Source organism: Phytohabitans aurantiacus, from assembly GCF_027923225.1.
GTDB lineage: Bacteria > Actinomycetota > Actinomycetes > Mycobacteriales > Micromonosporaceae > Phytohabitans > Phytohabitans aurantiacus.
In genome coordinates this window covers 1-56639 of the sequence record NZ_BSDI01000052.1, presented here as the reverse complement: position 1 = coordinate 56639, position 56639 = coordinate 1, and the positions used below count along the sequence as shown (strand labels likewise).

At 70.9% G+C, this 56639-nt stretch carries 58 protein-coding genes and 1 riboswitch (1 of these 59 running past the window's edge); of the genes, 49 read left to right on the top strand and 9 right to left on the bottom strand.

Annotated features, from left to right (window positions below):
* Window positions 1–710, bottom strand: partial view of an alpha/beta fold hydrolase gene (locus tag QMG73_RS36155; protein WP_281903421.1) — the 5' portion only. It extends 16 nt beyond the left edge of the window; 710 of the gene's 726 nt are visible here — the first part of the coding sequence; the start codon lies at window positions 708–710; its stop codon lies beyond the left edge, outside the window.
* Window positions 711–767: 57 nt separating this feature from the next.
* Here QMG73_RS36155 and QMG73_RS36150 point away from each other — a divergent pair, with 57 nt between their 5' ends.
* Window positions 768–1730: a helix-turn-helix transcriptional regulator gene (locus QMG73_RS36150; protein WP_281903419.1), complete on the top strand. Its 963-nt coding sequence runs from the start codon at window positions 768–770 to the stop codon at window positions 1728–1730.
* Here QMG73_RS36150 and menC read toward each other — a convergent pair.
* Window positions 1727–2833: an o-succinylbenzoate synthase gene (gene menC, locus QMG73_RS36145; protein ID WP_281903418.1), complete on the bottom strand. Its 1107-nt coding sequence runs from the start codon at window positions 2831–2833 to the stop codon at window positions 1727–1729. The genes QMG73_RS36150 and menC overlap by 4 nt on opposite strands.
* A gap of 261 nt (window positions 2834–3094) precedes the next feature.
* Here menC and aroB point away from each other — a divergent pair, with 261 nt between their 5' ends.
* From aroB to QMG73_RS36110, 7 genes are all read left to right on the top strand, one after another.
* The gene (gene aroB, locus QMG73_RS36140; RefSeq protein WP_281903417.1) at window positions 3095–4171 is read left to right on the top strand and encodes a 3-dehydroquinate synthase; all 1077 of its coding nucleotides are present in this window, start codon (window positions 3095–3097) and stop codon (window positions 4169–4171) included.
* Complete coding sequence (gene aroQ, locus QMG73_RS36135) at window positions 4168–4611, top strand: type II 3-dehydroquinate dehydratase (protein ID WP_281903486.1); 444 nt, start codon at window positions 4168–4170, stop codon at window positions 4609–4611. The genes aroB and aroQ overlap by 4 nt, the downstream gene beginning before the upstream one ends.
* A 52-nt stretch (window positions 4612–4663) precedes the next feature.
* A complete protein-coding gene (efp, locus tag QMG73_RS36130; protein ID WP_281903415.1) occupies window positions 4664–5221 on the top strand; it encodes an elongation factor P in 558 nt (185 codons plus the stop codon).
* 16 nt (window positions 5222–5237) lie between these two features.
* Window positions 5238–5648: a transcription antitermination factor NusB gene (nusB, locus tag QMG73_RS36125; protein ID WP_281903414.1), complete on the top strand. Its 411-nt coding sequence runs from the start codon at window positions 5238–5240 to the stop codon at window positions 5646–5648.
* A gap of 1090 nt (window positions 5649–6738) precedes the next feature.
* Window positions 6739–7371, top strand: coding sequence for a hypothetical protein (locus QMG73_RS36120; protein WP_281903413.1), 633 nt, complete (start codon window positions 6739–6741; stop codon window positions 7369–7371).
* Between the two features lie 142 nt (window positions 7372–7513).
* The gene (locus QMG73_RS36115) at window positions 7514–7834 is read left to right on the top strand and encodes a hypothetical protein (RefSeq protein ID WP_281903412.1); all 321 of its coding nucleotides are present in this window, start codon (window positions 7514–7516) and stop codon (window positions 7832–7834) included.
* Window positions 7835–7836: 2 nt separating this feature from the next.
* Complete coding sequence (locus QMG73_RS36110) at window positions 7837–8631, top strand: hypothetical protein (RefSeq protein ID WP_281903411.1); 795 nt, start codon at window positions 7837–7839, stop codon at window positions 8629–8631.
* Window positions 8632–8769: 138 nt separating this feature from the next.
* Here the strand turns inward: QMG73_RS36110 and bldD are convergent, their stop codons facing one another.
* On the bottom strand, window positions 8770–9258 hold the full coding sequence (gene bldD / locus QMG73_RS36105) for a transcriptional regulator BldD (protein ID WP_265254359.1): 489 nt from the start codon (window positions 9256–9258) through the stop codon (window positions 8770–8772).
* Between the two features lie 276 nt (window positions 9259–9534).
* Here bldD and pyrR point away from each other — a divergent pair, with 276 nt between their 5' ends.
* The 14 genes from pyrR to QMG73_RS36035 all read left to right on the top strand — a co-directional run bounded on the left by pyrR (window position 9535) and on the right by QMG73_RS36035 (window position 27089).
* Window positions 9535–10098, top strand: a complete 564-nt coding sequence (pyrR, locus tag QMG73_RS36100) for a bifunctional pyr operon transcriptional regulator/uracil phosphoribosyltransferase PyrR (protein ID WP_281903409.1) — start codon at window positions 9535–9537, stop codon at window positions 10096–10098.
* Window positions 10095–10997, top strand: a complete 903-nt coding sequence (locus tag QMG73_RS36095) for an aspartate carbamoyltransferase catalytic subunit (RefSeq protein WP_281903408.1) — start codon at window positions 10095–10097, stop codon at window positions 10995–10997. Before pyrR ends, QMG73_RS36095 begins: the two co-directional genes overlap by 4 nt.
* Window positions 10994–12268 (top strand): dihydroorotase, encoded by a 1275-nt coding sequence (locus QMG73_RS36090; RefSeq protein ID WP_281903406.1) that lies wholly within the window; start codon window positions 10994–10996, stop codon window positions 12266–12268. The genes QMG73_RS36095 and QMG73_RS36090 overlap by 4 nt, the downstream gene beginning before the upstream one ends.
* Window positions 12269–13384 (top strand): glutamine-hydrolyzing carbamoyl-phosphate synthase small subunit, encoded by a 1116-nt coding sequence (gene carA / locus QMG73_RS36085; protein WP_281903404.1) that lies wholly within the window; start codon window positions 12269–12271, stop codon window positions 13382–13384.
* On the top strand, window positions 13368–16679 hold the full coding sequence (carB, locus tag QMG73_RS36080; protein WP_281903402.1) for a carbamoyl-phosphate synthase large subunit: 3312 nt from the start codon (window positions 13368–13370) through the stop codon (window positions 16677–16679). Before carA ends, carB begins: the two co-directional genes overlap by 17 nt.
* Window positions 16680–16764: 85 nt before the next feature.
* The gene (locus QMG73_RS36075; protein WP_281903399.1) at window positions 16765–17781 is read left to right on the top strand and encodes a quinone-dependent dihydroorotate dehydrogenase; all 1017 of its coding nucleotides are present in this window, start codon (window positions 16765–16767) and stop codon (window positions 17779–17781) included.
* 141 nt (window positions 17782–17922) lie between these two features.
* Window positions 17923–19203, top strand: coding sequence for an adenosylmethionine--8-amino-7-oxononanoate transaminase (locus QMG73_RS36070; protein ID WP_281903397.1), 1281 nt, complete (start codon window positions 17923–17925; stop codon window positions 19201–19203).
* 2 nt (window positions 19204–19205) lie between these two features.
* Window positions 19206–20048 carry an orotidine-5'-phosphate decarboxylase gene (pyrF, locus tag QMG73_RS36065; RefSeq protein WP_281903485.1) on the top strand — a complete coding sequence of 281 codons (843 nt, stop codon included), beginning with the start codon at window positions 19206–19208 and terminating at the stop codon, window positions 20046–20048.
* 168 nt (window positions 20049–20216) lie between these two features.
* Window positions 20217–20534: an integration host factor, actinobacterial type gene (mihF, locus tag QMG73_RS36060; RefSeq protein ID WP_281903394.1), complete on the top strand. Its 318-nt coding sequence runs from the start codon at window positions 20217–20219 to the stop codon at window positions 20532–20534.
* Window positions 20535–20566: 32 nt separating this feature from the next.
* A complete protein-coding gene (gmk, locus tag QMG73_RS36055) occupies window positions 20567–21160 on the top strand; it encodes a guanylate kinase (RefSeq protein WP_281903392.1) in 594 nt (197 codons plus the stop codon).
* A gap of 10 nt (window positions 21161–21170) precedes the next feature.
* The gene (gene rpoZ, locus QMG73_RS36050; protein ID WP_281903390.1) at window positions 21171–21434 is read left to right on the top strand and encodes a DNA-directed RNA polymerase subunit omega; all 264 of its coding nucleotides are present in this window, start codon (window positions 21171–21173) and stop codon (window positions 21432–21434) included.
* A gap of 4 nt (window positions 21435–21438) precedes the next feature.
* The gene (coaBC, locus tag QMG73_RS36045) at window positions 21439–22650 is read left to right on the top strand and encodes a bifunctional phosphopantothenoylcysteine decarboxylase/phosphopantothenate--cysteine ligase CoaBC (RefSeq protein WP_281903388.1); all 1212 of its coding nucleotides are present in this window, start codon (window positions 21439–21441) and stop codon (window positions 22648–22650) included.
* Between the two features lie 37 nt (window positions 22651–22687).
* Entirely contained in the window at window positions 22688–23881 is a 1194-nt protein-coding gene (metK, locus tag QMG73_RS36040; RefSeq protein ID WP_281903385.1) for a methionine adenosyltransferase, read from the top strand.
* A 919-nt stretch (window positions 23882–24800) separates the two neighbouring features.
* Window positions 24801–27089, top strand: coding sequence for a primosomal protein N' family DNA-binding protein (locus QMG73_RS36035; RefSeq protein ID WP_407676903.1), 2289 nt, complete (start codon window positions 24801–24803; stop codon window positions 27087–27089).
* Here QMG73_RS36035 and QMG73_RS36030 read toward each other — a convergent pair.
* Window positions 27086–27385, bottom strand: coding sequence for a hypothetical protein (locus tag QMG73_RS36030; RefSeq protein WP_281903384.1), 300 nt, complete (start codon window positions 27383–27385; stop codon window positions 27086–27088). The genes QMG73_RS36035 and QMG73_RS36030 overlap by 4 nt on opposite strands.
* Window positions 27386–27505: 120 nt before the next feature.
* On the opposite strand from QMG73_RS36030, the gene def reads away from it, so the two are divergent.
* From def to QMG73_RS36015, 3 genes are read left to right on the top strand one after another with little or no spacing between them, the layout of a single operon-like run.
* Window positions 27506–28060, top strand: coding sequence for a peptide deformylase (gene def, locus QMG73_RS36025; RefSeq protein WP_281903381.1), 555 nt, complete (start codon window positions 27506–27508; stop codon window positions 28058–28060).
* Between the two features lie 6 nt (window positions 28061–28066).
* Window positions 28067–28990, top strand: coding sequence for a methionyl-tRNA formyltransferase (gene fmt, locus QMG73_RS36020; RefSeq protein ID WP_281903378.1), 924 nt, complete (start codon window positions 28067–28069; stop codon window positions 28988–28990).
* Window positions 28987–30456: an RsmB/NOP family class I SAM-dependent RNA methyltransferase gene (locus tag QMG73_RS36015; RefSeq protein WP_281903375.1), complete on the top strand. Its 1470-nt coding sequence runs from the start codon at window positions 28987–28989 to the stop codon at window positions 30454–30456. The genes fmt and QMG73_RS36015 overlap by 4 nt, the downstream gene beginning before the upstream one ends.
* 124 nt (window positions 30457–30580) lie before the next feature.
* Here QMG73_RS36015 and QMG73_RS36010 read toward each other — a convergent pair whose 3' ends face one another.
* Entirely contained in the window at window positions 30581–31171 is a 591-nt protein-coding gene (locus QMG73_RS36010; RefSeq protein WP_281903374.1) for a TetR/AcrR family transcriptional regulator, read from the bottom strand.
* 63 nt (window positions 31172–31234) lie between these two features.
* Here QMG73_RS36010 and QMG73_RS36005 point away from each other — a divergent pair, with 63 nt between their 5' ends.
* Window positions 31235–32140, top strand: a complete 906-nt coding sequence (locus tag QMG73_RS36005) for a carbohydrate kinase family protein (protein ID WP_281903372.1) — start codon at window positions 31235–31237, stop codon at window positions 32138–32140.
* A gap of 927 nt (window positions 32141–33067) precedes the next feature.
* On the opposite strand, the gene QMG73_RS36000 is transcribed toward QMG73_RS36005, so the two are convergent.
* Complete coding sequence (locus QMG73_RS36000; RefSeq protein ID WP_281903371.1) at window positions 33068–33952, bottom strand: septum formation family protein; 885 nt, start codon at window positions 33950–33952, stop codon at window positions 33068–33070.
* 78 nt (window positions 33953–34030) lie between these two features.
* On the opposite strand from QMG73_RS36000, the gene rpe reads away from it, so the two are divergent.
* The 6 genes from rpe (at window position 34031) to ribH (ending at window position 39287) form a co-directional block, all read left to right on the top strand.
* Complete coding sequence (rpe, locus tag QMG73_RS35995) at window positions 34031–34699, top strand: ribulose-phosphate 3-epimerase (protein WP_281903370.1); 669 nt, start codon at window positions 34031–34033, stop codon at window positions 34697–34699.
* Between the two features lie 9 nt (window positions 34700–34708).
* Complete coding sequence (locus tag QMG73_RS35990) at window positions 34709–35674, top strand: GGDEF domain-containing response regulator (RefSeq protein WP_407676902.1); 966 nt, start codon at window positions 34709–34711, stop codon at window positions 35672–35674.
* Between the two features lie 62 nt (window positions 35675–35736).
* Window positions 35737–35887, top strand: a riboswitch (FMN riboswitch).
* Between the two features lie 68 nt (window positions 35888–35955).
* Window positions 35956–37014, top strand: coding sequence for a bifunctional diaminohydroxyphosphoribosylaminopyrimidine deaminase/5-amino-6-(5-phosphoribosylamino)uracil reductase RibD (gene ribD / locus QMG73_RS35985; RefSeq protein WP_281903365.1), 1059 nt, complete (start codon window positions 35956–35958; stop codon window positions 37012–37014).
* A 4-nt stretch (window positions 37015–37018) separates the two neighbouring features.
* Window positions 37019–37612 (top strand): riboflavin synthase, encoded by a 594-nt coding sequence (locus tag QMG73_RS35980; protein WP_281903363.1) that lies wholly within the window; start codon window positions 37019–37021, stop codon window positions 37610–37612.
* Entirely contained in the window at window positions 37609–38817 is a 1209-nt protein-coding gene (locus QMG73_RS35975) for a bifunctional 3,4-dihydroxy-2-butanone-4-phosphate synthase/GTP cyclohydrolase II (RefSeq protein ID WP_281903362.1), read from the top strand. Before QMG73_RS35980 ends, QMG73_RS35975 begins: the two co-directional genes overlap by 4 nt.
* Window positions 38817–39287, top strand: coding sequence for a 6,7-dimethyl-8-ribityllumazine synthase (ribH, locus tag QMG73_RS35970; RefSeq protein WP_281903360.1), 471 nt, complete (start codon window positions 38817–38819; stop codon window positions 39285–39287). The genes QMG73_RS35975 and ribH overlap by 1 nt, the downstream gene beginning before the upstream one ends.
* Window positions 39288–39355: 68 nt before the next feature.
* On the opposite strand, the gene QMG73_RS35965 is transcribed toward ribH, so the two are convergent.
* The 3 genes from QMG73_RS35965 to QMG73_RS35955 are packed head-to-tail and all read right to left on the bottom strand — an operon-like array spanning window position 39356 to window position 41768.
* Entirely contained in the window at window positions 39356–40096 is a 741-nt protein-coding gene (locus QMG73_RS35965; RefSeq protein WP_281903358.1) for an amino acid ABC transporter ATP-binding protein, read from the bottom strand.
* Window positions 40093–40917, bottom strand: coding sequence for an amino acid ABC transporter permease (locus QMG73_RS35960; RefSeq protein WP_281903356.1), 825 nt, complete (start codon window positions 40915–40917; stop codon window positions 40093–40095). Before QMG73_RS35960 ends, QMG73_RS35965 begins: the two co-directional genes overlap by 4 nt.
* Window positions 40914–41768 carry an ABC transporter substrate-binding protein gene (locus QMG73_RS35955; RefSeq protein ID WP_281903354.1) on the bottom strand — a complete coding sequence of 285 codons (855 nt, stop codon included), beginning with the start codon at window positions 41766–41768 and terminating at the stop codon, window positions 40914–40916. Before QMG73_RS35955 ends, QMG73_RS35960 begins: the two co-directional genes overlap by 4 nt.
* A gap of 50 nt (window positions 41769–41818) precedes the next feature.
* Between QMG73_RS35955 and QMG73_RS35950 the strand changes: the two genes are divergently transcribed.
* From QMG73_RS35950 to QMG73_RS35870, 17 genes are all read left to right on the top strand, one after another.
* Window positions 41819–42361, top strand: coding sequence for a SigE family RNA polymerase sigma factor (locus QMG73_RS35950; RefSeq protein ID WP_281903352.1), 543 nt, complete (start codon window positions 41819–41821; stop codon window positions 42359–42361).
* A complete protein-coding gene (locus tag QMG73_RS35945; protein ID WP_281903350.1) occupies window positions 42358–43287 on the top strand; it encodes a GerMN domain-containing protein in 930 nt (309 codons plus the stop codon). Before QMG73_RS35950 ends, QMG73_RS35945 begins: the two co-directional genes overlap by 4 nt.
* A 27-nt stretch (window positions 43288–43314) precedes the next feature.
* Window positions 43315–43578 (top strand): phosphoribosyl-ATP diphosphatase, encoded by a 264-nt coding sequence (locus QMG73_RS35940; RefSeq protein WP_265252591.1) that lies wholly within the window; start codon window positions 43315–43317, stop codon window positions 43576–43578.
* 44 nt (window positions 43579–43622) lie between these two features.
* A complete protein-coding gene (gene hisG, locus QMG73_RS35935) occupies window positions 43623–44468 on the top strand; it encodes an ATP phosphoribosyltransferase (RefSeq protein WP_281903348.1) in 846 nt (281 codons plus the stop codon).
* A 180-nt stretch (window positions 44469–44648) separates the two neighbouring features.
* The gene (locus QMG73_RS35930) at window positions 44649–45587 is read left to right on the top strand and encodes a DMT family transporter (RefSeq protein WP_281903346.1); all 939 of its coding nucleotides are present in this window, start codon (window positions 44649–44651) and stop codon (window positions 45585–45587) included.
* A gap of 42 nt (window positions 45588–45629) precedes the next feature.
* Window positions 45630–46037: a DUF1707 SHOCT-like domain-containing protein gene (locus QMG73_RS35925; RefSeq protein WP_281903344.1), complete on the top strand. Its 408-nt coding sequence runs from the start codon at window positions 45630–45632 to the stop codon at window positions 46035–46037.
* A 28-nt stretch (window positions 46038–46065) separates the two neighbouring features.
* Window positions 46066–46533, top strand: coding sequence for a PH domain-containing protein (locus tag QMG73_RS35920; RefSeq protein WP_281903342.1), 468 nt, complete (start codon window positions 46066–46068; stop codon window positions 46531–46533).
* Between the two features lie 1011 nt (window positions 46534–47544).
* On the top strand, window positions 47545–48177 hold the full coding sequence (gene infC / locus QMG73_RS35915) for a translation initiation factor IF-3 (RefSeq protein ID WP_281903483.1): 633 nt from the start codon (window positions 47545–47547) through the stop codon (window positions 48175–48177).
* Window positions 48178–48255: 78 nt separating this feature from the next.
* Window positions 48256–48450, top strand: coding sequence for a 50S ribosomal protein L35 (gene rpmI / locus QMG73_RS35910; RefSeq protein WP_265252586.1), 195 nt, complete (start codon window positions 48256–48258; stop codon window positions 48448–48450).
* Between the two features lie 32 nt (window positions 48451–48482).
* The gene (rplT, locus tag QMG73_RS35905) at window positions 48483–48869 is read left to right on the top strand and encodes a 50S ribosomal protein L20 (RefSeq protein ID WP_265252585.1); all 387 of its coding nucleotides are present in this window, start codon (window positions 48483–48485) and stop codon (window positions 48867–48869) included.
* The gene (locus QMG73_RS35900; RefSeq protein WP_281903340.1) at window positions 48866–49690 is read left to right on the top strand and encodes a TrmH family RNA methyltransferase; all 825 of its coding nucleotides are present in this window, start codon (window positions 48866–48868) and stop codon (window positions 49688–49690) included. The genes rplT and QMG73_RS35900 overlap by 4 nt, the downstream gene beginning before the upstream one ends.
* A gap of 122 nt (window positions 49691–49812) precedes the next feature.
* Window positions 49813–50595, top strand: coding sequence for a DUF899 domain-containing protein (locus QMG73_RS35895; RefSeq protein WP_281903339.1), 783 nt, complete (start codon window positions 49813–49815; stop codon window positions 50593–50595).
* Between the two features lie 54 nt (window positions 50596–50649).
* Complete coding sequence (gene pheS, locus QMG73_RS35890) at window positions 50650–51711, top strand: phenylalanine--tRNA ligase subunit alpha (RefSeq protein ID WP_281903338.1); 1062 nt, start codon at window positions 50650–50652, stop codon at window positions 51709–51711.
* 3 nt (window positions 51712–51714) lie between these two features.
* Window positions 51715–54216, top strand: coding sequence for a phenylalanine--tRNA ligase subunit beta (gene pheT, locus QMG73_RS35885; protein ID WP_281903337.1), 2502 nt, complete (start codon window positions 51715–51717; stop codon window positions 54214–54216).
* The gene (locus QMG73_RS35880) at window positions 54213–55424 is read left to right on the top strand and encodes a nucleotide sugar dehydrogenase (RefSeq protein ID WP_281903335.1); all 1212 of its coding nucleotides are present in this window, start codon (window positions 54213–54215) and stop codon (window positions 55422–55424) included. Before pheT ends, QMG73_RS35880 begins: the two co-directional genes overlap by 4 nt.
* Window positions 55424–56194, top strand: a complete 771-nt coding sequence (locus QMG73_RS35875; protein WP_281903482.1) for a glycosyltransferase family 2 protein — start codon at window positions 55424–55426, stop codon at window positions 56192–56194. Before QMG73_RS35880 ends, QMG73_RS35875 begins: the two co-directional genes overlap by 1 nt.
* The coding region (locus tag QMG73_RS35870) for an NAD-dependent epimerase/dehydratase family protein (RefSeq protein WP_281903333.1) at window positions 56187–56639 on the top strand (453 nt) is incomplete at its 3' end. The genes QMG73_RS35875 and QMG73_RS35870, both read left to right, overlap by 8 nt.

Here is a 56639-nt window from a genome sequence, read left to right as displayed (position 1 = left end):
GTGAGCACCGCGGCCAACGCGGCTGGTTCGCTGAGCATGGGCCAGTGGCCGGTGGCGATGCCGCGTACCTCGCCGTCCTGGAACTCGGCGAAGAACGGGTGGCCCTGCGCGATCATCACGCGCACCTGGTCGAGCGGGATCACGCATGCGATAAGCGCGTTGCGTACCTTCGCGTGCCGCCTGCGTTGCACCGGCTGCGTCGCGGCGCGGAGCGGGTGCGGGGTCGCCCGGGAGCGCAGCGTCGCCAGCGCCGACTCGTCGAGGCCGGCCAGGTTTACCGGGTCGGCGGCCGGGTCCCACGGCGGCGGCGGAAGCAGGTGGCCGTCGCCGATCACCTTCAACAACCGCGCGCGCTCGTCCGGCTCGTTGGTGTCAAACTGCGACATACCATCAGGAAGCGGCCCACTGTCCACATAGACCACTTGGGCGATCCGTTCCGGGATGCGGTCGGCGGCTTGGCTGACGGGCATGCCACCACCTGAGTGACCGACCAGTACCACATCGTGCAGATCCCGCTCCTCGATCAGCCGTACCACGTCGTCTGTGTGGGTATCCAGATCCACTTCCGGCGTGGCGAGGTGCGCGCGCTCGGCAACTCCGGTCAGGGTGATGGGGTGGACGTCGTGGCCGGCTTCGCGCAGTGCGGTTGCCACGTCTTGCCACGCCCACGCCCCGAGCCAGAACCCCGGTACCAGTACGAATGTCGTCATGGCATCGAGGTTATGATCAAATCAGGACAGCTTCCGCCCGATTAAGGAGTGTGGCCTGTGTCACATCCTGCGTCACGGGTGCTGGGCATGCTCGAACTCCTGCAGACCCACCACCGGCTCACCGGCGCCGACCTCGGCGCGCGCCTCGGTGTCGACGAGCGCACCGTCCGGCGGTACGCCGGCACGCTGGCCGACCTGGGCATTCCCGTCACCGCGTACCGCGGCCGGTACGGCGGTTACCGGCTGGCACCCGGGTACAAGCTGCCGCCGCTGATGCTCACCGACGAGGAGGCCGTCGCCGTCGTACTGGGCCTGGTCGCCGCGGAGCACTTGGGCCTGGCCACCGAGGCCCCGGCAACAGGAGTCGCCCTCGCCAAGATCCAAAGGGTACTCCCGTCGGTGCTCGCCGACCGCCTGGCCGCCGTGCAGGACACGCTCGGGTTCACGATGAAGCCGCGCACCGAGGCGGCCCGGCCAGCCACCGCCACACTCCTGTCGCTGGGCGCCGCCACCCGCGAACGCCGCCGGGTCACGCTCACGTACCGGTCCTGGCGCGGCGGGGTGTCGCTGCGCGAGTTGGACCCGTACGGGCTGGTCTTCCACGCCGGCCGCTGGTACCTGACCGGGCTCGACCACCGCAGCGACGAGATCCGTACGTTCCGGCTGGACCGCATCGGCGCGGTCGACGTCGGCGACGAGACCTTCGAGGTGCCGGACGGCTTCGACCCGGTCGCGCACGTGACGCGATCGCTGGCCGGTGTCCCGTACGCGTGGGATGTCGAGGTGCTGCTGGAGACCGACATGGTGCAGGCGCGCAAGCGGGTGCCCGCGAGCGTCGCCGAGCTGAGCGAGTCGGCCGACGGGGTGCTGATGCGCTGCCGCGCCCAACGGCTCGACGGGATGGCGCACATGCTGGCCGGACTGGGCTGGCCGTTCACCGTCGTGCGCCCCGACGAACTGCGCCAGGCGGTCGCCGACTACGCCCACCAGCTGACCAAGATGGCCGACCGCAAACCCTAGGCAGGCGTCAGGTACTCCGAGGACGTGGTGAACTCCGCCAGGGCGTCCGGCAACGGATCCACCCCGATGCCGGGGGCTTCCGGCACGCGCAGGTGACCGTCGTCGAGGACGAACGGTGGCGTGACGTCGCGGGCGAAGTACCGGCTGGACGCGGACGTGTCGCCCGGCAGCGTGAAGCCGGGCAGCGCGGCCAGGGCCACGTTGGCGGCCCTGCCGATACCGGTCTCCAGCATCCCGCCGCACCACACCGGAATCCCGTTCGCCCGGCACAGGTCGTGGATGCGCCGCGCCTCCAGGTACCCGCCGACCCGGCCGGGCTTGATGTTGATGACCCGGGCGGCCCGCAGCGCGATCGCGTCGGCGGCCGCCTCCACCGAGCCGATCGACTCATCGAGGCAGACGGGGGTGCGGATCAGCCGGGCCAGCTCGCCGTGCTGCCGGATGTCGTCTTCGGCGAGCGGCTGCTCGATCAGGAGCAGGTCGAAGTCGTCCAGCTTCTGCAGGGTCCGGGCGTCCGCGAGCGTGTAGGCGGCGTTCGCGTCGACCTGCAGCAGGATGTCGCCGAAGCGCTCCCGCACCGCGCGGACCGCCGCCACGTCCCAGCCCGGCTCGATCTTCAGCTTGATCCGCAGGTACCCCTCGGCCAGGTACCCGTCGACCGCGTCGAGCAATTCGGGAATCGAGTCCATGATGCCCACCGACACCCCGGCCGGCACCCGGTCACGCGAGGCGCCCAGAAAGGCGCCGAACGACTCGCCCCGGGCCCTGAGCTCGGCGTCGAGCACCGCCGCCTCCAGCGCCGCCTTGGCCATGCGATGCCCGCGCACCGGAGCCAGCAGCGGGGCCACGCGAGAGGCTGTCACGTCGCGCGCGGCCATCAACGGGGGAGCCAGGAACCGCCGGATCACCTCCGCCGCGCCGTCGACGTACTCGGACGAATACACCGGCTCGGACATCGCGACGCACTCGCCCCAGCCCTCCGCCTCGGGCGTCACCACCCGCACCAGCAGCACGTCGCGCGCCGTCTCCGTGCCGAACGACGTGCGGAACGGCGCCACCAGCGGCATCGCGATGCGCCGCAACTCAAATCCCGTGATGTCCACACCAGCAGTTCTACTAGAGAGAAGCAGAATCCGAGCTACCGCGATGTCCGTCGTGCGCCAGACCGTCGCTCCCGCGGCCTCACCCTTCGCGGTTCACAACCCCCCGCCGTGATCAGGGCGTCCCTGAAGTCGTTAGAGCGACGTGAGGGACGCCCTGATCACGCTGGTGGGGGTATGGGGACGCGGTGAGCGAGGCCGCGGGAGCAGCGGTCTTGCGCGCGGCGGACGTCGCGGTAGCTCAATGCCCTAGGCTCAGGCTCGATGGACGAGACCACGCGCATACCGGTCGGCGGCGACCGCCCGTACGAGGTCCTGGTCGGCCGCGACCTGCTGGGCACGCTGCCCGGCCTGGTCGACGGCGCCGCCCGGGCCGCCGTGCTCTACGCGCCGCCGCTCAAGCCCCACGCCGACGCGGTCGGCGAGACCCTGGCCGCCGCGGGCGTCCGGCCGCTGCTGGTCGACGTGCCCGACGCCGAGGCCGGCAAGAGCATGGACGTCGCCGCGCACTGCTGGGACCAGCTCGGCGCGGCCGGCTTCACCCGCACCGACGTGGTCGTCGGTGTCGGCGGCGGCGCGGTCACCGACCTGGCCGGCTTCGTCGCGGCCTGCTGGCTGCGCGGGGTGCGCTGGGTGCCGGTCTCGACCAGCCTGCTCGGCATGGTCGACGCCGCCGTGGGCGGCAAAACCGGGGTCAACACCGCCGCCGGCAAGAATCTGGTCGGCGCGTTCCACCCGCCCGCCGGGGTGCTCTGCGACCTGGCCACGCTCGACAGCCTGCCACCGACCGACCTGGTCGCGGGGCTGGCCGAGGTGGTCAAATGCGGGTTCATCGCCGACCCCGCGATCCTCGACGTGGTCGAGCGCGACCCGGCCGCGGCGGCCGACCCCGCGACGCCCGCGCTGCGCGAGCTTGTCGAGCGCGCGATCAAGGTCAAGTCGCAGGTCGTCTCCGCCGACCTGCGAGAATCCGGCCTGCGGGAGATCCTCAACTACGGGCACACGCTGGCGCACGCGATCGAAAAGGTCGAGGGGTACGCGTGGCGGCACGGTCACGCCGTCTCGGTGGGCCTCGTGTACGCGGCCGCGCTGGGCGCCCTCGCCGGCCGCCTCGACACCGGCACCGCCGCCCGGCACCGCGCCGTGCTGACCGCGCTCGGGCTCCCGGTCTCGTACCGGGCGGACGCCTGGCCGGACCTGCTCGCCACGATGCGCGTGGACAAGAAGGCCCGGGGCGCGACGCTACGCTTCGTCGTGCTCGACGGCCTGGCCACACCATCCATCCTGGACGGTCCGCCGGACGAGCTGTTGCTTTCCGCGTACCAGGAGGTGGCATCCTGAAGGTTTATGTCCTCAATGGACCTAACCTGGGTCGGCTCGGCACCCGCCAGGTCGACGTGTACGGCGTAACGTCGTACGCGGATCTGGTCACCATGTGCGAGAAGGCCGGCAACGATCTGGGCCTCGACGTCGAGGTGCGGCAGACCGACGCCGAGCACGAGATGCTCGCCTGGCTCCACGCTGCGGCCGACGAGCGGGCACCCGTCGTCCTCAACCCCGGCGCGTGGTCGCACTACTCGTACGCGGTCCGCGACGCGTGCGCCATGCTCCGGGCCCCGCTCGTCGAGGTGCACATCTCGAACATCCACGCGCGCGAGGAGTTCCGGCACCACTCGGTCGTCTCCGCGGTCGCCACCGGCGTCATCGCCGGCCTTGGCGTCGACGGATACCGGCTGGCGCTCGCTCACCTCAGTCTGCGCCTGCGTTCGGGTGGCCAGTAGACTTACCAGGTCACCCCCACGGACAAATCCAAGACGAAGATCAAGGCAGGCAATGGCCACCACGAACGACCTCAAGAACGGAATGGTCCTCAACCTCGACGGCGAGCTGTGGGCCGTTGTGGAGTTCCAGCACGTCAAGCCGGGCAAGGGCGGGGCGTTCGTGCGCACCACGCTCAAGAACGTGCTGTCGGGCAAGGTGGTCGACAAGACGTTCAACGCGGGCACCAAGGTCGAAACGGCCACCGTCGACAAGCGGACGATGCAGTACCTGTACGCCGACGGCGACGACTACGTGTTCATGGACCTGGAGACGTTCGACCAGATCCACGTGCCCGGCGGCACCGTCGGTGAGGCGGCGAACTACCTGCTGCCCGAGGCCGAGGCGACCGTCGCGACCCACGAGGGCGTGCCGCTGTACATCGAGCTGCCGACCAGCGTGGTGCTCGAAATCACGTACACCGAGCCGGGCCTGCAGGGCGACCGCTCGACCGGCGGCAACAAGCCCGCCACGGTCGAGACCGGCGCGACGGTACAGGTGCCGCTGTTCATCACCACCGGCGAGAAAATCAAGGTCGACACGCGCGACGGCCGCTACCTCGGCCGTGCCTGAGGCCCCGAAGTCGCAGATGCCCGCTCGCCGCAAGGCGCGCAAGCGGGCACTCGACGTGCTGTTCGAGGCTGACCTGCGAGACATGCCGGTGCCAGACGTGCTGGCGTCGTACATCAAGCGGCTGGAGCAGCCGCGCCCCGAGCACCTGGGCTACGCGATCGGGCTGATCGAAGGCGTGGCCGAGCACCTCGACCGCATCGACGAGCTGATCGCGAGCTACGCCGAGGGCTGGACGCTCGACCGCATGCCAGTCGTCGACCGCAATCTGGCGCGGATCGCGGTGTACGAACTGCTGTACGTGGACGAGATCGACGACGCGGTAGCGATCACGGAGGCGGTGGAGCTCGCCCGCCAGATGTCGACGGACGACTCGCCACGCTTCCTGAACGGCGTCTTGGGCCGCATAGCCGAATACGCCACCCGCTAGCCCGCGTCCGCTCCGGTCGGCGTTGCCTTGCGGTGCGGCCTTGCGGTGCGGCGCGCTCCGCGCGCGCGGAGCGCGCCGCGCGCGCGGAGCGCGCCGCACCGCCTTGCGTCGATCAAGGGCGAATGCACGTGGTTGGATCTCTTTTCCGCGTGTATTCGCCCTTGATCCATGCAGATCTCCTTGATCGGCGCCGCCGAGTGGGGACGTTGCGGCGATCTGTCACGGTCCCGGCAACGCGCAGCCCGTCGCCCGGCGCTGCCAGCGCCACCACTTGGCGGATTGCCCCGATATCTACCTTGGCCATATAGATCTTTGTGCACTTGTTGCTGCCAGGGGCAGCAACAAGTGCACAAGATCTGCCGGCGGCGGGGGCGTGCCGGCAGTCGGGCTTGCGTAACTCACGTGTTTGTCGCCTCATCACGGCCGTTGAGCTACGGGCTCTCGCGCTGGGGTCAAGCCCGACCCCCGCGGCCGGCCCGGCGCCGCTACGCGCCGCCCGCGACCGAATTGTTCTGATCTGCGCGGCGAACGTCGCGAGCTGTGAACACTTGTGGCTGCTCCAGCAGCCACAAGTGTTCACAGCTCGTCGCGAACCGCGACCTTGGCGTCAAATCACAGCGCTTTCGGCGCCATCCTTGATCGCCGCCGGTGAGTGGCGTCCGCGGTTCGCGCTCTTCGCGCGTACCGCGAGCGACGCAGCGCCGGTCGCGCGATGACCAAGGGCGCGGAGCGCCGCCACCCACTGCTGCGGCCCGGCCGCGCGAACTCACTGCCGCGGCCTCGCCGCGCGAACCCACCGTCGCGGGCGCGGCCGTGTGAACCCGCAGCCGCCGCTGGAATGTCTGGTTTGTATCGCGCCGCGCCGGATCGCCGGATGTCGGGTGACGCCGATTGGCGCCGATCAAGGAGAACCCCATCGACCAAGGGCGAATGCACGCGGTTTTGCGATCGAATCGCGTGCGTTCGGCCTTGATCGGCGGAGAGGGCGGCGTGGTGTCTCTCGGCGTGGCGGCCGGGGCGGCGGAGATGTTCGCGCGACATGCCGGCAACCGCTTGAGGGGTGGCGTGCGGATGGCTACTGTCTGCCGCCGTGACACTCCTCGATGAATTGAACCGGCTGCGTGCGGACGCGTTGGCGTTGGCGCGGCAGGTGGCTGCGGTCCGCGCGAGCGGGAGAGGTATGGACCGGGCCGGCGTAGTCGAGATCGTGTTCGACGCCGATGGCCGGCCGGACGCCGTGCGGTTGCGGCCGGATTGGCGCGGCGCGGTTGGGGTCGGCGGTTTGGCGGCCGCGGTGCGGGAGGCGTGGTCCGCGGCGGTGCTCGACCGGCTCGGCGCGTGGGCCACCGCCACGGCAGATCCGGACCCGGTGGTCGAAGCGCCAGCCGATGACGTCGCGGCGCGACGGCGCGCGGCCCGCGAAGACACCAATGACGGGCCGCCGCCGGCGGGAACGAACGCCGGGACTGCGGAGAGTGCGCTGCCGGCGGCGCTCGTCGGGGCCGCTGCCGGGCGCGATCCGAGCGGGCGGGTGGTCGCCGAGATCAGCGGGGGAGAGTTGACCGCGCTGCGCTTCGATGAGGGTTGGGCGCGAGTCGCAGACGAGGTGGAGATCGGCGCCGCAGTGCTCGCCGCGCTGGTGGAGGCGTTCGGCGTCGGGTCCGTCGACGGCGCGACCAGATCGGTGGCGGACGCCACGGCCGACACCGGGCGCCACGCGTGACGGCGTCCGAGCGTGATGGCGGCGCGCGCGTGACGGCGCGCGGGTGACGGCGTCCGTGTGATGGCGTCCGCGGGTGGCGGCGTTGCTGGGGTGGGGTGGTCGGGAGTGTGGGTCGGTGGTGGTGCGAGGGGAGGGGGCGAGGATGGCGCCGGGTGGTGACGCGGTCGCGGTGGCGGTCGAGGCGTTGCGGCGGGACGCGCGGGAGTGGCGGCGGTGGGCTGATGGGCTTGACGCGGCCGCGCGGGTCGCGGGTGATCTTGATCTCACGGCCAACGAGATGTGTGGGCTGAGCGAGATCGTCGGGCTTCCGGTGCTGTACAGGGCGGTGCAGCGGCGGGCCGTCGAGTTGGCGGCGACGGGGGCGCGGGAGTTCGTCGCGGTCGCGGACGCGTTGACTAGTGCGGCCGACGGGTACGAGGCGGACGAGCGTGCGGCCGTGCATCGGCTGCTCGGGGTGTGGTGACCGTGACCGTGCCGGTTGTGGTGGTCGACTTCGACTCGGTCCTGGAGCGGGTGCGGCGGCTCGTCAAGGAGGTGCGGGAGTCGGCGGCGCGGGTGGTGGAAAGGGCGCTGTCGGTGGCGCGGCTGCTGCCAATGCCGGTCGGTGTACGGCTCGTCCAGCTTGCCGGGAAGCTCGACGACCTCGTACGGCGGCTGGTGGAGCTGATCGAAAGGCTGAGTGATCCACTGGGGCGGCCGGTTCGACTGTGGGAGACCGGCCGGCGGTGGGTCGCGGAGTTCGGTGGCCCGTTGAGCCGGCACGTCGGCGAGATCCATCCTGACCATCTCGCGGCCGGGTACGAGTGGGACGGGCGGGCCGCTGAGGCGTACGAGGCGGCTGCCGACCGGCAGCGTGGGGCGCTGGCGACGTTGCATGGTGCCGCCGGCGAGATCGACTTGGCGTTGGGGCGGCTCGCGCTCGCGATCTGCGGCATGTGGGCGGCGGTGGCGGCCATGCTCGCCTCGGCGGCGGTACAACTCACGGCCGCCGCCCTGGCCGCCGGCACGGGCGCGGGTGTGCCGGCGGCGGTCGTACTGGCGGTGGCCAGCATGGCGACGTTGTGCGGCGGCATCGCGACCGGGGCCGGCACGTTGTCGGCCGTGATCGAGTGGGTCACCGACAGCGTGTCCGCACTGCATCAGCGGTTGGTCGACGGGGAGGCGTTTCCGGGTGGCCGTTGGCCTGGGCCGAGCACCGAGCGTTTTCGGGACGGCAGCATGTCCGATGGCAGTCCGTCAGATTGGCGGCTTGCCGATTAGGCGGCGCATCTGGGCGGGTCGCCACGCAGTAGCCGGCGCGACAGTAGCTCACGCATGAGGGTACGGGCGGAAATGGGCGGGCGGATCAAATGAACGAGGCGCCCCCCGAAGGGAGCGCCTCGATCGGAAAGTCGGTGGTCAGGAGGCGAAGAAGGCACGCGGGTCGGCGACCAGGACACCAGCCTCGGTGAGACGCTCGATCAAGCCGGAAGGCGAGATGTCGTACACGATGGCGAGCGCCCGAAGGTCGTCCGCGCGGATCGACAGGACCCGGCCGTTGTAGTCGCCACGCTGCTGCTGGATAGCGCGTGCGTAGCGGGCGACGTAGGCGAGTTCCTCGGAGGCCTCGTCGTACAGCCGCTCCAGGTCCAGAACGATCTTGTTGGTGGGTTCGTGCCGGACGCCGCTGCCGTCGGGCAGCAGTTCGGCGACGGGTACCCGGTAGAAGTCCGCCAGCTCGGCGAGGCGAGACACGGTGACCGCACGGTCGCCACGCTCATACGAGCCGACGACGACGGCCTTCCAGCGCCCGTTCGACTTCTCCTCCACCCCCTGCAGGGAGAGACCCTGCTGCTGGCGGATGGAGCGCAGGCGGGCGCCCAACGACTTGGCGTACTCAGAGGGCATACGGACACTCCCAGTGCTCTTGCCCGGGGTTCTCCCCAGCGATCGCTACGGAGCGTGACGGTACGCAGGTTGCGACACGCGGTCAAGTAGTAGTTACCCCCGAGTCGATACCAACGCGCTGAAATGTCCGATTTTTCCTCGCATCCAGTTACTGATCGGTCGGTCAGTGAACCGCCAATGGGGCACAACGAGGCCAACTGGAGATCGCTGGTAACGTAGCGTCAGCCTGACACCCTTTAAGTCCCGTCCAGTGAGGCGGGGAAGGAGTGAGCGCCTGTGGCGTTGCCAGAGGCTGCGCAGTCGCAGCCAAAAACCATCCTGACCAGCACCGATCTTCAGCGGGTCGTCGACCGGATCGCCCACCAGATTCTGGAAAAGACTCAGGGTGCGGCAGACACCGCCCTGATGGGCATTCCGACCCGCGGTGGCCCGCTCGCTCGCCGCCTCGCCGACCGCATCCGCACTTTTGAGGGCGTCGATGTACCGGTCGGAGTGTTGGACATCACTCTCTACCGAGACGATCTGCGCCGCCAGGCGACCCGCGCGATCGGCCCCACCGAGGTGCCGCCGGGCGGAGTCGACGGCCGGCGGGTGATCCTGGTCGACGACGTGCTCTTCTCCGGCCGCACGGTGCGGGCCGCTCTCGACGCGCTCAGCGACATCGGCCGCCCGCGCAGCGTCCAGCTCGCGGTGCTGGTCGACCGCGGCCACCGCGAGCTGCCGATCCGCGCCGACTACGTCGGCAAGAACATCCCCACGGCGCTCGCCGAGAGCGTCCGGGTCGCGCTGGTCGAGACCGACGGCGTCGACGAGGTCAAGCTCTTCGGGGGTACCCAATGAAGCACCTGCTCTCCGCCGCGGATCTGGACGCGGCCACCGCCACCCTGGTCCTGGACACGGCGGCCGAGATGGCCAGCCTCGCCGGCCGTGAGGTCAAGAAACTCCCCACGCTGCGCGGGCGCACCGTGGTGAACCTCTTCTACGAAGACTCCACGCGCACCCGGATCTCGTTCGAGGCGGCCGCCAAGCGGCTGTCCGCCGATGTGATCAACTTCTCAGCCAAGGGTTCCAGCGTCTCGAAGGGCGAGAGCCTCAAGGACACCGCGCTCACCCTCCAGGCGATGGGCGCCGACGCCGTGGTGATCCGGCACCCCGCTTCGGGCGCGCCGCACCGGCTGGCGACCTGGGTCGAGGGCTCGGTTCTGAACGCTGGCGACGGCACTCACGAGCACCCGACGCAGGCGCTGCTCGACGCGTACACGATGCGCTCCCGACTGGGCCGGCTGGCCGGCCTCAAGGTCGCGGTCGTCGGCGATGTGCTGCACAGCCGGGTGGCCCGCTCGAACGTCGCATTGCTCGCCACCCTCGGTGCAAAGGTCACGCTTGTCGGGCCGCCCACACTGATCCCGGTCGACCTGCGCACCGAGGTTTGCTACGACCTTGACTCGGTGCTCTCCGACACCGATGTCGTGATGATGCTCCGAGTACAGCGCGAGCGCATGAACGACTCGTACTTCCCGTCGGAGCGCGAGTACGCGCGGCGGTACGGGCTGGACGGGCCGCGGATGCGCAAGCTGCCCGAGCACGCGATCGTGATGCATCCCGGCCCCATGAACCGGGGGATGGAGATCGCCCCGGAGGTGGCCGACTCGGCTCGCTCCACCATCGTCGAACAGGTCGCCAACGGTGTCTCCGTGCGGATGGCCGTCCTCTATCTGCTGCTCGGAGGCAAGTCATGAATGCACCCCACAAGTACCTGATCAAGGGTGTCTCGGTCCTCGGCCGGCCGAAAACCGACCTGCTGATCCAAGACGGGGTCGTCGCGGAAGGCGACGCCAAGGGCGCCGAGGTCGTCGACGCGGACGGCCTTGTCGCGCTGCCTGGCCTTGTCGACCTGCACACCCACCTTCGGGAGCCGGGACGCGAAGACGCCGAGACCGTCGAGTCCGGGTCGCGGGCGGCGGCGCTCGGCGGGTACACGGCCGTGTGCGCGATGGCGAACACGTCGCCGGTCGCCGACACGGCCGGCGTGGTGGAGCAGGTCTACCGGCTGGGCCGCGAGGCCGGGCTGGTCGACGTGCAGCCGATCGGGGCGGTCACGGTCGGGCTGGCCGGGGAGCGCCTCGCGGAGTTGGGAGCGATGGCCACCTCCGCCGCCGCGGTGCGGATCTTCTCCGACGACGGGCACTGCGTGTCCGACCCGAAGCTGATGCGGCGGGCACTGGAGTACGTGAAGGCGTTCGGCGGCGTGATCGCGCAGCACGCCGAGGAGCCCCGGCTGACCGAGGGCGCCCAGATGCACGAGGGCGAGGTCGCCACCCGGCTCGGCCTGACCGGCTGGCCGGCGGTAGCCGAGGAGGCCATCATCGCCCGCGACGTGCTGCTGGCCGAGCACGTCGGCAGCCGGTTGCACGTGTGCCATGTGTCGACGGCGGGCAGCGTCGAGGTGCTGCGGCACGCGAAGGCGCGCGGCGTCCGTGTCACGGCCGAGGTCACGCCGCATCACCTTCTGCTGACGGACGAGCGGGCCACCAGCTACGACCCGGTCTTCAAGGTGAACCCGCCGTTGCGCCCGGCGTCCGATGTGGAGGCTCTCCGGAAGGCTTTGAAAGACGGCGTCATCGACATCGTCGCCACCGACCACGCCCCGCACGCGGTGGAAGACAAGGAATGCGAGTGGGCGTACGCCAGGCCGGGCATGCTCGGCCTGGAGACGGCGCTGTCGATCACGCTGAGCGTGCTGGGTGAGGACTGGGACCTCATCGCCGAGCGGATGTCGCGCGCTCCGGCGCGCATCGCCGGCCTGGACGGGCACGGCCACGACCCGGTGCCGGGCGCGCCGGCGAACCTCACCCTGGTCGACCCGGCCGCCCGCCGCGTCGTCGACCCGGCGGAGTCGGCCTCCCGCAGCCGCAACACCCCTTACGCGGGCATGACTCTGCCTGGCAGGGTCGTCGCGACGTTCCTTCGCGGTACGCCCACGGTGCTCGACGGAAAGGCCGTTAAGTAAATGCGAAAACCAGCGATTCTCGTACTCGAAGACGGGCGCACGTTTCACGGCGAGGCGTACGGCGCGATCGGGGAGACGTTCGGTGAGGCGGTCTTCACCACCGGCATGACCGGATATCAGGAGACCCTGACCGACCCGTCATACCACCGTCAGGTCGTCGTGCAGACCGCCCCGCACATCGGCAACACCGGGGTCAACGGCGAAGACGACGAGTCCGGCCGGATCTGGGTCGCCGGCTACGTGGTGCGCGACCCCGCCCGCATCGGCTCGAACTGGCGCGCCACCGGCGGTCTGGAGGAGCGCCTCGCCGCCGAGGGTGTCGTGGGCATCAGCGGCGTCGACACCCGGGCGCTGACCCGGCACCTGCGCGAGCGTGGGGCGATGCGGGTCGGCGTGTCCAGTGTGGATACCGACCCGGAAGCGTTGCGGGAGCGGGTGTTGGCCTCACCTGAGATGGTGGGCGCCGACCTGTCGGCCGAGGTGACCACGCCGTCCCCGTACGTCGTCCAAGCCGACGGCGAACACCGGCTCACGGTCGCCGCGCTGGACCTCGGAATCAAGCGCAACGTGCCGCGGCGCCTGGCCACCCGCGGTGTCACGACGCACGTCATGCCGGCAACGTCCACGGTGGAGGATCTGCTCGGCGTCGGCGCTGACGCGGTGTTCTTCTCACCCGGACCGGGCGACCCGGCGACCGCCGACCACCCGGTGGCGGTGGCGCGCGAGGTGATGCGGCGCGGTGTGCCGCTGTTCGGCATCTGCTTCGGCAGCCAGATTCTGGGGCGGGCGCTGGGATTCGGCACCTACAAGCTCCAGTACGGGCACCGCGGCATCAACCAGCCGGTGTTCGACAAGACGACCGGCAAGGTCGAGGTGACCTCGCACAACCACGGCTTCGCCGTCGACGCTCCTCACGAGGGCGTGGTCGACACCGACTTCGGTCGCGTGGAGGTCTCCCACGTCTGCCTGAACGACAACGTGGTCGAAGGGCTGCGGGCGCTGGACGTGCCCGCGTTCACCGTGCAGTACCACCCCGAGGCGGCGGCCGGTACGCACGACGCTGACTACTTGTTCGACAGGTTCGTGGAGTTGGTGGATCGTGCCGAAGCGAAGTGACATCAAGCACGTACTGGTGATCGGCTCAGGCCCGATCGTGATCGGCCAGGCGTGCGAGTTCGACTATTCCGGCACTCAGGCGTGCCGCGTGCTGCGCGCCGAGGGCCTGCGGGTATCGCTGGTCAACTCGAACCCGGCCACCATCATGACCGACCCCGAGTTCGCCGACGCCACGTACGTCGAGCCGATCACGCCGGAGTTCGTCGAGCTGGTCATCGCTCGCGAAAGGCCCGATGCCCTCCTGCCGACGTTGGGCGGCCAGACCGCGCTCAACACGGCGGTGGCGCTGTACGAGTCGGGCGTGCTCGACAAGTACGGCGTGGAGCTGATCGGGGCGAACATCGACGCGATCCGGCGCGGTGAGGACCGGCAGCTGTTCAAGGAGATCGTGGCCCAGGCCGGGGGAGAGGTGCCGCGCAGCCGCGTGTGCCATTCGCTGGAAGAGGTGCGCGAGACGGCCGCCGAGCTCGGACTGCCCGTCGTGATCCGGCCGTCGTTCACCATGGGCGGCCTCGGGTCGGGCATGGCGCACACCGATGAGGACCTGGAGCGGATCGCCGGCGCCGGGCTCGCCGCGTCGCCTGTGCACGAGGTACTCATCGAGGAGAGCGTGCTCGGCTGGAAAGAGTACGAGCTGGAGCTGATGCGCGACCGCAACGACAACGTGGTCGTCATCTGCTCCATCGAAAACGTCGACCCGATGGGTGTGCACACCGGCGACAGCGTGACGGTGGCGCCCGCGATGACGCTGACCGACCGTGAGTACCAGCGGATGCGCGACCTGGGCATCGCCGTGCTGCGTCAGGTGGGCGTCGACACCGGTGGCTGCAACATCCAGTTCGCGATCGACCCGGCCACGGGGCGGATCGTCGTCATCGAGATGAACCCGCGGGTGTCGCGATCGTCCGCGCTCGCCTCGAAGGCCACCGGCTTCCCGATCGCCAAGATCGCCGCGAAGCTCGCCATCGGGTACACATTGGACGAGATCCCGAACGACATCACCCTTGAGACGCCAGCAGCCTTCGAGCCCACGCTCGACTACGTGGTGGTGAAGATCCCGCGGTTCGCGTTCGAGAAGTTCCCGGGCGCCGACCCGGAGCTGACGACGACGATGAAGTCGGTCGGCGAGGCGATGGCGCTGGGTCGCAACTTCACCGAGGCGCTCAACAAGGCGATGCGCTCGATGGAGACCAAGGCGGCCGGTTTCTGGACCGTGCCTGACCCCGATCAGTCGCTTGAGGACACTCTCGCGGCGCTGCGCGTGCCGCACGACGGCCGGCTCTACACGGTCGAGCGGGCGCTGCGGCTCGGCGCGACGGTGGAGCAGGTCGCCGAGGCGAGCGGCGGGATGGACCCGTGGTTCCTGGACCAGATCGTGTCCCTTGTGGAGCTTCGCCGCGAGATCGAGGCTGCGCCAGTACTCGATGAAGCTCTTGTGCGGCGCGCCAAGCGTGCCGGTCTGTCCGACCGGCAGGTCGCGGCGCTGCGGCCCGAGTTGGCCGGCGAGAGTGGCCTGCGGACCCTGCGCCACCGGCTCGGGGTGCGTCCGGTCTACAAGACCGTCGACACGTGCGCGGCCGAGTTCGAGGCGAAGACGCCTTATCACTACTCCTCTTACGACGAGGAGACCGAGGTCGCGCCGTCCGACCGGCCGAAGGTGCTGATCCTCGGCTCAGGACCGAACCGGATCGGGCAGGGCATCGAGTTCGACTACTCGTGCGTGCACGCCGTCCAGGCGCTGCGCGGCGAGTACGAGACCGTGATGATCAACTGCAACCCCGAGACCGTCTCCACCGACTACGACACCGCCGACCGGCTGTACTTTGAGCCGCTCACGTTCGAAGACGTGCTGGAGGTGTGGCACGCCGAGCACTCGTCGGGCGTCGCCGCGGGCGGCCCGGGCGTGGTCGGCGTTGTCGTCCAGCTCGGCGGGCAGACCCCGCTGGGGCTCGCGCAGCGCCTGAAGGACGCCGGCGTGCCGATCGTCGGCACCAGCCCGGAGAGCATCCACCTGGCTGAGGACCGCGGCGCGTTCGGCGCCGTCCTGGCCAAGGCCGGCCTCCGGGCGCCCGCGCATGGCACGGCCACGTCGTTCGACGAGGCGCGCGCGATCGCCAACGAGATCGGGTACCCGGTCCTCGTCCGGCCGTCGTACGTGCTCGGCGGGCGGGGCATGGAGATCGTGTACGACGAGCCGACGCTGCGCGACTACATCGGGCGGGCCACCGACATCTCGCCGGACCATCCGGTGCTGGTCGACCGGTTCCTCGACGACGCGATCGAGATCGATGTCGACGCGCTCTGCGACGCTGATGGTGAGGTGTACATCGGCGGTGTCATGGAGCACATCGAGGAGGCCGGCATCCACTCCGGCGACTCGTCGTGCGTGCTTCCTCCGATCACGCTCGCCGGATCGCACCTAGCGCAAGTACGCAAATACACCGAGGCAATCGCTCGGGGCGTTGGGGTGCGTGGGCTGCTGAATGTTCAGTACGCCCTCAAGGACGACATCCTGTACGTGCTCGAGGCAAACCCGCGCGCCTCACGGACCGTGCCCTTCGTGTCCAAGGCGACGGCCGTGCAGCTGGCGAAGGCGGCCAGCAAGATCATGCTCGGTGCGTCCATCGCTTCGTTGCGATCGTCGGGCCTGCTCCTGTCCGAAGGCGACGGCGCCGCCCCGCCCGACGGGGCACCCATCGCGGTGAAGGAGGCGGTGCTGCCGTTCAAGCGGTTCCGCACCCCGGCCGGCAAGGGCGTCGACAACCTGCTCGGCCCGGAGATGAAGTCGACCGGCGAGGTGATGGGCATCGACGTCGGCTTCGGCCAGGCGTTCGCGAAGTCGCAGGCCGGGGCCTACGGTTCGCTGCCGACCGCCGGCACGATCCTGGTGACCGTGGCGAATCGCGACAAGCGCGCCATGGTGTTCCCGGTCAAGCGGCTGGCCGACCTCGGTTTCGAGATCGTGGCGACCGCCGGCACGGGCGAGGTCCTGCGCCGGTACGGGATCGCGTGCCGGATCGTGCCCAAGCACTACGAGGCAGCCGGCACCGACGCGGTGTCCTTGATCGCGGCGGGGGAGATGGCGCTGGTCATCAACACGCCGCAGGGTTCAGGGGCGAGCGCCCGCTCGGACGGGTACGAGATCCGCAGCGCCGCCGTGACCGCCGACATCCCGTGCATCACGACGGTGCCGGGCGTCACGGCGGCGGTGATGGGCATCGAGGCCGTGATCCGCGGCGACATGGCCGTCCGCCCGTTGCAAGACCTCCACGCCGCCTTGAGGCCCACCCGGTGAGCACCGTCCCCATGATCATTGCGTCATTCAAGTCACCCTTACGACTTGAACGACGCAATGATCACGATTTGGTGGGGTGGGCGCGGTGAGCGGGTATCGGTTGGGGCGGGCGGCGCTGTTCCGGGTCGGGGGCGGTGACGCGGAGTCGGCGCACGAGTGGACGCTGCGGCGGCTCGCAGGCCTGCCGGGGTGGGCGCTGGCCGGGCTGCGCAAGCGCTACGCCGTCCGGGCGCCCGTGCGCGTCTTCGGGGTCGACTTCCCGAACCCGGTCGGACTGGCCGCCGGCATGGACAAGAACGGTGTCGCCTTACCGGCGTGGCCGGCGCTCGGCTTCGGGTTCGTCGAGGTCGGCACCGTCACCGCGCATCCCCAACCGGGCAACCCGCGGCCCCGCCTCTTCCGCCTCCCGGCCAGCGAAGCCGTGATCAACCGGATGGGCTTCAACAACGAGGGCGCGGCGGCGCTGGCGACCCGGCTCGCGCCGGTCGGCGTGCCGCTCGGGATTTCGTTGGGGAAGTCGAAGGTCACTCCGCTGGACGAGGCGGTGGCCGACTATGTGGCGTCGTACGAGGCCGTGCGCGAGCACGCGGCCTACATTGCGGTGAACGTGTCGTCACCTAATACACCGGGATTGCGCGCGCTTCAGGACCGAGAGCACCTCGACGCGCTCCTCGGAGCGCTCGTGGGAGGGCCCCCCGTTCTCGTGAAGATCGCACCAGATCTCACCGAGCAGGCGATCGCGGAGGTGCTGCAGGTTTGCACCGAGCGTGGTGCGGCCGGTGTCATCGCGACCAACACGACATTGTCCCGAGAAGGGGTACCCGAGGGCACGCAGCACCGCGACGAAGCGGGCGGACTGTCGGGGCGGCCGCTCACCGCGAGAGCCCGCGAAGTGGTGTCGTTCGTGCACCGCGAGACGGCCGGCGCCCTGCCGGTGATCGGCGTGGGCGGCATCCTGGACCCGGACGACGCCGCACGCCTCTTCGACGCGGGGGCCGCCCTGGTGCAGCTCTACACCGGCTTCATATATCGCGGGCCGGCACTGGTACGGGCGATCGCCCGAGCGGCGGCGGCCAGAGACATGGTCAGAGCCGGCCCATGACCGCTCCCGCCGATCAAGGCCAATCGCATCGATCAAGGGCAAATGCACGCGGAAAAGAGATCCAACCACGTGCATTCGCCCTTGATCGGCGGGGAGGGCCCGCGCGGCCGGGAGGGCGCGAACGGCGGGGAGGGGTGTGGCGTGACGCCTGAGGAGATCGGTGCGCTCGATCTTGCGCATGTCTGGCATCCCTATGGGCCCATGCCGGGGATCGTTGCGCCGCTGGTCGTCGATAGTGCCGCCGGCGTGCGGATCAGGCTTGCCGACGGGCGGGAGCTCGTCGACGGGATGTCGTCGTGGTGGGCGGCCATCCACGGGTACCGGCATCCGGTGCTCGACGCGGCCGTCACCGACCAGCTCGGGCGGATGAGTCATGTCATGTTCGGTGGGCTCACGCACGAGCCCGCCGTCGCGCTCGCCAAGACGCTCGTCGACGTCACGCCGGCCGGGTTGGAGCACGTGTTCCTCTGCGACTCAGGCTCGGTGAGCGTGGAGGTCGCGGTCAAGATGGCGTTGCAGTACCAGCGCTCGCGCGGCCGGCCGGGAAAGTATCGTCTCGCCACCTGGCGGGGCGGGTACCACGGGGACACCTTCCACCCCATGAGCGTGTGCGACCCCGACGGTGGCATGCACCATCTGTGGAGCGATGTGCTGCCGAGGCAGGTGTTCGCGCCGGCGCCGCCGGACGGGTTCGACGCTCCGGTGGAGGACGAATACGTCGAAAACGTCCGCAGAGCGCTGGAAACGCACGCACACGAACTCGCGGCCGTGATCGTCGAGCCGGTCGTGCAAGGGGCCGGCGGGATGCGGTTTCACAGTCCGGGGTACCTGAGGGTGCTGCGCGAGGTCACCACCCAGTACGACATCCTGCTGATTTTCGATGAGATCGCGACCGGCTTCGGCCGTACCGGCGCGTTTTTCGCTGCCGACCACGCCGCGGTGTCCCCGGACATCATGTGCGTCGGCAAGGCTCTGACCGGCGGTTACCTGAGCCTGGCCGCGGCCTTGTGCACCGCCGAGGTCGCCGCCGGCATCTCGCGTGGCGAGGTGCCCGTCTTGGCGCACGGGCCCACGTTCATGGGGAACCCGCTCGCGTGTGCCGTCGCGAGCGCCTCCATTGGCCTTCTGAGCGACGGAAGGTGGGCGGGTGAGGTGAAGCGCATAGAGGCGGGGCTCCGGGCCGGCCTGGGGCCGCTGGCGGGCGCGCCGGGGGTTCTGGACGTCCGGGTGCTCGGTGCGATCGGGGTGGTGCAGTTGGACCATCCGGTCGACATGGCGGCCGCTACGGCGGCGGCTGTGCGGGAGGGCGTGTGGCTGCGCCCGTTCCGCGATCTGATCTACACGATGCCGCCCTATGTGGCGGACGACGACGATCTCGCGCGCATCGCCCGTGGGGTGGCCGCGGCGACCAGAGAGGGATGACGGTGGAGAGCTTCGGCGCCCGGCTGCGGCGGGCCATGGACGAGCGGGGACCGCTGTGCGTGGGGATCGACCCACACTCGGCACTTCTGGAGAAGTGGGGTCTTCCGGACAGCCCAGACGGGCTCGCGCGCTTCTGCGAGGTGACCGTCGAGGCGTTCGCCGACCGGGTCGCGGTGGTGAAGCCGCAGTCCGCCTTCTTCGAGCGATTCGGCTCGCGGGGGGTCGCCATCCTTGAGTCAACTATCCGACAGTTTAAAAATTTCGGTTGTCTTGTCTTGCTCGACGTGAAGCGCGGAGATATCGGTTCCACGGTCCGCGCGTACGCCGACGCGTACCTAGAACCATCCAGCTCTTTGTATGTCGACGCGGTCACGGCAAGCCCCTACCTGGGAGTAGGTTCGCTGGCGCCGATGTTCGAGAAGGCGGCCGAGCATGGGGCCGGCGTCTTCGTGCTCGCGCTCACCTCGAACCCGGAGGGTGCGTCGGTCCAGCGCGCGGTCGGGAGCGACGGTCGCACGGTCGCGCAGACCGTGATCGATGAGATTTCCCAGCTCAACGGGGGTGTGAAGCCGCTTGGGAGCTTTGGTGTGGTGATTGGCGCGACGGTCGGAAAGACCGGTTTGGACCTGTCGAAGCTGGGCGGACCGATCCTCGCTCCGGGTCTCGGAGCGCAGGGCGGGACTGCAAATGATCTCCGTGAAATCTTTCCCGAAAATGTTTCGGCCGTGTTGCCGTCGTACTCCCGGGAAGTCCTCGGTAGTGGCCCGGACACCGAACGTTTGCGGACCGCCGTTGACCGGGTACTGGCCGAGTGCCGGGGCGTGCTGGCCAGCGCCGGTGGGTGATGGCGGCGTCACGATTGCGTGATCATGGCGCGCCGACGTTGCCGAAAACGTCGCTGCCCGCTAGTTTTCCCGGCGCCGGGAATCACATGCCCCTTTGGTTCCGGGCCACACCATGTTTCACAGATGCGGCGGTGGTGCACCGTCGCGATAGGGACCTGAGGAGAACTGGTGCCGCTCCCGTCATTGAGCCCCGAACAGCGTGCAGCCGCGCTGGAAAAGGCCGCGGAGATCCGCAAGGCCCGCGCTGAGCTGAAGGATCAGCTCAAGCAGGGCAAGACCACCCTCGCCGCCGTGCTCGAACGGGCCGAGTCCGATGATGTCGTCGGCAAGCTGAAGGTCTCGGCTGTGCTCCAGGCGCTCCCTGGTATCGGCAAGATCCGGGCTACCCAGATCATGGAGAAGCTCAAGATTGCCGACAGCCGGCGCCTTCGCGGACTCGGCGAACAGCAGCGTAAGGCGTTGCTGGGGGAGTTCGCTTCTAACTGATCCACTGCACCGTGTAGAAACAAGCAGTGAGCATGGAAGACGACGCGCGCCCGGCAGCTCGCCTCACCGTCCTGTCTGGCCCCTCTGGAGTCGGCAAGGACAGCGTGATCGAGCTGATCCGGGCGCGCTCGCCGTGGGTGTGGCTGTCCGTTTCGGTCACGACCCGCAAGATGCGTGACTACGAGGTCGACGGCGTGCACTACTTCTTCGCCGACCGGCCCGAATTCGAGCGGATGATCGCCAGCGGTCAGCTGCTGGAGTGGGCCGAGTTCGCCGGCAACCTCTACGGCACGCCACGCGGGCCGGTCGAGGCGCGGCTGCGCGAGGGCGAGCCTGTCCTGCTCAAGATCGACCTGCAGGGCGCCCGGCAGGTCCGTGCCGCGATGCCCGAGGCGCAGCTGGTGTTCCTCGCGCCGCCGAGCGTCGAGGAGCTCAAGCGCCGCCTCGTCGGTCGCGGCACCGACGACGAAGAGACCATCCGCCGCCGGTTGGCTCACGCAGACGAGGAGCTCGCCGCCGAGCGCGAGTTCGATGTGACGGTGGTCAACGACTACGTCGAGCGTGCCGCTGACGAACTGGTAAGCTTGCTCGGTTCATCATTTCTAACCCCGCTACGAGCTGACTAAGGACTTCACGTTGGGTTCCGTCGCCAATCCCGAAGGCATCACCAACCCGCCGATCGACGAGCTTCTCGAGAAGACCACGTCCAAGTACGCGTTGGTGATCTTCGCTGCCAAGCGGGCGCGCCAGGTCAACGCTTACTACAGCCAGCTCGGTGAGGGCCTGCTGGAGTACGTGGGTCCGCTGGTCGAGACGACCCCGCAGGAAAAGCCGCTCTCCATCGCGCTTCGCGAGATCAACGCTGGCCTGCTCACGGCCGAGCCGTCCGAAGCCCCCTGATTTTGTGTCGACGGTCGTCCTCGGTGTAGGTGGCGGGATCGCCGCCTACAAGGCCTGCGAACTGCTGCGCCTGCTCACCGAGTCCGGCCACCGCGTCCGAGTGGTGCCCACGGCGTCCGCGCTGCGGTTCGTGGGCGCCCCGACGTGGGCTGCGCTCTCCGGCCAGCCGGTCGCCGACGACGTGTGGTCGGCGGTCCACGAGGTGCCGCACGTGCGCATCGGCCAGAGCGCCGACCTGGTGGTCGTGGCGCCGGCCACCGCTGACCTGCTCGCCAAGGCCGCTCACGGTCTGGCCGACGATCTGCTGACCAATACCCTGCTCACCGCGCGCTGCCCGATCGTGTACGCGCCGGCCATGCACACCGAGATGTGGGAAAACCCCGCCACCGCGGCCAACGTCGCGACGCTGCGGGCCCGCGGCGCGATCGTCATCGAGCCCGCCGTCGGGCGCCTCACCGGCGCCGACTCCGGCAAGGGCCGCCTCCCCGAGCCGTCCGAGATTTTCGCGCTCGCGTCGCGGATCCTGGCGCGCGGGCTCACGTCGCCGGACCTCGCGGGCAGGCACGTCGTGGTCACGGCCGGGGGCACGCGCGAGCCGCTCGACCCGGTCCGGTTCCTGGGGAACCGTTCCTCGGGCAAGCAGGGGTACGCCTTCGCGCGTGCCGCAGTCGCCCGTGGCGCCCGGGTCACCCTCGTCAGCGCCAACGTCGGCCTTCCGGATCCCGCGGGCGTCGATCTGGTACGCGTCGGCAGCACCGAAGAGTTGCGCAAAGCGACCGTCGAGGCGGCCGGTGACGCCGACGCGGTCGTCATGGCCGCCGCACCGGCAGACTTCCGGCCGGCAGAGTACGTGTCCACGAAAATCAAGAAGGCCGACGACGGCACCGCCCCGGTGCTCGCCCTGGCCACCAATCCCGACATCGCCGCCGAGCTCGGCGAGCGCAAGCGCCCCGGCCAGGTGCTCGTGGTCTTCGCCGCCGAGACGGCCGATGGCACGGAGGCGCTGGCCAACGCCCGCGCGAAGCTGGCACGCAAACGTGCCGACCTGATCGTGCTCAACCAGGTTGGCGTCGACAGGGTCTTCGGCGCCGACGCCAACTCCGTTACTGTGCTGGACGTCGATGGCGCCGTGACAGAGCTTCCCGAGCAGCCCAAAGACGCCGTCGCCGACGCCGTACTGAATCTGGTGGCGACCCGCTTAACAACCTCTGGCTAGACTGCGCCGAACAAATAGACGACATGTAAGGAGCACCGTGGCACGCCGCCTGTTCACCTCCGAGTCGGTCACGGAGGGTCACCCGGATAAGATCGCTGACCAGATCAGCGACGGCATTCTCGACGCGCTGCTCACCCAGGACCCGCGCAGCCGGGTCGCGGTAGAGACGCTGATCACCACCGGCCAGGTGCACGTGGCCGGCGAGGTGACCACCAAGGCGTACGCGGACATCCCGTCGATCGTCCGCGAGACGATCCTCGGCATCGGGTACGACTCTTCCAAGAAGGGCTTCGACGGCGCGTCCTGCGGCGTGAGTGTCTCGATCGGCTCGCAGTCGCCCGACATCGCGCAGGGCGTCGACAGCGCCATCGAGTTGCGCAGCGGCTCTTCGGAGAGCGCGCTCGACTCGCAGGGCGCCGGCGACCAGGGCATGATGTTCGGCTTCGCGTGCCAGGAGACGCCCGAGCTGATGCCGCTGCCGATCGCACTCGCGCACCGGCTCGCCCGGCGGCTGTCGGCCGCGCGCAAGGACGGCACGATTCCGTACCTGCGGCCGGACGGCAAGACCCAGGTGACCATCGAGTACGACGGGCTGCGCCCCGTGCGGCTCGACACCGTGGTGGTCTCTAGCCAGCACGCCGCCGACATCTCGCTCGAGTCGCTGCTCACGCCCGACGTGCGCGAGCACGTGATCGCGCCGGAGCTCGAGGGCCTCGGCCTCGACACCGAGGGCTACCGCCTCCTGGTCAACCCGACCGGTCGCTTCGAGATCGGCGGCCCGATGGGCGACGCCGGCCTCACCGGCCGCAAGATCATCGTTGACACCTATGGCGGGTACGCCCGGCACGGCGGTGGCGCCTTCTCGGGCAAGGACCCGTCGAAGGTCGACCGTTCGGCCGCGTACGCGATGCGCTGGGTCGCCAAGAACGTCGTGGCCGCCGGCCTGGCCGAGCGCTGCGAGACCCAGGTGGCGTACGCGATCGGCAAGGCGCACCCGGTGAGCCTGTTCGTCGAGACGTTCGGCACCGAGAACGTGCCGGTCGACCGGATCGAGAAGGCGATCGGCGAGGTCTTCGACCTGCGTCCGGCCGCGATCATCCGCGACCTCGACCTGCTGCGCCCGATCTACCAGCAGACGGCTGCGTACGGCCACTTCGGCCGCGAGCTGCCGGACCTGACCTGGGAGAACACCGACCGCGCCGCCGACCTGAAGTCCGCCGCCGGCGCCTAGCGCCCACCGCACCGTGCGCGCGCGTCGCGCTTGGCGCGTACGCGGGCCTCGCATGCGCGTGGCGCGCTGCGGGCGCCGCGGGGCGCGTCACGCGTGGCGCGCCGCCGGGCGCCGCGGGCGCCGCGGGGCGCTGCGGGCGCCACGGGCGCCCTCTGCACGTCGATCAAGGGCAAATGCACGTGGTTCGATCTCAAAACCGCGTGTGTTTGCCCTTGATCGTTGGGAATGCCCTTGATCGTCGCGGTTGGCGGTGGCTTGGCGCTGTGCCGGGACGGCATCGCGAATGAGGCGGCGTTGTTTGCGGCGCAGGGCGTAGGTCCCGTGCGTGGAGAGCCAGATCTTGGAGTTGAGGGCGCGGGCCAGGTGTCGCGGTCGCCGTTCCACGGCGAGCTGTGAACGTTTATGGCTGCTCCAGCAGCCATAAACGTTCACAGCTCGAGAGATCCGCTACGCGGATCGGGACAATCCGGTTGGTGGGCGGCGCCAAGTGGCGCCGGGGCCGGCGCCGATCAAGGAGACAACGCCGTTGAGTTAAGCGAGCCGGACCGCCGTCAAGGGTGGTTCATTCGCCGACATCTTGAACAGTTATTGCTGCCAGAGCAGCAATAACTGTTCAAGATGTCGGCGGGCATAGCTGGAATCGGGCGGTCGTGGCGCGGGCCGCGAGGGTCTGGGTCGTGCGCGTCGGAGCCTTGACTCAGCGCCGCAACGCTAACCCAACGCGCCGATCAAGGAGATCTGCACGGATCAAGGGCAAACACACGCGGAAAGAGATCCAACTACGTGCATTCGCCCTTGATCGACGGGTCGGGCGCCGGGCGGGGATGGGCGCGGGGCGGGTGTGGGCGACACGCCCGGTGGGGCGCGACGCGCGGGTGGGGGCGCTCGCGTGGTCGGCGGGGCGCGGGAGGATAGGCGCGTGGCAGCCAGGACGCGCGAACCGTGCGAGCACCTTCCGGTGGCGCGGGTCTGCGTCGACGTGCCGCTCGCGCATCTCGATCGGCCGTTCGACTATCTTGTGCCGGCCGACATGGCCGAGACGGCCCAGCCGGGCACGCGGGTGCGGGTTCGGTTCGCGCGCCAGCTCGTCGATGGCTGGATTTTGGAGCGCGTCGAGGCATCCGACCACGGTGGCAAGCTGGCGTACATCGAACGGCTGGTCTCGGCAGAGGTGGTACTGACGTCCGAGGTGGCCCGACTGGCCAGGGCCGTGGCGGACCGCTATGCCGGCAACCTCGCCGATGTCCTGCGGCTGGCGATCCCGCCGCGCCACGCCCGGGTCGAGGGGGAGGAGTCGGCGGCGCTCGCCGTGCGACCCGCGGGTGCCGCGCCCGAGGCAACCACGCCAGCACTCGCCGCGCCCACGACGCCGGACGAGCCACCCGAGAGCGCGGCGTCCGAGAGCGCGGCGTCCGAGAGCGCGGCGCCCGGGAGCGCGGCGTCCGAGAGCGCCATGCCGGAGAGCGCAGCGCCGGGAAGCGCGGTGCCGGACGATGCCGTGCCCGAGGGGCCGGTGCCGGGGAGCGGGGCCGAGAGCGCCGTGCCCGAGAGCGCCGTGCCCGAGAGCGCCGTGCGAGGAAGCGCCGCGCCCGAGATCGCAGTGCCGGGAAGCGCGGTGCCGGGGGATGCCGTGCCTGAGGGGGGCGCGGCTGAGGGGGCTGGGCCGCGGTTCAGTTCGGCTGGGTGGGAGGCGTATCGAGCCGGCGGGTATCTCAGGGCGCTCGCCGATGGCGCCGCACCGCGGGCCGTGTGGTCGGCGATGCCTTCGGAGGACTGGGCGGCCCGCATCGCCGAAGCCATCGGCGCCACGGTCAGTGGGGGGCGGGGTGCTGTTGCCGTTGTCGCGGACGCGCGGGATTTGGAGAGGCTCGACGCCGCCCTCACGGCCACGCTCGGCCCAGGAAAGCATGTCGCGCTGTCCGCCGCGCTCGGGCCCGCCAAGCGGTACCGGGCGTTTCTCGCTGCCAGCCGCGGGCGGGTACCTGTCGTGGTGGGCACCCGGGCGGCCATGTTCGCCCCGGTGGCCGACTTGGGGCTGGTGGCGATCTGGGACGACGGCGACGACCTGCACTCCGAGCCCCGCTCGCCGTACCCGCACGCTCGCGAAGTGTTGCTGACCCGAGCGCAGCTCGCGGGTGCCGGTGCGCTCGTGGCTGGGTACACCCGCACGGGCGAGGCGCAGCTGCTGGTCGAGACCGGCTGGGCCAAGGAGATTGTGCCGCCCCGGGAGACGTTGCGGACGCGGGCGCCTCAGGTGGTGCCCGCGGGCGATGACGCGCAGCTGGCACGTGATCCCGCCGCGGCCACCGCTCGGCTGCCCAGCGTCGCTTGGGAGGCCGCCCGGCATGCGCTCAAAGATGACGCGCCGGTGCTCGTGCAGGTGCCCCGGCGAGGTTATCTGCCCTCGGTCGCCTGTGCTGACTGCCGCACCCCGGCACGCTGTGCCCACTGCTCGGGGCCGCTCGCGCTGCGCTCCTCGCACGCCCCTCCAGCCTGCCATTGGTGCGGCAGGGTCGCGGCCGCGTACAGCTGCCCAAGCTGTGGTGGACGGCGGCTGCGTGCCGCGGTGATCGGTGCTCGACGGACAGCGGAAGAACTTGGGCGCGCGTTCCCCGGCGTGCCCGTGCGGACCTCGGGCCGCGAAGAGGTGCTGTCGACCGTGCCCGGCGGGGCGGCGGTCGTGGTGGCCACGCCCGGCGCCGAGCCGCTTGCCGAGGGGGGTTTCGGGGCGGTGTTGCTGCTCGATCCGTGGGCGTTGCTCACCCGAGCCGACTTGCGCGCCACCGAAGAGGCGCTGCGGCGCTGGATGAACGCGGCGGCCCTCGCCCGGCCCGGTGGTCGCGTCGTGGTGGCCACCGACGGCGCGTTGCCGGTCGTGCAGGCGTTGCTGCGCTGGGACGCCGCCTGGCACGCGGCTCGCGAGCTCGCCGAGCGGCGCGAGCTGGGCTTTCCGCCGGCGGCGAGGATGGCGAGCCTGACCGGGCCGCCGGAGGCGGTGGCCGACCTGCTCGCCGCCGCCCGCCTGCCGGAGGGCGCGGAGCTGCTCGGCCCGGTGCCGGTCGACGACGGGGAGCGCATGCTGGTGCGGGTGCGCCGGGGGCGGGCGGCGGCACTGGCCCAAGCGTTGCACGAGGCAGCGGGAGTGCGCACCGCCCGCAAGGCGGCCCAGCCGGTGCGGATCCAGGTCGACCCGCACGATCTTTTCTAGAACTCCTCGCGCGATTCCAGGTCGAGGTTGGTGAATGTCGGCGGGGCCTTGCACAGCTCCGCCATCCGGGTCGCGAATTCGTGCGTCTCGGGGCGGTTGCTGTTGGCCATCGCGACCTCGTACGACGGGAACTCGGCGATGGTCACGTAGTGGCCGGGGCGTTCCCGGTCGTGACAGACCGTGATCCGGGTCGGGCCTCCGTCGTTGGGCTGGCCCTTGGCCCGCCACTCCTCGGCCATCCGCCGCATCTCGTCGGCGTTGTCGGTCTCGTACTCGATGAGCTGGATGAACTCCATAGCGTTACCTCCAGTCGAACCCGAGCGGAACGTATCACCGGGCACTGCCCGGGCGGGCCGGTATGCGCACTCCGTAGACTGGTACGTCACCGGATTCCCCCATCAGAAGGAGCCAGTTCCGTGACGGTCCAGCCAATCCGACTGTTCGGAGATCCGGTGTTGCGCACGCCCGCCGAGCCGGTCGTCGACTTCGATGTCGAGCTGCGCAAGCTCGTCGCCGACCTCACCGACACCATGCGCGAGCAGAGCGGCGCGGGTCTCGCGGCGCCGCAGCTGGGCGTCGGCCTGCGCGTGTTCACGTTCGACGTCGACGACGTACTGGGGCACCTGATCAACCCGGTGCTCGAGTTTCCCGACGAGGAGGAGCAGGACGGCCAGGAGGGCTGCCTGTCCATCCCCGGCCTGTACTTCGACACCAAGCGCCGCATGAACGCGATCGCCAAGGGCTTCAACGAGTACGGCGATCCGGTGCAGATCGTCGGCACGGGCATGATGGCCCGCTGCGTGCAGCACGAGACCGACCACCTCGACGGGGTGCTCTTCCTCGACCGGCTCGACGCGAGCCGTCGCAAGGAGGCCATGAAGGCGATCCGGCAGGCCGAGTGGTACGACCCGGCCGCGCCGCCAGCGGTCAAGGTGAGCCCGCACACCAGCCCCTTCGGTCTGGGTCGGTGACGGCGGGTGCGCCTTGTCTTCGCCGGCACGCCGGCTGTCGCTCTGCCCAGCCTCGACGCCCTCGCCGCCTCCGGGCATGAGCTGGTCGCCGTCGTCACCCGCCCCGACGCCCCCGCCGGCCGCGGCAGGCATCTGGTCCGCTCGCCGGCTGGCGCCTGGGCCGACGAGCGCGGCATCGAGGTGCTGACGCCCGCGCGCCCGCGCGAGCCCGAGTTCCTGGCTCGGCTGCGCGACATCGCGCCCGACTGTGTGCCGGTGGTCGCCTACGGGGCGCTGGTGCCGCCCGCGGCGCTGGAGATCCCCAAGCACGGCTGGGTCAACCTGCACTTCTCGCTGCTGCCCGCGTGGCGGGGCGCGGCGCCCGTACAGCACGCGGTGCTGCACGGCGACGCCATCACCGGCGCCAGCGTCTTCCAGCTGGAGCGGGGCCTCGACACCGGGCCCGTGTACGGGACGCTGACCGACGAGGTGCGTCCCACCGACACGTCCGGTGACCTGCTCGACCGGCTCGCCGGCTCCGGCGCGGGGCTGCTGGTGGCGGTGCTCGACGCGATCGAGGCCGGCACCGCCCGCGCCGAGCCGCAGCCGGCCGACGGGGTGTCGCTGGCGCCGAAGATCACCGTGGAGGACGCCGAGGTGCGGTGGACCGAGCCGGCGTTCGCGGTCGACCGGCGCATCCGGGCGTGCACGCCGGCGCCGGGCGCGTGGACGACGTTCCGTGGCGATCGGGTCAAGCTGGGTCCGGTCCGCCCGATCGCGAACGGCCCCGACCTGGAGCCCGGTGACCTGCTCGTCGAGCGCCATCAGGTGCTGGTTGGCACGGCCACCACGCCGGTGGCGCTGGGCGAGGTGCGCGCGGCCGGCAAGAAGGCGATGTCCGCGACCGACTGGGCCCGCGGGGTCCGCGTCACTTCGGAGCGTTTCGCGTGACGGGCTCGTTTGAGGGCGGTCGGCGTTCCGGTGGCGGCCGTTCTGATGGCGGGCGTGAGGGCGGCGGGCGTTTCAGCGGGCGTGATGGCCGCGGCCGCGACGGTCGGCCGCCGCGGGGCCGCGGGAGCGCCGTCGACGTGCCACGGCGGGCCGCGTACGAGGCGGTGGCCGCTGTGCATCGCGATGGCGCGTACGCCAATCTGGTACTCCCTGGCGTGCTGCGCGATCTGGGGTTGCGCGGTCGTGATGCCGCCTTCGCCACCGAGCTGACCTACGGCACGCTCCGGCAGGAGGGCACCCTCGACGCGATCGTCGCCGCGGCGTCCGGCCGCGAGGTGGCCCGCATCGATCCGCCGGCCCGTGACGCGCTGCGGCTGGGGGCGTACCAGCTGCTGCACACCCGCGTGCCCGCACATGCCGCGGTGTCCGCGACCGTCGATCTGGTCAAGGCCGTCGCGCCCGGCGCGACCGGCTTCGCCAACGCGGTCCTGCGCGAGGTCGCCAGCCGCGACCACGACGCGTGGGTGGCGCAGATCGCTCCCGGCTACGACGACGACCCGGTCGCGTACCTCGCCGTGGCGCACAGCCATCCACAGTGGATAGTGCGGGCGTTCGCGGACGCGCTGGGCGGCGACCTCGACGAGACCGCCCGCGCGCTGATCGAAGACAACGAGCGCCCGCCCGTGCACCTGTGCGCCCGTCCCGGCCGCGCCGACGCCGTCGAACTGGCCGAGGAGGTGGGCGGCCTGCCCGGGGCGTTCTCCCCGTACGCGGTGTATCTGCCCGGCGGCGCGCCCGGAGAGCTGGACGCGATCCTCGACGGCCGCGCACACGTGCAGGACGAGGGTTCCCAACTGGTCGCGGCCGCCCTGGCGCAGGCACCGCTCGACGGGCCGGACGATCGCTGGCTCGACCTGTGCGCCGGTCCCGGCGGCAAGGCTGGCCTGCTCGGCGCGCTCGCCGTGGAGCGCGGCGCCCACGTGACCGCTGTCGAGGTCACCGAGCACCGCGCCGTCCTGGTCGAGCAGGCGACCCGTGGCCTGCCCGTCACGGTCGAGCACGCCGACGGCCGCACGGTCGAGGGCACCTTCGACCGGGTACTGGTCGACGCACCGTGCACGGGGCTCGGCTCGCTGCGCCGCCGTCCCGAGTCGCGCTGGCGCCGGCAGCCCTCCGATCTGCCACCGCTGACCCGGCTCCAGCGGGAGCTGCTGGGCGCCGCCCTGCGCGTGGTGCGCCCGGGCGGCGTGGTGGCGTACGTGACCTGCTCGCCGCACCCGGTCGAGACCCAGGTGACGGTCACCGAGTCGGCGCGCCGGTCCGGGTACCCGGTCGACCTGGTCGACGCGCGGCCGCTGCTGCCGGCGGGCATGCCTGGGTTGGGGTCCGGCCCGACGGTGCAGCTCTGGCCGCACCGTCACGGCACCGACGCGATGTACCTGGCGCTCCTTCAGCGCAGCGCCTAGCACTCCCGCTCGTGATCAGGGCGTCCCTCAAGTCGCCCTAACGACTTGAGGGATGAACGGTCCGAGTCGCCGCGCGGCACTGGCGCACGACGGCGTATGCGACTCGGACTGTTCACAGCCCTGATCACGGAGTGACGTAGGCGCGGAGCATGCGCTTGGCCTCCGCCAGGAGGTCCGGGTCACCGTTGGGATCGCGGCGGAACGCCTCCTGCACCACGGCGTCCGCCGCGAGCACGGCGGCTTCGCACGTCGCCGTCAGGGCCGGGTTTTCCCGCGCGAGGTCCAGCACGAGCAGGATGCGGCGGACGCCGTCGGCCATCCGGCGCTTGTGGGCGCGGTCGGCGGCCCGGGTCTGCTCGGTCAGCCCGCTGGCGAACCACAGCGCCCGGAAGCCGTCGCCGCTGCGGTAGATCTCGGCGAAGCCGTCGATCAGCACGCCGACCGGGTCGCTCCAGCGCTCGGCGGCCGCCGCCTGCACGTACGCGTCCATGAGCCCTTCCAGCCGGGTCAGGTAGGTGGCGGCGAGCGCGTCGACGATGGCGCCCCGGTCCGGCAGGTACTGGTACAGCGAGCCCACCGACACCCCCGCCTCGGCGGCGACCCGGCTGGTGGTGAGCGCGGCGACGCCGTCCCGGACGAGCACCCGCTCGGCGGCGTCGAGCAGCAGCGCGACCCGGGCCTTGCTGCGGGCCTGTTGCGGTGTGCGGCGAAGCACGAGCCCTCCCAACCAAAAACCTGAACGTGACTTTGATTCAGATTAAGGTTACCGTGATCCGCCATGGAGGCAGTGACCATCGGCACCCACGTGCTGGACGTGCTCGCGCAGCCGGTCGAGTCGATCCCGGACGGTCAGGGCGCTCAGCTCGTCGAGCAAATCAAAATCAGTCCGGCCGGTGCGGCCGGAGGCACCGCGCTGGTACTGGCCAAGCTCGGCGCACAGGTGCACACCGCCGGAGCCGTCGGCACCGACGCGGCCGGTGACATGCTCGTCATGCTGCTCGACCGGGCCGGCGTGGACACCTCCCACCTGGTACGCGTCGACGGGATCGCCACCTCGGCCAGCGTGCTGCCGATCCGCCCGGACGGGTCGCGGCCCGCGTTCCACGTCATCGGGGCCAACGCTGCGTACGGGCCGGACCTGGCACCGTGGGCCGCCATCGCCGCGGCGACACACGTGCACCTCGGCGGGCCCGAGTTCATGGGTGGGGAGGCGGCGGCGCGCATCCTGTCCTACGCCCGCGAACACGGCGCGGTCACCTCGGTCGACATCCTCGCGCCGGGTGACCCGGGACTGCTCGAATGGATCGCGCCCGCCCTGCCATACGTGGACTACCTCCTGCCCAACGACGAGCAGGTACTCGGCTTCACCGGCGCCACGGACCTGGCCACCGGCTGCCGCGCCCTGCTGGACCGGGGCGCCCTCTGTGTGGCCGCCACGACGGGGGCGGAGGGCGCCCTGGTCGTTGACGCCAACGGCGCCGCGAAGGTGCCCGCGCACGAGATCACGGTGGTCGACACGAGCGGCTGCGGCGACGCCTTCTCCGCCGGCTTCCTGAGGGGCATCTGGCTGGGCCGCACGCCGGTCGAGGCGGCAGCCCTGGGATGCGCGGTGGCCGCGCTGGTCGCCCAGGGCCTGGGCACCGACCACGGCGACGAAAAGGCCTTCCGCGACCTCGTCGCGTAGACAATCCATCCGAGCTACCGCGATGCCCGTCGTGGCTCAGACCGTTGCTCCCGCGGCCTCACCCTCCGCGTCCAGTCACGCTCACCGCAGACGGGCGGGCGGGTCGTGTGGCCGCGGCGGGCGAGGCCGCGGGAGCAACGGGCATCGAGCGCCGCGGACGTCGCGGTAGCCCAGCATCTCTTGGAAGCCCCGGCCCTGCCGGCCGCCCACAGGCGGCTGAAAGAGGGGCAACCCACCCCCGCACCCGTCCTCTCCTCGGCGCCGAAACCCGCCCGTGCCAGCGTTTCGCCACGCCCCGCACGCCTCCGCGTGCGTCCGCTCCCAGGCCGGGCGCGGCGTGTCGCCACGCCCTGCGCGCCGATCAAGGGCGAATGCACGTGGTTGGATCTCTTTTTGGCGTGCATTCGCCCTTGATCGATGCGAATGGCCTTGATCGGCGAGCGCCGAGCGCCGCGCACCCGAGCCGAGCGCCGCGCACCCGCGCCGAGCGCCGCGCACCCGCGCCGAGCGCCGCGCACCCGCGCCGAGCGCCGCGCACCCGCGCCGAGCGCCGCGCAAGGCGCGGCGACACGCCGGCGCCAACCCTCAACCGCGACGGCTGGTCCCGGCGATGACGGCGCGGCGCCTCACCCGGGGACCTCCGCGCGGGTTTAGGCCGCGGCTTGCTCGAAGGTGCGCGATCCGCGCCGCCTTCGGCCCGCACTGCGCACGGCCCGCGCCCTTCCCGTCTCTCAGCGTCCGCCGATCAAGGGCATTCGCATCGATCAAGGGCAAAAGCACGCGGTTTTGAGATCAAAGCACGTGCATTCGCCCTTGATCGGCGGCGAGAGCGCGCCCCGCGCGGCGCGCCCCGCGCGGCGCGCACCGGCGGCGCGGGCAGCGAGCGCGGACGCGGCGCACCCCGCGTGCGTGGGGCGAGGTGGGGGGTTAGCGGATGGGGAGGCCGGAGGGGCCTGCGGCCTTGATGGACTTTTTCAGGTCGCGGTCGCTCCACATGAAGCACTTGACCCCGCGGTCGCCCCAGCCCCACTCGTACTCGGTCGGGTAGTAGAAGATCGTGCCGGCGCGGTACTTCATGTTGCCGTCGAACGGGACCTTGGCGTATGACGCCACGGCGATCAGGCAGCCGCGGTGCGCGCGTTCGTCGTTCTTCTCGAAGTCGGCGTACGGGGTCTCCGGCGCCGCCCACACTCCCACGAACTCCGCCCGGTGCGCCTGCCCGCAGTCGACCGGCTTCATCACGTCGACGTCGTCGCCCTTCATGATGGGCTGGTAGCAGCCGTGCGCCAGCGGCGATCCGGCCTTCATCGCGTCGCGCAGGCTGGCGGTGCGGCGCACGTCGGCGCGAAGCTCCAGATCGGACGTCTCGGTCAGGTCGCAGCGGAACCACCGCGCGCCGCCGGCCCAGGCCGCGTCGGTGGGGAGCAGCACCGTGACGTAGAGGCGACCGGAGCGCCACGGGGCGCCCACGTACTCGCTGGCCTTCGTGTCGCACTCACCCCACGCGACGCGCGCCGCCGGGCTGTCCGCGGCCGGGGGCTTGGAGCCGCTGGCGTTCGCCCCGCCGAACTGGCCGACGTGGAACGTCTCGCTGGCGTGCGACTTGTCGCAGACGACCGGGTTGTAGAGCGTCATCGAGGACGTCGAGTCCGCCGCGTTGGTCGGGTGGCAGGTCTGCGCGGCGGGCACGAAGACCTTGGGCTCGGCCTGCGCGGACCAGTCGTCGACGAGCGAGCCGTCGGTGCCCGCGGGCCCGCCGCAGCCGGCCGCGAACAGCACCATCACAACCACGAACGCCCAGCGGCGCATCATGCCCTCCCCGTGCGGCGCGCGAGAATGTCTCACGCCCGGTGCGGCGAGGAGCATACGACAATTCCGTACACTGGCGCAGTGAGCGCACCACCGCCGGTCGTCGCGCCGAGCATCCTGGCCGCCGATTTCTCCCGCCTTGCCGAGGAAGCACGCGCCGTCGAGGGCGCCGCGGACTGGTTACACATCGACGTGATGGACAACCATTTCGTACCGAATCTCACCATCGGCCTGCCCGTGGTGACGAGCCTGCGAGCGGCGACCGACCTGCCGTTCGACGTGCACCTGATGATCGCCGACCCGCGGCGTTGGGCGCCCGGATACGCCGACGCCGGGGCCTACAACGTCACCTTCCACGCCGAGGCGTCGGACAATCCGGTGTCGCTGGCCAAGGACCTGCGCGCCGCGGGTGCCAAGGCGGGACTGGCGATCGATCGGGACACGCCCGTCGAGCCGTACCTGGAGCTGCTGCCGCACTTCGACACCCTGCTGATCATGACGATCAAGGCGGGATTCGGCGGGCAGAAGTTCATCCCGGCGATGCTCGACAAGGTGGCCGCGGCTCGGCGGCACGTCGACGCCGGCCACCTCGAGCTGCGGATCGAGGTCGACGGTGGGATCGCCGAGGACACGATCGCGCAGGCGGCCGAGGCGGGCGCCGACGCGTTCGTGGCGGGCACCGCGGTCTACAGCGCCGCCGACCCGGCCGAGGCCGTCCGCCGTCTGAAAACGCTGGCTCGACGGCCATGAGTGATGACCATGAGTGTTGACCCCGACGCTGACAAGGCCGACCTGATCCTCGTCGTCGACGACGATCCGGACATCGCGCGGTTCGTGCAGGTCAATCTGCGGCTGCACAACTTCGACGTGGTACTGGCTGGCGACGGGGAAGAGGCACTGGAGGTCATCGAGGCGGCCCGGCCCGACCTGGCTGTGGTCGATCTGATGATGCCCCGGATGGACGGGCTGGAGCTGGTGCGGCGGCTGCGGGCCAACCCGATGACCGCCGCGCTTCCGGTGATCATGCTGACGGCCAAGGGTATGACCGTCGACAAGGTGGTCGGCCTCAGCGTGGGCGCCGACGACTACCTGGTCAAGCCGTTCGACACGCTGGAGCTGATCGCGCGGGTGCGCTCCACGCTGCGGCGTAACCAGGAGTTCCGCGAGGTGTCGCCGCTGACCGGCCTGCCCGGCAACACCCGGGTGCGGCGCGAGATCCTCGACCGCATGCGCAACGGCGCCGACTACGCCGTCGGATACATCGACATCGACCGGTTCAAGAGCGTCAACGACGTGTACGGGTTCGAGCGCGGCGACGAGTTCATCACCGCCCTGGCGCGCAGCCTGCACCGGGCCGCGGTGGCGGCGGGCCTACCCCCGGCGTTCCTGGGACACATCGGCGGCGACGACTTCGTGATCGTCTGCGACCCGGAGCAGATGTTGCCGCTGACCCGCAAGGCGGTCGAAGACTTCGAACGGGCGGCCGACGAGTTGTACGACGAGGTGCACAACCGGCAGGGGTACATCGAGGTGCCGGACCGCCGGGGGCGGCTGCAACGGGCCGCTCTGGTGACGCTCTCGATCGGGGTGGCGCAGTCGACCGCGACGGGCCGCAAGTACGCCGATCCGCGTGAGGTGATCGCGGTCGCGTCCGAGATGAAGAAGGTCGCGAAGACCCAACCCGGGTCCTATATCGCCATCGATAGGCGTAAAGCGGACAGCTGACAGCAGCTCAGATCACAGTGAACCGTGCGGCTCCGCGCGGTTACACTCGGGTTTAACCCACCACGCGCTGGCGGGGCTCGGTGAAATTCCGAACCGGCGGTAATCCGGGGTCAGACACCCCTGGAGAGCCCGCGACCCGGTCGTATCCAACGGCCGGTGGATCTGGTGCAAGACCAGAGCCGACGGTCAAAGTCCGGATGGGAGGCAGCGCGCGGGACGGACGCACCCCTTTGCCGGGGTCGGCTTGCCTGCGCATACGCGTGAGGAGTTGACGACCGGCCATGGCGAGCGTCTCCGAAGACGAGGCGATGCGCCGCGCTATCGCGCTGGCGGCCAGAGGTCTCGGCACGACCAGTCCCAACCCCGTCGTGGGTTGCGTCATTCTCGATACGTCCGGCGCCGTCGTCGGTGAGGGATTCCACGCGTACGCGGGCGGCCCGCACGCCGAGATAGTGGCGCTCGCCCAGGCGGGTGAGCGCGCCCGCGGCGGCACCGCGATCGTGACCCTGGAACCCTGTGACCACACCGGCCGCACCGGCCCCTGCACGCGCGCCCTGATCAACGCCGGCATCCGCCGCGTCGTCGTCGGGGTGCCCGATCCCAACCCGATCGCCGGGGGCGGTGCGCACACGCTGCGGGAGGCGGGCGTCGAGGTGGCGACCGGCACCCGGGAGGCCGAGGCGGAAGCCGGCAACATCGCCTGGCTGACCTCGATGCGCCGCGGCTGGCCGTACCTGATCTGGAAGTACGCGGCCACCCTGGACGGCCGGTCGGCGGCGGTCGACGGCACGAGCATGTGGATCACTTCCGAGGCCGCGCGGATGGACGTGCACAAGCTGCGCGGCACCGTCGACGCCGTCATCGTCGGGGTCGGCACCGTGCTCGCCGACGACCCCCGGCTCACCGCCCGCAACCTGCGCGACGGCACCCTCGCCATCCGGCAGCCGCTACGGGTGGTCGTCGACTCGGCTGGGCGTACACCTTTGGACGCCAAGGTCCGCGACAGTGCGGCGCCGACGTTCATCGCCACCGCCGCGGACGTCGGCGCCGATTCTCGTGGCCGGGTCGACCTCAGCGCGCTGCTCGCGACGCTGCACCAGCGCGGCGTCCGCGCCGCGCTGCTGGAGGGCGGGCCGGTGCTCGCTGGCGCGTTCCTGGCCGCGGGCCTCGTCGACAGGGTCGTCGGGTACGTCGCGCCCAAGCTGCTCGGCGATGGTCCCGCCGCGCTGTCCGGCGCCGGCGTCAGCACCATCGCCGAGGCCATCGAGCTCGAACTCACGGACGTCACGCAGGTCGGCCCCGATCTGCGGTTCACAGCCGTACCGAAGATGAAGGGGTGACCGCATGTTCACGGGCATCGTCGAGGAGCTGGGCGAGTTCCTGCGGTTGGACTGGCACGGCGAGGGGGGAGTGGCGGCCATCCGCGGCCCGCTCGTGTCGTCCGACGCGCGTCCCGGCGACTCGATCGCGGTCAACGGCGTCTGCCTGACCGTGGTGATCGCCGACGGCGACGGGTTCACGGTCGACGTGATGAAGGAGACGTTCGACCGGTCGGCGCTGGGATCGCTCAGGCCTGGCGACCCGGTCAACCTGGAGCGCGCCGCGACGCTGCAGACGCGGCTGGGCGGTCACCTCGTACAGGGCCACGTCGACGGGGTCGGCACGATCATGGCGCGCACGCCGGGAGAGCGGTGGGACGACGTGACCATCGCGCTGCCGCCGGGCATGTCCCGGTACGTCGTCGAGAAAGGGTCGATCACCGTCGACGGGGTATCCCTGACCGTGGTCTCGGTGTCCGACAGCGACTTCGCGGTGAGCCTGATCCCGACCACGCTCGAGCTGACCACGCTGGGCCGCAAGGGCGTCGGCGACCTCGTCAATCTCGAGGTCGACGTGATCGGAAAGTACGTGGAGAAAATGGTGGGGGTCCGGGCATGAATTCCATTGAGGAAGCGGTCGAGCAGATCGCCGCCGGCCGGCCGGTCGTGGTGGTCGACGACGAGAACCGCGAAAACGAGGGCGACCTGATCTTCGCCGCCGAGATGGCGACGCCGGAGCTGGTGGCGTTCATGGTGCGGTACACGTCCGGGTACATCTGCGCGCCGCTGACCGAAGACGACTGCGACCGACTCGACCTGCCGCCCATGTACCGGACCAACCAGGACCCGCGCGGCACGGCGTACACGGTGACGGTCGATGCCCGCACGGGCGTCGCCACGGGTATCTCCGCCGCCGACCGCGCGCACACCCTGCGCCTGCTCGCCGATCCGGCCACCCGGCCCGTCGACCTGACCCGGCCGGGCCACGTGGTGCCGCTGCGCGCCCGCGCCGGCGGGGTGCTGCGCCGCACCGGCCACACCGAGGCGGCCGTCGACCTGGCGGTACTGGCCGGGCTGCGCCCCGCGGCGGTGCTGTGCGAGATGGTCAACGACGACGGCACCATGATGCGCCTGCCCGACCTGGAGAAGTTCGCGGCCGAGCACGAGCTCGCCCTGATCAGCATCGCCGACCTGGTCGCGTACCGCCGCCGCACCGAGCAGCAGGTCGAGCGCGAGGTCGAGACCCGCATCCCGACCCGGCACGGCGCCTTCCGGGCCGTCGGGTACCGGGCCGAGGTCGACGGCGTCGAGCACGTCGCGCTGGTCTACGGCGACCTCGGCGACGGCCGCGACGTACTGGTGCGGGTGCACTCCGAGTGCCTCACCGGCGACGTGTTCGGCTCGCTGCGCTGCGACTGCGGCCCGCAGCTGGACGCGGCGCTGGCCCGGGTGGCGTCCGAGGGGCGGGGCGTCGTGCTGTACGTGCGCGGCCACGAGGGGCGGGGCATCGGGCTGCTGCACAAGCTGCGCGCCTACCAGCTCCAGGACCAGGGACGCGACACCGTCGACGCCAACCTCGAACTCGGCCTGCCCGCCGACGCCCGGGAGTACGGCACGGGTGCGCAGATCCTGTACGACCTGGGCGTCCGCTCGATGCGGTTGCTCACCAACAACCCGGCGAAGCTGGCGGCGCTGTCCGGGTACGGCCTGACGGTCGCCGGCCAGGAGCCCCTGGCCGTGCCGCCACACCCGGAAAACGTGCGCTACCTGCGGACCAAGCGCGACCGCATGGGGCACACCCTGAACCTCGAGGAGTTGGCCTGATGGCGGGTTTCGGCGAGCCGGACGTGTCCACTGTGGACGCCACCGGACTGACGGTCGGCGTGGTCGCGGCCCGGTGGCACGGCGACCTGACCGACCACATGCTGGCCCGCGCGGTCGACGCGGCGAAGGCGTGCGGTGTGCACGAGGTGACGGTGGCGCGGGTGGCCGGCTCGGTCGAGCTGCCGGTGGTGGCGCAGGCGCTGGCCCGGCGGTGCGACGTGGTGGTGGCGCTGGGCGTGGTGATCCGCGGCGAGACCGCCCACTTCGACTACGTCTGCAAATCCGTGACCGAGGGGCTGACGCGGGTCGCCCTCGACGAGTCGACCCCGGTCGCACACGGCGTCCTGACGGTCAACACGCTCGACCAGGCGCGGGCCCGGGCCGGCTTCGCCGACTCCGCGGAAGACAAGGGCTGGTCCGCGACCGTGGCCGCCCTGGACGCCGCCCTCGCGATCCGCGTCACCTCATGATCAGGGCGTCCCTCAAGTCGCCCTAACGACTTCAGGGACGCCCTGATCATGGCTGGGGTGGGTGCGGGTCAGAGGCGGCCGGCTTCGATTATGCGGCTTAGGAATTGGCGGGTACGGGGTTCGCGGGGGTCGCCGAAGACCTGCTCCGGAGGGCCCTGCTCCAGGACCTTGCCGCCGTCGAGGAAGCACACCCGGTCGGCGACCTGGCGCGCGAAACCCATCTCGTGGGTCGCCAGCACCATCGTCATGCCCTCGCCCTTGAGGTCGCGGATCATCGACAGCACCTCGCCCACCAACTCCGGGTCGAGTGCCGACGTGACCTCGTCGAGCAGCAGCAGGCGCGGGGAGTTGATCAGAGCGCGCACGATCGCGACCCGTTGCTGTTGACCACCCGAGAGGCGATCCGGGTACGCGTCGGCCTTGTCGCCGAGCCCGACCCGGGTGAGCCACTCCCGGGCGGCGTCGGTGGCTTCCTTGGAAGAACGCCCGTGCACCCGCACCGGGGCCAGGATCACGTTTTCCAGCACCGTCATGTGCGGAAACAGGTTGTACGACTGGAACACGATCCCGATCCGCTGCCGCACCTTGTCCGGGTTGACGCGGGGGTCGGTGATATGCGAACCGTCGAGCCAGATCATGCCGTCGTCGATCTCTTCGAGCAGGTTGACGCAGCGCAGCAGGGTCGATTTTCCCGACCCGGACGCCCCGATGAGCGCCACGACCTGATGCTCGTCCACGTCGAGATCCAAAGAGGAGAGGACGACCTGGGACCCGAACACCTTCCGCACACCCTGGACGGAGAGGATCATGACTGCCTCCGCGCGGCGCGCAGGGTCACCCAGTCGGTGACCGCGATCAGCGGCATCGCGAGCAGCACGAACAGCACTCCCGCCACGATGTACGGCGTGTAGTTGAACGTCTCGGCCGTGCTGATCTGCGCGGCCCGCACCGCGTCGATCGGGCCGGCCAGCGACACCAGGCCCACGTCCTTCTGCAGCGCGACGGTGTCGTTGAGCAGCGGCGGAGCCACCCGGCGGATCGCCTGCGGGAGCACCACGTGCCGCATCGTCTGGCGGTACGTCAGCCCGAGCGACCGGGCGGCGGCGAGCTGGCTGGGGTGGACCGACTCGATGCCGGCGCGGAACACCTCGGCCAGGTAACCGGCGTACGTGATCACCAGCGCGATCCCGCCGAGCACCAGCACGCTCGGCATACCTTGCAGGCGCAGCCCGGGCACGCCGAGCGTCAGCACGTACAGCACGATGATCAGCGGCAGCCCGCGGAACGTGTACGTGTATCCGGTGGCGAGCGCCCGTACCGGGAAGAACACCGGACCGCGCAGCGTGCGCAGCAACGCGATGAGCAGCCCGAGCGCCAGCGCGCCGAGGGCGCAGAAGACCAGCAGCCGGACGTTGAGCCACAGTCCGGCTGCCACGTCGGGCAGGGCGTCGCGCGCGACGTCGAGGTCGAAGAACGACGCGCGGACCCGGTCCCACCCCGGCGCGCCGGTCAGCCCGACGGCCAGCAGGACGCCGACGACCAGGGTGGAGGCCGCGGCGATCAGTACCGAGATGACGGTCTGACGCCGGCGGTAGGCGATGCGGTCGAGCTGGGCGGGGCTGAGGTTCACGTAAGCTCTCGGGCTCCCGCCGAGCTGGTGAGCCACTCCTTCTCCAGCGTGGTGAGGGTGCCGGCGCCGCGCAGCTGGTCGACCGCCTGGGTGACGCAGCCGGTGAGGCTGGAGCCCTTGTCGAGTACCAGCCCGAACTGCTCCGGCACGCCGACCTGCGGCAGCTGCCCGACGATCACGCCGCCTTCCAGCTCGGCGGCCGTCATGAAGAACGCGGTGGGCAGGTCGACGACGAGCCCGTCGATCTGGCCGTTCTGGAGCGCCTTCTTGGCGTCGTCGTTGCTGTTGTAGACCTGCGGCTGCGTGCTCGGCTTGATCAGGTCGGTGATCGCCTGGTAGCTGGTGGTGCCGACCTGGGCGCCGAGCTTGGCGTCCTTGAGCGCGGCCATCGTCGTGGCGCCCGCGATCTTCGACGACTTCAGCGCGATGACCGTCTGGCGCACCAGGTAGTACGGCGCGGAGAAGTCGACCGCCTTCTTCCGGTCCTCGGTGATCGAGAACTGGTTGACGTCGAAGTCGAACTGCTTCGGGCCGGGCGCGATCGCGTTGTTGAACGTCACCCGTACCCAGGTCACGTCGCTCTTGGCGTACCCGAGCTTCTCCGCCACCGCATAGGCCACGGCCGACTCGAAGCCCTGCCCGTTTTCGGGCTTGTTGTCCTTGAACCACGGCTCGTAGGCCGGATTGTCCGTTGCGATCGTCAGCTTGCCGGCGGTCTTCGTCTGAAGCTGGTCCTTCCCGCACGTCAGCCCGGTCGCGCCGGGCGTTGGAGTCGCGTCGCTGTCGTCGGCGGGTGCGCAACCAGCCAAAACGAGGAGCAACGCCGCAGCGGAAAGTAGAGAGCGCGCCATGGGCGACAGCATAAAGTAAACCGAAGACGGGGCTCGCGCGTCGTAGCAGCGTGACAGCGGGGAGCGTGGTGGCCCTGGCCCCTAGAGCGGAGACGTGGGCGGCCGACGAGGCGGTGACGCACTTGTTCACCGCCCACTACCGGCCGCTCGTGCGGCTGGCCACACTGCTGCTCCACGAGTCGGGTGCGGCCGAGGAGATCGTGCAGGACGCCTACGTGGCGCTGCACGGCCGGTGGCGGCGGCTGCGCGACGCCGACAAGGCCCTGGCGTACCTGCGCGCCACCGTCGTCAACCGGTCCCGCTCCGCGCTGCGGCATCGCAAGGTCGTCGACCGGCACCTCGCGATGTCCAGTCCGGAGCCGGACGCCCCCAGCGCCGAAGCCGGCGCGCTCGCCCTGCTGCAGCACGCCGCCGTCGTCGCGGCGCTGCGAGGCCTGCCCAACCGCCAGCGCGAGGCGCTGGTCCTGCGGTACTACCTCGACCTGTCCGAAGCGGACATCGCCGAGACCATGGGGTGCAGCCGAGGCGCCGTCAAGAGCCACTGCTCGCGGGGCATGGCCGCCCTGCGCGAGACCCTGGAGCGAGCGTCATGAGCCGCGACGAAGACGTACTGCGGCGGATCTTGGAGGCCGAGGCCGCGAGGGTCGAGGTCAGCCCGGACGCCCTGCGCTCGATCCGCGCGCGGACCGAGCGGCGCCCACGGTGGTTTTCGCTCGGCGCGGTCGCGCTCACAGCCGCGACCGCGACCGCCGCCGTGGTGGGCGCTTTCGCGCTGATACCGCGGGAGAGCGCGCCACCGGATCCGCGGACGGCATCGACACCGTCGTGGTCCAGCACCTTTTCGGGTACTAGCACAGCCAACCTGGCGATCTACTACGTCGGCGACGACCAGGGCCGCCAGCGGCTGTACCGGGAGTTCCACCACCTCCCGATGCGCGACACCTCGACGGTCACCAAGATCGGCACCGCGGTGACGGAGATGCTGCGACCCGAGAGCGCCCACGACCCGCAGTACGCCAGCGCCTGGCCCACCGGCGTGCGGGTGACCGACGTCTCGATCAGCGGCGGCACGGTCACCGTCAACCTGTCCAAGGCGCCGCCCAGCACCATCGCCCGCCAGGAGCTCGTCTGGACCGTCGCGGCGGTCGTCGGCGGCGACCCGACCGTCAAGCTGCTCGTCGACGGCTCGCAGTACGCCACGCTGCGCAAGGCGCCCGCCCTCGACACGCTGGCCGCCCTCTGGCTGATCAACCCCCAGCACGGCGAGACGGTCGCACGCGACGTTTCGCTCCACGTCGCCGGTGCGGTCTTCGAGGCGACCGCCCACCTCAAGGTGCGCCAGGGCGACGTCGTCATCGACGAGAGGGTGCTGACGCTGAGCATCGGCGCGCCGGCACGCGGGGAGGCGAAGCTCACACTCACGCTCGCGCCGGGCGAGTACACGCTGGAGGCGTACACGATCTCAGCCGCCGACGGCAGCGTCCAGCATCTGGACGACCACGTGGTCACGGTGCGCTGACGCGGGCGGGTGACAGAATCACTGCTCGTGAAGACCTTCGAAGAGCTGTTCGCTGAGCTGCAGAGCAAGGCGGCCGCCCGCACCCCCGGGTCGGGTACGGTCGCGGCGCTGGAGCGGGGCGTCCACGCCATCGGCAAGAAGGTCGTCGAAGAGGCGGCCGAGGCCTGGATGGCGGCCGAGCATGAGGGCCCCGAGCGGGCTGCTGAGGAGATCTCCCAGCTCCTGTACCAGACGCAGGTGCTGATGCTCGCCACCGGACTCGAGCTCAAGGACGTGTACCGACATCTCTGACCTGTCCTCGTTTTGGATTTTCTCCCGAAAGGACTCTGTCAGAGATGCTTCGTATCGCCGTACCCAACAAGGGCACCCTTTCCAAGCCGGCCTCCGAGATGCTGCGCGAGGCCGGATACCGCCAGCGCACCGACGACCGCGACCTCGTCTGCCGTGACGACGCCAACGCGGTCGAGTTCTTCTACCTACGTCCCCGCGACATCGCCACGTACGTCGGCTCCGGCGACCTCGACCTCGGCATCACCGGCCGCGACCTGCTCGTCGACGCCGGCAGCCCCGCCGAAGAGGTGCTCGACCTCGACTTCGCGGGCGCGACGTTCTGGTTCGCGGCCCGCCCCGAGACGCTCACCACGGTCGACGAGCTCGGCGGCCGGCGGGTGGCCACCGCGTACCCGGGTGTGGTCGAGCGGCACCTCGCCGAGCGCGGCCTCAAGGCAGACGTGATCCGCCTCGACGGCGCGGTCGAAAACGCAGTCCGGCTCGGAGTGGCCGACCTGATCGCCGACGTGGTGGAGACCGGCGCCACGCTCCGCCAGGCTGGCCTCGTCACGATCGGGGAGCCGATCCTGAAGTCGTCCGCGCTGCTGGTCCGCCGCGCCGGCGCACCGGAAAACGGCCAGGTCGGCCAGCTGGTCCGCCGCCTCCAAGGTGTGCTGGTGGCCCGGCGGTACGTGATGCTCGCCTACGACGTGCGCGCCGACCTGCTGGAGGAGGCCACCGCGCTGACCCCCGGCATCGAGTCGCCGACCGTCTCCCCGCTGCACCGCGAGGGCTGGGTGGCGGTCGAGGCCATGGTGCTGCGCGGCGAGGTCCACCGCATCATGGACGAGCTGTACGAGTTGGGCGCCCGCGCGATCCTGGTAACAGACATCCACGCCTGCCGCCTGTGAGCCCTTTCCCCCGTTCCTTCGTGATCAGGGCGTCCCTCAAGTCATCCCGGGTCACCTTCGGACCCTGCTGGGAGCCGTGGTGACCAACAACGGCGAACGACCTGGATTCCGGTTTGGGTTACTTGAGGGACGCCCTGATCACGGCGCGGGCTGCCTTGCTCTGCTTCCGCGACGGCAACAGTGAGGGCGCTGCCGGCGTGGGCGGCGCTGTCGGTGGCGGCCGCCGGCGGGCTGGCGTCAGCCAGCCAGAGCGCCGCCAACGCCGAACTCGGCGAGCGGGTCGGCAACGCCTCGTTCGGCGCGGCGGTCAACGTCACCACCGGCGGCGTGCTGGTACTGGCCGGACTCGTCGCGCTCCCGTCGATGCGCGCCGGCCTCGGCAAGCTGCGCCGGTCGCGCCTGCCCTGGTGGGTGTACCTGGGCGGCCTCTGCGGCGGCGCCTTCGTCACCATCGCGACCTACGTCGTACCGGTCGTGGGCGTGGCCATCTTCACGATCGCCCAGGTCACCGGCGGCAGCCTCGGCGGCCTCGCCGTCGACAGGGCGGGACTGGCACCGGCCGGCCGGATGGCGTTGACGCGCCCGCGGGTGGCCGGTGCGCTGCTCGGTATCGCGGCGGTCGGCCTCGCGCAGGCCGGCCGCCCCATCGGCGACCTGGCCGTGGGCGCGCTGCTGCTCGGAGTCATCGCCGGCGCGGCGGTCGCCGTGCAGTCCGCCCTGAACGGCCGGGTCTCCGCCGCCTCGACCACCGCCGCCGGTACCGCCGTCAACTTCGCGGTCGCCACTCCGGCTGTACTGATCGCCGCGACCCTGCTCGGCGCGTTCGCCACCGGCTGGTCCTCCCGACTGCCCAGCGAGTGGTACCTGTACTCCGGTGGCCCGATCGGCGTGTTCATCGTGGTCGCCCTGCTGGTCGGCGTGCGCGCGGTCGGCGTACTGCGCACCGGTCTGGCGGTCGTGGCGGGCCAGCTCGCCGGCGCCCTCCTGCTCGACATCCTGATCCCGGACGCGCCCGGCGCCAGCCCGGCTCTCCTGGCCGGCGCCGTACTGACGGTGGCCGCTGTGGCAGTAGCCGGCCGCGGCACCCGCCGGCCGCCGGCCGCCGCCGTATCGCCCTGACGCCCGCCGGCGTCGCGCTGCCGGCCACCTACGCTGTGGCGCGTGAGTGAGAGCACCGCCGGCTGGTTGATCGGCACGCCCGAACGGGAAGCGGCCCGCCGCGCCCTCGACGTCCACCTGGCCGACGACCGGCTCACCGAGCTCGAGTACCAGCGCCGCCTGGGCGCCTGTCAAGAGGCACGCACCCGCGCCGAGCTGCTCCAGGTCTTCGCCGACCTGCCCGAGCCGCATCCCGAGCTGCCCGACATCGACGCCGACGTCGAAGAGGACATGCCGGCGCTGGCGGTGGCCGGCTGCGCCACGATCGGCTTGGGGCTGCCGGTCGCGATCGTGCTCGGCATCATCTACGGCGCCTGGTGGGGCCTGGCGGTACCGGTGGCCGTCCTCGTCCTGCTCCTGATCATCAACGCGGTGATAGACCGCCTGAGCCCCCGCCCCGAGCGAGCGTGACCAGGCGGGGGTGGCAGACTCGGTAGGCGTGAGTACCCCTGACGTCGTCCTGCGGCCGCGCCGCGTCCGGATCGTGTGCTGGGTCCTCGCGGCCGCCGTGTTCGTGGTGTTCACCCTGGTCGGCACCGGCCTGAGCGGCTCGACCGGCGACGGCGGCGGCACCTTCCAGCGGGGCGACCAGGTCGCGATGATCGGGCTCGGGGTGCTGTTCGCGCTGGGCATCCTGCTGTTCACCCGGCCGCGCGTCGAGGCGGACGCGGCGGGCATCCGGGTGCGCAACCTCGTCGGCGGGTACGAGCTGTCGTGGGACCTCGTGCGGGCGGTGCGGTTCAACCGGGGCACGCCATGGGCCAGCCTGGAACTGCACGACGAAGACCTGGTACCGATGCTGGCGCTGCAGGCCGCCGACAAGCAGTACGCCGTCAACGGTGTCCGTGCCCTGCGAGCGCTGCACGCGGCCGCGACCCCCGCGCCCGCCACCCCCGACCAACCCTGACCCGCCCGCCGCGGCCTCCGCGGTGGCGGCGCGAGCCGCGCCGTGCATCTCGCGGCCGCCGATCCGACGACCGGACGAAACGCGCGAAACGCCTCGATGGCGCGCCGCCCGGCGCGGCGCGGGTCTGCGGTATCGCCGCGCGGCGCGGCCTGCGGTATCGCCGCGCGGCGCGGTCTGCGGCGGCGTCGCGCGGCTCGGTTTGAGGCGGCGTCGCGCGGCTCGGTCTGAGGCGGCGCTGCCGCGCGGCGCGGTCGGCGGCCGCGCCGCGCCCGGCGCTCGCCGATCAAGGGCATCCTCATGGATCAAGGGCGAATGCACGCGGAAAGAGATCCAACCGCGTGCCTTTGCCCTTGATCGGCGCAGGCGGCGTGGCGACACGCCGCACCGCGCCCGCCGCGCGGCGCCCGCGCGGGGGATCAGAGATCCAACCGCGGGCGTTCGCCCTTGATCGGCGCAGGCGGCGTGGCGACACGCCGCACCGCGCCCGCCGCGCGGCGCCCGCGGGTGGATCGGAGATCAACGCACGTGCGTTCGCCCTTGATCGGCGGAAGGGGGCGCGCCAGCGCGCGGTGCAGGCGCCACCGCGGACCCGCACGCCCAGCGGACCCGTCGCGCATCGTGCCCGCAGCACCACGGGGCGCGCGGCGCGCGCAGGCCGCGCGGCGGGGTGCGGCCGGCGCGCGGGGCGCGCGGGGCGCGCGGGAAGGGGGCTGGCAGGGGGTGGGTGGGCGGGGGTGGAGGGTTGCTGGTAGCCTTGCGGGGTCGACCAGGCTGTCACCCCACAGTGACGGCAAGCAAGCGGAGCGCCTGCTCCCACCCGAGTTGCCCACCGAGGTGGCCGGGTCCGGTCAACCGGCGTTGGGGGAATCCTCAGCGGCGGTGGTGCGTTGTATCGCGCGCCTGACCGGTCGAGCGGGCCCCTGGCATCCATGCCGGGGGTTTTCGTTTTGTGTCGGCAGGGGGCCTGACCGTGACCCGCGGTCGGGTGAAAAGAGCAATTGAGGAGGCCACATCAGCGTCGAACCACGCGTCAACGAGCAGATCCGGGCACGTGAGGTCCGGCTCGTCGGCCCCGAGGGTGAGCAGGTGGGCATCGTCCCGCTTGAGCGGGCCCTCCAGTTGGCCGCCGACGTCGATCTGGATCTGGTCGAGGTAGCGCCGATGGCGCGCCCCCCGGTGTGCAAGCTCATGGACTTCGGGAAGTTCAAGTATGAGAGCGCACTGAAGGCGCGTGAAGCCCGGCGCAACCAGCAGCAGACCGTCATCAAGGAGATGAAGCTCCGTCCGAAGATCGACCCGCACGACTACGAGACCAAGAAGGGTCACGTGGTCCGGTTCCTCAAGGCGGGCGACAAGGTCAAGGTGACGATCATGTTCCGGGGTCGCGAGCAGAGCCGACCGGAGCTGGGTTACCGGCTCCTGCGGCGGCTCGAGTCCGAGATCTCGGAGCTGGGGTACGTAGAGGCCGCTCCCAAGCAGGACGGCCGCAACATGATCATGGTTTTGGCTCCGCACCGCGCTACCAAGGCGGCCGCAGTGGCCGCCACGGCGGCCAAGGGTGGCGCTCAACGCGAGCGCGATCCCGAGTCCGGTGCCGAGACGCCGGCCAGCACGGCGGAGCCCGTCGCGGAGTCCGGCGCCTGACAGAAGGCACCGCCGGGCAGCGCAAGCTGCCCGGGCCCGCCGGAGAGACCGGCGAGTAACAGGGGAGAAACGTTCACAATGCCGAAGATGAAGAGCCACACCGGGATGGGCAAGCGGGTCAAGGTGACCGGCAAGGGCAAGCTCGTCAAGCAGCAGGCGGGCATGCGCCACAACCTCGAGGGCAAGCCCTCCACCCGTACCCGCAAGCTGTCCGGCACGGTCGAGGTGGCCAAGGCCGACACCAAGCGAGTCAACAAGTTGCTCGGCCGCTGACGCGCGCCACTTGACACGAAGGAGGAGTTGAGATGGCACGCGTCAAGCGGGCTGTGAACGCCCAGAAGAAGCGCCGCACCATCCTGGAAGAGGCGAGCGGCTACCGCGGTCAGCGCTCGCGGCTTTACCGCAAGGCCAAGGAGCAGGTACTGCACTCGATGCAGTACGCGTACCGTGACCGCCGCGACCGCAAGGGCGACTTCCGGCAGCTGTGGATCACGCGGATCAACGCTGGCGCTCGCGCCAACGGCATGACCTACAACCGGCTCATCCAGGGGCTGCGCCTGGCCGGTGTCGAGGTCGACCGCAAGATCCTTGCCGACCTTGCAGTCAACGACGCGCCGGCGTTCGCCGCGCTCGTCGAGGTTGCTCGCGCCGCTGTGGCGGCGGAGGGGACCGGCGGCGCGCAGGCCGCGTGAGCAGTTCACCTTCACGACCCGGGGACGGTCCGTACACCGCACGGACCCCCCGGGTCGTCGCTGCTCGGAAGCTTCAGCGCCGCGCCGAGCGTGACGAGACCGGCCGCTTCCTGGCCGAGGGCCCACAGGCGGTGCGAGAGGCACTGCGAGCGCGGGCGGTGCGCGAGCTGTTCGCGACGGTGGAGGCGCTGAGCCGGTACGAGGACCTCGCGACCGCCGCCGGTGACCGCGTCTCAGTCGTGACCGAGGAGGGGCTGGCCGCCCTGGCCGAGACGGTGCGCCCGCAGGGGCTGATCGCGGTGTGTGACCACGTGGACGTACCGGTGCCGGATGCCCTCGCGCGGACGCCGCGCCTTGTCGCGGTGCTCGCGGAGATCCGTGATCCGGGTAATGCGGGCACCGTGCTACGTACCGCGGACGCCGCGGGAGCCGGAGCTGTGGTCTTCGCCGGCGACGCCGTCGACCCTTACAACGGCAAGTGCGTGCGGGCGTCCGCCGGCAGTCTGTTCCACGTCGACGTGGTGCGCTCGCCCGACGCCGCGATCCCGGCGCTCAGGGCCAGCGGCCTGCGGATCCTGGCCGCGACCGGCTACGGCGACATCGACCTGGACGACCTCGCAGACGAGGGCGGGCTGGCCGCGCCGACCGCGTGGCTGTTCGGGTCGGAGGCGCACGGGCTGCCCGACGAGCTGATCGAGGCGGCCGACGCCCGGGTGCGGGTACCGCTGCACGGCCGCGCCGAGAGCCTGAACCTGGCCGCGGCGGCGGCCGTCTGCCTGTACGCCTCCGCGCGCGCCCACCGAAAGACGCGCGCCCACTGAAGAGGCGCGCCCACCGAAAACACGCGTGAGCGATGAGTTTCGGCCGCGCCGTTCGTCTGTTCTGGTGACCGTCGCAGGACGGCGCTTGACGCTGTCCGGAACGAGACATCACGGAGGACGCCATGACGATCACGCAGAACGATTCGACCGCCGCGCTGCCCGGCCGCCCGCCCGTCGTCGACCTGGCCACCTGGCAGGCCGCCCGCGACGAGCTCCTGGTCCGGGAGAAGGCGCACACCCGCGAGGGTGACGCCATCGCGGCGGCCCGCCGCCGGCTGCCGATGGTCGAGTTCGACGGGACGGTGGAGGTCGTCGGGCCCGACGGTCCGGTGCCGTTCCTGGACCTGTTCCAGGGCCGGGACGAGCTCGTGGTCTACAAGCACATGTGGCACGACGGCGCGCCACACCAGGGGCAGTGCGAGGGCTGCACGTACTCGGCCTGGCACCTCAGGGACGCCGTCTACCTCAACGCCCGCGGCGTCTCCTTCGCCATCGTGACCACGGGCCGGTGGGACGAGGTGGCCGCCTTCGTCGAGTTCATGGGCTACACCCAGCCGTGGTACTCGGTGCGCGACGTGGAGGAGCCGGTCGGCGGCGAAATGGGTGTTCTCGCCTGTTTCCTGCGTGACGGCGACCGTACCTTCCTCACCTACTCCACGACGGGCCGCGGTACGGAGGCGTACAGCGGGTCCTTCGCCCTGCTCGACATGACGCCCTACGGCCGCCGCGAGGCGTGGCAGGAGAACCCCGAGGGCTGGCCCGAGGGGCACCACGCGTGCTGGCACTGGCGCTCGGACGCGGAGGGGAACGCCGGCTGGAGCGAGAGCACCCGGCCGGTGCCGCAATGGACCCGCCCCGGCGCGACCCCCGTGGAGACCCTCGGCCGGCACGGCACCCATCACTGACGATCACAGGCGGGGGCGGGGGGCGGAAAACGCACGCCGTAGACTCTCAAGGCTGTGACGTACCGCAACGATCCGTACGACCCGAAGCAGGTCGCGCTGCTCGATCCCGAGGCGCTGGATGACGCCGTCGCGCAGGCGGAAAAGGCGTTCGGTGCCGCGGCCGACCCCGACGAGCTGACCTCGGTCAAGCACCTGCACCTGGGCGACCGGGCGCCGGTCTCGCTGGCCCGCCGCGAGATCGGCGCGTTGCCACCGGCCGCCAAGGCCGACGCCGGCAAGCGGGTCAACCAGGCGCGCGCCGCGATCCAGTCGTCGTTCGACACCCGCCTCGTGGAGCTGGAGAAACAGCAGGCACAGCGCATCCTGGCCGAGGAGCGGGTCGACGTCACCCTGCCGTGGAGCCGCCGCCCGCGCGGCGCCCGGCACCCGCTGACCACCCTGATGGAGCGCGTCGGCGACCTGTTCGTCGGCATGGGGTACGAGATCGCCGAAGGCCCCGAGGTCGAGCTGGAGTGGGCGAACTTCGACGCACTCAACATCCCGCCGGACCACCCGGCGCGCGGGCTGATGGACACGTTCCACGTCGACAAGCCCGGCCTGGTGCTGCGCACGCACACCTCGCCGGTGCAGGCGCGCACGATGCTGACCCGCCAGCCGCCGATCTACGTCGTAGTGCCGGGCCGGGTGTACCGCACCGACGAGCTGGACGCGACGCACACGCCCGTCTTCCACCAGGTCGAGGGCCTGGTGGTCGACGAGGGCATCACGATGGCGCACCTGCGCGGCACGCTCGACCACTTCGCGCGGGCCATGTTCGGGCCCGAGGCGCGCACCCGCTGGCGGCCGCACTACTTCCCGTTCACCGAGCCGTCGGCCGAGTTCGACGTGTGGTTCCCGGCGCACCGCGACGGTCCACAGTGGGTGGAGTGGGGCGGCTGCGGCATGGTCAACCCGCGCGTACTGCGGGCCTGCGGCATCGACCCCGACCGGTACTCGGGCTTCGCGTTCGGGATGGGCATCGAACGTACGCTGATGGTCCGCCACGGGGTGGGCGACATGCGCGAGCTCGTTGAAGGCGACGCCCGGTTCAGCCGCGCGTTCGGTATGGAGGTCTGAGGGATGCGGGTCGGACTGTCCTGGCTGCGCGAGTACGTCGAGCTGCCCGCCGGCGTCACCGGCGCTGAGGTGGAGGCCGCGCTCGTGGGGCTCGGCATCGAGGTCGACGGGGTGGTCGACCAGCGCGAGACGATCAAGGGTGACCTGGTCGTCGGCCGGGTGCTGGAGATCGAGGAGCTGACCGGGTTCAAGAAGCCGATCCGGTTCTGCCGGCTCGACATCGGCCGCGCCGAGCCGCAGGAGGTCATCTGCGGCGCCACCAACTTCGCGGTGGGTGACCTGGTGCCGGTGATCCTTCCGGGCGGCGTCCTGCCCGGCGGGTTCGAGGTCGGCTCCCGCAAGACGTACGGGCGGATCTCCAACGGCATGATCTGCTCGGCCCGCGAGCTGGGCATCAGCGACGAGCACGCCGGCATCATCGTGTTCCCGGCCGACATCTCCGCCAAGCCGGGCGACGACGCGCGGCCGGTGGTCGGGCTCGACGACGTGCTGTTCGAGCTGGAGATCACTCCCGACCGCGGGTACGGGATGTCGGTGCGCGGCATCGGTCGCGAGCTGTCGCACGCGTTCGGCGTGCCGTTCCGCGACCTGGGCGCGGTCGACGCGCCCGGCGCCACCGAAACCCCCGCCTACCAGGTGATCGTCGAAGACACCGTAGGCTGCGACAGGTTCGCGGCGCGGGCGGTGCGCGGCATCGACCCGCACGCGCCGTCGCCCGGGTGGATGACCCGGCGCCTGACGGCGGCCGGCATCCGCACGCTCGGCCTCGCCGTCGACATCACCAACTACCTGATGCTCGAGTACGGCCAGCCGATGCACGCCTTCGACCTGGCCAAGCTGCGCGGCCCGTTGCTGGTCCGGCGCGCACACCAGGGCGAGAAGCTGACCACATTGGACGGTGTCGCGCGGGTGCTCGACGCCGAAGACATGGTCATCTGCGACACCGGGTTTGATGAGGCCGTCGCAAGCTCCGGCGTTGGCGTACCCATCTCGCTCGCGGCCGTCATGGGCGGTGAGACCAGCGAGGTCGCGCCGGACACCGTCGACGTGCTCTTCGAGGCCGCGCACTGGGACCCGGTCATGGTCGGGCGCACGGCCCGCCGCCACAAGCTGTTCAGCGAGGCGGCCAAGCGCTGGGAGCGCGGGGTAGACCCCGCGCTGCCGCTGGTCGCCCTCGATCGGGCAGTGCGGCTCCTCATCGAGTACGCCGGCGGCGCGACCGACGGCGCGGTGCTCGACCTCGACCACGTCCAGCCGCCCACGCCGGTGACCCTCGACCCGGGCCTGCCGGCGCGCCACATCGGCGTGCCCTACACCACCGAGCGGGTGATTGAGACGCTCACCGAGGTCGGCTGCACCGTGGCGGCCAGCGGTGATGTGCTGACGGTCACGCCGCCGACCTGGCGCCCCGACCTCACCGACCCGGCTGACCTGGTCGAAGAGGTGGCGCGGCTGGACGGGTACGACAAGGTGCCCAGCGTGCTGCCGATCGCGCCGCCCGGCAACGGCCTGACAGCGCAGCAGCGCCGCCGCCGCTCGGTCGCCCGGGCGCTCGCCGAAAACGGGTACGTCGAGGTGCTGTCGTACCCGTTCGTGGGCCCGGCCGCGCTGGAGGCGCTGGGGATCGACGAGCCGGCCGTGCGCCTGGCGAACCCGATCTCCGACGAGGAGCCGCTGCTGCGTACCTCGCTGCTGCCCCCGCTGCTCGCCACGCTGCGGCGCAACCTGGGGCGCGGGCTGCGCGACGTCGCCCTGTACGAGATGGGGCTGATCTTCAAGCCGCGACCGGGCGCGGGCGCGCCGCCGGAGATGGGCGTCGAGCGGCGCCCGACCGACGAGCAGCTCGCCGCCGCCGACGCGGTCGTTCCCGAGCAGCCCTGGCACGTGGCCGTGGTGTTGGCCGGTGAGGCCGAAGCGGCCGGTTGGTGGGGCGAGGGGCGCCCGGCGGGCTGGGCGGACGCGGTCGAGGCCGCCCGCATCGCCCTGGACGCCGCGGGAGTACCGGCCGGCCGGGTTCAGATCCGCAACGCCGAGCACGCGCCGTGGCACCCGGGCCGGTGCGCCGAGATCGCGGTCGACGGCGTGGTCGTGGGCCACGCCGGTGAGCTGCACCCGGCCGCCGTCGCCGGGCTGGAGCTGCCGCGGCGTACCTCGGCCATGGAGCTCGACCTCGGCGCGCTACCGGTGGCCGACGTGACGCCCGGCCCGCGGATCTCCACATTCCCGCCCGCGTTGATCGACGTGGCGCTGGTGGTCGACGCGGGCGTTGCCGCCGCCGAGGTGGAGCGCGCGCTGGTAGCCGGTGCCGGGGAGCTGCTGGAGGCGGTGCGCCTGTTCGACGTGTACACGTCGGAGCAACTCGGTGCGGACCGCAAGTCTTTGGCGTACAAGTTGACGTTCCGCGCGCCGGACCGGACCCTGACCGCCCAGGAGGCCGTCGCCGCGCGCGACGCCGCGGTGGCGGAGGCGTCCACAAGGGTCGGCGCCGTACTACGGGGAGCATGATGCGTTCTTCCACGGACATTGGGTTCTCGACTGACGTCTGCATCGTCGGCGGCTGTGGCCGGGTGGGCCTGCCGCTGGGCATCGCGCTCGCCTCGCGTGGCCTGCGCGTGACGCTGTACGACATCAACGCCGCCGCGGTGGAGACCGTCAACGCTGGCACGTTGCCGTTCGACGAGGCCGGCGCCGCGAGCGTGCTCGCCGAGGCGGTGGCCGCCGGCCGCCTGCGCGCCTCGACCGACCCCGCGAGCGTGGCGTCGGCCGAGCACCTGGTCGTCGTCGTGGGCACCCCGGTCGACGAGCACCTCAACCCCGACCTCGGCGCCGTGCCGCGCGCGCTCGACCGGTGCGCCGAGCACCTGCGCGACGGCCAGCTCGTCGTGCTGCGGTCCACTGTGTACCCGGGTGTGACGGCGCTGACCGAGAAGCTCCTGTCGAGCAAGGGCTTGGCGGTCGACGTGGCGTTCTGCCCGGAGCGGATCGCCGAGGGCAAGGCCATGACGGAGCTGTTCGAGCTGCCGCAGATCGTGGCCGCCCGTACCCCGCAGGCGCTGCAGCGCGCCGAAAAACTCTTCCGCAACCTGACGGATCAGATCGTGCCGTTGGAGCCGGAGGAGGCGGAGCTGGCGAAGCTGTTCACGAACACGTGGCGGTACATCAAGTTCGCGACGGCGAATCAGTTCTGGATGATGGCGAACGATTTCGGTCTGGATTTCGCGCGGATCCGGCATGCGATCACGTTCGATTACCCGCGGGCGGCGGATCTGCCGATGCCGGGGTTCGCGGCGGGGCCGTGTTTGTTCAAGGACACGATGCAGTTGGCGGCGTTCAACCGGAACAACTTCGTGTTGGGGCACTCGGCGATGCTCATCAACGAGGGTCTGCCGCTGTATCTGGTGTCGCGGCTCGAGTCGCGCTTCGACCTGTCTTCGATGAGCGTCGGCATCCTGGGGATGGCGTTCAAGGGTGGCAGCGACGATCCTCGTGAGTCGTTGGCGTACAAGCTGCGCAAGATTCTCCTGCTGAAGGCGCGAGAAACGCTGTGCACTGACCCGTACATCTCGGACGAGCGCTTCACCCCGCTCGACGAGGTGCTGGAGCGCGCCGACCTGCTGGTGATCGCCAGCCCGCATCCCGAGTACCGCGACTTGACCACCGACAAGCCGCTGGTCGACATGTGGGGTCTGACCGGGCAGGGGGTGCTTGTGTGATGGTTGTTCCGCGGGTGACCGTGGTGATCCCGGTCTACAACGAGGGCGAGGCGATCGTGCGTTGCCTCGACCGGATCGGGCGCGAGGTGCTGCTGCCCGCCGAGATCCTCGTCGTGCACGACATGCCCGAAGACACCACCGTCCCGTACGCCCAAGAGGTCGCACGCACCGACCCGCGCGTGCGCACGGTGCTCAACACGTACGGGCGGGGTCCCGCCAACGCCATCCGGTTCGGCATCGACCAGGCACGGGCTCCGGTCGCGGTCGTCACGATGGCCGACGGCTCCGACGACCCGCGCCAGATCGACGAACTGGCCCGCCTGGTCGACCGCGGCGTCGCGGTGGCCGCCGCGTCCCGGTACATGCCGGGTGGGCAGCAGGTCGGCGGGCCACGGTTCAAGCGCATGCTGTCTCGCTGGGCGGGGCGCACCCTGCACTGGTTCGCCCGGGTCGGCACCCGCGACGCGACGAACAGCTTCAAGGCGTACGACACGTCGTTCGTGCGGCAGGTCGGGATCGAGTCGCGCACCGGGTTCGAGATCGGCCTGGAGCTGAGCGCCAAGGCCAACCGGCTGCGGCTGCCCGTCGCCGAGATCCCCACCATCTGGCTGGATCGGCAGCTCGGCGAGTCCCGCTTCGACGTGGGCCGGTTTCTGCCTTCATATCTGCGTTGGTACTTTTTCGCGTTTGGTCGCAGGCTGACTGTTTCGCAGGTCGCGGCAGACCCTGTCGTGGACTCGGTTGAGAAGGAGAGCAAGGTAAGTGGCTAAGGTCCTGGTTACCGGTTCGGCCGGGTTTATCGGCGGGTACGTGGTCGAGGAGTTGTTGGGCCGTGGCCATGAGGTGGTCGGGCTGGACAACTTTTCGAAGTATGGTCCGGTGTCGCACAGTTACGACAGTCACCCGGCTTACCACTTCGTGGAGGGTGACGCGCGGGACGTGTCGTTGCTGACCGAGTTGCTCTCGGATTGTGATCACTTCATCGCGGGTGCGGCGATGATCGGTGGGATCTCGTATTTCCACGCGTACGCGTATGACTTGTTGGCGACGAATGAGCGGATCATGGCGGCGTCGTGTGATGCGGCGATCGCGGCGCATCGGGATGGCCGGTTGCAGAAGGTGACGTACATGTCGTCGTCGATGGTGTTCGAGTCGACGGAGCATTGGCCGTCGAAGGAGGGTGACGAGCGTAAGGTTCCGCCGCCGTTGTCGTCG

Excerpts from the sequence above, each read along its gene's own strand:
- pheT (WP_281903337.1), top strand. The coding sequence starts at position 51,715 with ATGCGGGTCGGACTGTCCTGGCTGCGCGAGTACGTCGAGCTGCCCGCC.
- QMG73_RS36030 (WP_281903384.1), bottom strand. The coding sequence starts at position 27,385 with ATGGAGTTCATCCAGCTCATCGAGTACGAGACCGACAACGCCGACGAG.
- QMG73_RS36005 (WP_281903372.1), top strand. The coding sequence starts at position 31,235 with ATGGAGGCAGTGACCATCGGCACCCACGTGCTGGACGTGCTCGCGCAG.
- QMG73_RS36090 (WP_281903406.1), top strand. The coding sequence starts at position 10,994 with ATGAATGCACCCCACAAGTACCTGATCAAGGGTGTCTCGGTCCTCGGC.
- QMG73_RS35895 (WP_281903339.1), top strand. The coding sequence starts at position 49,813 with ATGACGATCACGCAGAACGATTCGACCGCCGCGCTGCCCGGCCGCCCG.
- bldD (WP_265254359.1), bottom strand. The coding sequence starts at position 9,258 with ATGCCCTCTGAGTACGCCAAGTCGTTGGGCGCCCGCCTGCGCTCCATC.
- QMG73_RS35875 (WP_281903482.1), top strand. The coding sequence starts at position 55,424 with ATGGTTGTTCCGCGGGTGACCGTGGTGATCCCGGTCTACAACGAGGGC.
- rpmI (WP_265252586.1), top strand. The coding sequence starts at position 48,256 with ATGCCGAAGATGAAGAGCCACACCGGGATGGGCAAGCGGGTCAAGGTG.
- QMG73_RS36000 (WP_281903371.1), bottom strand. The coding sequence starts at position 33,952 with ATGATGCGCCGCTGGGCGTTCGTGGTTGTGATGGTGCTGTTCGCGGCC.
- QMG73_RS36115 (WP_281903412.1), top strand. The coding sequence starts at position 7,514 with ATGGCGCCGGGTGGTGACGCGGTCGCGGTGGCGGTCGAGGCGTTGCGG.
- ribH (WP_281903360.1), top strand. The coding sequence starts at position 38,817 with ATGGCGGGTTTCGGCGAGCCGGACGTGTCCACTGTGGACGCCACCGGA.
- QMG73_RS36095 (WP_281903408.1), top strand. The coding sequence starts at position 10,095 with ATGAAGCACCTGCTCTCCGCCGCGGATCTGGACGCGGCCACCGCCACC.
- QMG73_RS35945 (WP_281903350.1), top strand. The coding sequence starts at position 42,358 with ATGAGCCGCGACGAAGACGTACTGCGGCGGATCTTGGAGGCCGAGGCC.
- QMG73_RS35880 (WP_281903335.1), top strand. The coding sequence starts at position 54,213 with ATGATGCGTTCTTCCACGGACATTGGGTTCTCGACTGACGTCTGCATC.
- efp (WP_281903415.1), top strand. The coding sequence starts at position 4,664 with ATGGCCACCACGAACGACCTCAAGAACGGAATGGTCCTCAACCTCGAC.
- QMG73_RS35980 (WP_281903363.1), top strand. The coding sequence starts at position 37,019 with ATGTTCACGGGCATCGTCGAGGAGCTGGGCGAGTTCCTGCGGTTGGAC.
- QMG73_RS35955 (WP_281903354.1), bottom strand. The coding sequence starts at position 41,768 with ATGGCGCGCTCTCTACTTTCCGCTGCGGCGTTGCTCCTCGTTTTGGCT.
- aroB (WP_281903417.1), top strand. The coding sequence starts at position 3,095 with ATGGACGAGACCACGCGCATACCGGTCGGCGGCGACCGCCCGTACGAG.
- ribD (WP_281903365.1), top strand. The coding sequence starts at position 35,956 with ATGGCGAGCGTCTCCGAAGACGAGGCGATGCGCCGCGCTATCGCGCTG.
- QMG73_RS35990 (WP_407676902.1), top strand. The coding sequence starts at position 34,709 with ATGAGTGTTGACCCCGACGCTGACAAGGCCGACCTGATCCTCGTCGTC.
- rplT (WP_265252585.1), top strand. The coding sequence starts at position 48,483 with ATGGCACGCGTCAAGCGGGCTGTGAACGCCCAGAAGAAGCGCCGCACC.
- gmk (WP_281903392.1), top strand. The coding sequence starts at position 20,567 with ATGGAAGACGACGCGCGCCCGGCAGCTCGCCTCACCGTCCTGTCTGGC.
- hisG (WP_281903348.1), top strand. The coding sequence starts at position 43,623 with ATGCTTCGTATCGCCGTACCCAACAAGGGCACCCTTTCCAAGCCGGCC.
- carA (WP_281903404.1), top strand. The coding sequence starts at position 12,269 with ATGCGAAAACCAGCGATTCTCGTACTCGAAGACGGGCGCACGTTTCAC.
- QMG73_RS35965 (WP_281903358.1), bottom strand. The coding sequence starts at position 40,096 with ATGATCCTCTCCGTCCAGGGTGTGCGGAAGGTGTTCGGGTCCCAGGTC.
- nusB (WP_281903414.1), top strand. The coding sequence starts at position 5,238 with ATGCCCGCTCGCCGCAAGGCGCGCAAGCGGGCACTCGACGTGCTGTTC.
- QMG73_RS35975 (WP_281903362.1), top strand. The coding sequence starts at position 37,609 with ATGAATTCCATTGAGGAAGCGGTCGAGCAGATCGCCGCCGGCCGGCCG.